Origin of the sequence: Bacillus sp. HMSC036E02, from assembly GCF_001836235.1 — a bacterium.
In the GTDB taxonomy this organism is placed as follows: Bacteria; Bacillota; Bacilli; order Bacillales; family Bacillaceae_G; genus Bacillus_A; species Bacillus_A cereus.
The window spans coordinates 30844-84959 of sequence record NZ_KV827829.1 but is presented as its reverse complement, the minus strand read 5'-3'; the positions used below and the strand labels follow the sequence as shown (position 1 = coordinate 84959).

Below are 54116 nucleotides of genomic sequence, written 5' to 3'. Positions count from 1 at the left end.
CCCTACATTTTCTTTTTTCACTTGCGGCGATATTATATTATTTTTTTTCGTTTGCGAAGAAATGATATTGTTAGGTTTCATTTTACTAATTTGAGGAGCAATTAACTCGCTTCCTTTTTTTATTACATCTGAAATTTTATATTCTTTTTTCGGTTTTATTGGTGGTTGTGGCGGCTGCGGTAATACATTTACCGAAAACTTCGTGTTTTCTTTTTCCGCCGGTTTTTGTTTTTCTATCACAGGTGGTTTTTGAATAACAGACGGTTTTTCTTTTTGAATTGGCTGTTCTTTTTGCACCTCTTTTTGCGGTTTCACCTGTACTTCTTTTTGCGGCTTTACCTGCATCTCCTTCTGTGGTTTCACCTGTACTTCTTTTTGTGGCTTTACTTGCATCTCTTTCTGCGGTTTTACTTGCACTTCTTTTTGTGTTTGTTGCATAGCTGGCTGCTGTGTAATTGGTGCTGATTGATACGTAACTTCTTCTTCATCTTCTATTCCAAGCGGAGTTGGTGTTGCTGCAAATTCTTTTTGCTGCACTTCTTTTACGTATTGCTTTGGAGGTGCTGAACCTGCTCCAGCCTGTTGTTTCATATGAACACTCTTTGATGGCACTTTAATTTTCATACCTGGCATAATTAAATCTGGATTACTAAGTTGTGTATTTGTTTTTTTCAACGTATCAAAATCCACTCCGTACTTTTTCGCAATTTTCCAAAGGGTATCCCCTTTTTGCACGATATGAATTTTCAAATTTTCCCCCTCCTGTATAACTTATCTATAAGTAACAAATCTCATGAAGTAACTCTTTCTAAATAACATTAACTTCTTTTCACTTTTATCACTTCTTCGATTTTCAATATCATTCGAAGTGGAATAAGCATAAAGAACCACAATGATTTCTTCAAAACAATGTATGCCCATTTCGTTCTCGTTATGATTATATGTATGAAAAAAAGCAACGGGAATACCGTTGCTTTACACACGCTCTAACATACGATTTAATGCAAGAACTGCTTCTGCCGTTACTTGTTTGTCTACGCTAATAACGTTAATTTCTTCTCCTCTTTCTATCGTTTCAAGTGTCCATAATAAGTGAGGCAGATCAATTCGATTCATCGTTAAGCACGGACACATAAATGGATTAAGCGAAACAATTTCTTTATCTGGATGTTGCTGAATAATTCGATTCACTAAATTCATTTCTGTACCAATCGCCCATTGGCTACCAGATGGCGCTGATTCAATCATATCAATAATATATTTCGTTGAGCCTGCATAATCTGAAGCAGCTACAACTTCATAGCAACATTCTGGATGTACAATAATATTCATATCCGGATGATTTTTTCGTACACTCTCAATATTCTTCATTGTAAAATTTTGATGAACAGAACAATGTCCTTTCCATAAAATCACTTGAATTTCTTCTATATCCCCATCGTACTCTAATAAATCTGTGTGTGGGTCCCATACTGCCATTTTATCTAACGGGATACCTAGATCGTACGCTGTATTTCTCCCTAAATGTTGGTCTGGTAAAAAGACGAGACGTTCTTTTTGAGTAAACGCCCAAGATACCATTTGCTTTGCATTAGAAGAAGTTACTGTTGCTCCTCCGTTACGACCACAAAACGCTTTAATTGCAGCTGTAGAGTTCACATATGTTAACGGAATCATCGTATCTCCAAATAATTTAGTGAGCTCTGTCCATGCTCTTTCTGTTTGTTCAATATCTGCCATATCCGCCATCGAACAACCTGCACGCATATCTGGTAAGATGACAACTTGATCATCTGTCGTCAACATATCTGCTGTTTCCGCCATAAAGTGTACCCCGCAAAACACAATGTATTTTGCGTCTTTATTGCTCGCTGCAACTTGCGCAAGTTGAAGTGAATCCCCTGCTGCATCTGAAAATTGTACCACTTCATCTTTTTGATAATGATGCCCTGGAATGAATAACATTTTCCCCATTTTCTCTTTAATTTCACGAACACGCTTTTCCATATCTTCCGTTGACATTGTGTAATAACGCTCTGGTAACATCGTTTCAATCGGCTGTACTTTTTCTAAAATACTCATATACGTTTCTCCCCCTCTAAGCCACTTTCCTTACTCTTCAATATTGAAACTAATATCAAGTGCTTTCACTGAATGTGTTAACGCTCCAAGTGAAATATAATCTACCCCTGTTTTTCCGTATTTCGATAAATCTTCAATTGTGATGCCCCCTGAAGCTTCCGTAACGATGGCACTTGGTACAATCTTTGAAAACTCCCGGATTTCATCTGGCGTACGATTATCGAACATAATAATATCCGCACCAGCAGCGACAGCCTCTCTCACCTGTTCCTCAGTTTCTGTTTCCACTTCTACCTTCACCATATGTCCTAACTTTTCTTTTACTGATGTAACAGCTTTTGTAATAGAACCAGCAAAAGCAATATGATTGTCTTTAATCATGACACCATCATATAAACCGAAGCGATGATTAAATCCACCGCCGCACACGACTGCATACTTATCAAACATACGTAGTCCTGGCATCGTTTTTCGCGTATCACAAATGCGAGTATGACTACTATCTAAAGCAAGAACCGCTTTACGCGTCATCGTCGCTATTCCACTCATACGCTGAATAACGTTTAATATAACGCGCTCTGCTGTTAATAACGATGCGATTGGACCTTGCACTGTTGCAATAATTTCTCCTTTTTCTACAAGATCCCCATCTTTTTTATGAAGCTCTATTTCAATTCTCTCATCAATTAATTTAAATCCTGATTCAATTACTAAACATCCTGCAAAGACCCCTGTATCCTTCGCAAGAAACGTTCCTTTCGAAAGCAAGTTATCTGGAAAAATAAGCTGAGATGTTACATCTCTTTCTCCTATATCTTCTAAAAAAAATCGGTTTAATGCTTCTTTAACTTTTATCGTGTTCATAAAGCCCCTCTTCCCCTCATCACACAAGTTGTAGTTTTCTCTTTACTCGAACAATCTCTTTCTTTCCTATATTTCTATCTGGATAATCACTCCGGTAATGCCCGCCAATACTTTCTTCTCTTTGCAAGGCTGACACAACTATAAGCTCACAAACCGTTAACATATTAATAAGCGTTATCTCTTCATTCGTAAGAACATCATGTTGTAATATCATATTTCGAACACCATACTTACTAAACCATCTCTTCGCATAAGATAAACTTTGCTCTGTTCGCACAATCCCAACATATTTCATCATGCATTTTTGTATTTCTTCTTTCGTCGGTAAATGATTCAGAACGATAAACTTTTCTTCCTTTTCAGCTAGCATGTTCACCTTTTCTTTTGTCTCTCTAGATAAAATGTGTCGTCCGATTCTTTTTCCAAACACAAGACCTTCTAATAATGAATTACTCGCTAATCTATTTGCACCATGAACTCCGTTACAAGCTACTTCACCGACTGCGTATAAGTTCGGAATAGACGTCTCTCCATCACAGTTCGTTTTCACGCCGCCCATGTGAAAATGAGTACCAGGCACGACTGGAATAAGTTTTTTATTTATATCGACTCCATTTGTTTTACATATCGATGACACGGTCGGAAAGCGTTGTTCAAAGTTTTGAATCATTTCGATGTTTAAGTACACTTTTTCACCCGCAAGTAGCTGTTCATGAATAGCCCGTGCGACTACATCACGAGGTGCTAGATCCTGTTCGGAATGTATATCCATCATAAAACGCTGCCCTTTTCCATTTATAAGGACAGCTCCTTCTCCGCGAACAGCTTCGGACACGAGGCCGGAACAACGCCCACCCGCGTATAACATCGTCGGATGAAATTGTATAAACTCTAAATCTACAAGCTCTCCGCCTGCACGGTACACCATTGCAAGTCCATCGCCTGTAATCGTCTCATCATTAGAAGTAAAGGCGTATAAACCGCCAATACCGCCTGAAGCTAACACCGTACAATCTGCATTGTAACGTTTCAATTCTCCTTTATTGTTGCGAGTTAAAGCCCCAACACATTTATCTTTTTCTATAATAAAATCGAGCACCATTTCCTGTTCCACTACCGTAACGTATGGAGCTACTTCTTGAATAAGATGCTCTAATAAATTCTTTCCTGTTGCATCGCCACCTGCATGTAAAATACGACGTTTTCGATGCGCTCCTTCTTTTCCAAGATGAGGACCTGTTTCATCTCCATCAAATTTCATTCCTCTTTCAATAAGGTTATTAATTTCTTTCGGTCCCTCCTCGACTAAATAACGGACCACTTCTTCATTGTTATAATGACACCCTGCTACTAATGTATCTTCAAAATGATCATTAGGATTGTCATATGTAGCTACCGCTGCGGCAATTCCACCTTGAGCTAAATGTGTATTATTATTACGTTTCGTCTCCTTTGTGATAATAATCACATTCTTTTCGTGACAAATCTCTTTTGCAACACGAAGTGCCGCAACACCACTTCCAATAATTAAGACATCTGCACTTGGCATAATTGTTGCCTCCTACTTTACACTTTTCAACTGTCTTGACACCTATATTTACATAGTTTTAAAATAATGACAAGAGTTTTTTTATAATTCTTATTTTCACTACCATTTAAAAAGTAAAAGAACTGTAACTCTTACTAGAGAGAGGAACTTACATGATGATATATCTTGACTATGCAGCTACTACACCTATGAGCGAGGAAGCGTTACAAACATATATGAAAGCAGCGTCGCAATACTTCGGAAATGAACAAAGTTTACATGATATTGGAGGAACAGCTGCTTCTTTATTACAAGTTTGCCGAAAAACATTTGCGGAAATGATTGGAGGAAAAGAACAAGGAGTATTTTTCACAAGTGGCGGATCGGAATCAAACTATCTTGCGATTCAATCACTTCTAAATGCCCGAACTAAGAAGCATATTATTACGACACCTATGGAACATGCATCCATTCGAAGTTATTTTCAATCTCTAAAATCAAAAGGCTATACGATCACTGAAATTCCTGTTGATAAAAGCGGACTCCTTTGTTTAGTAGATTTAGAGGCAGCTATTACAGAAGATACTGTGCTAGCAAGTATACAGCATGGAAACTCTGAAATCGGAACCGTTCAAAACATTACAGAAATCGGGGCACTTTTAAAAAAATATAATGTTTTATTTCATACAGATTGTGTGCAAACGTTTGGTAAACTGCCTATCCATGTTTTTGAGATGGGCATTGATAGTCTTTCTGTTTCAGCACATAAAATATACGGACCAAAAGGTGTCGGCGCTTGCTACATAAATCCGCAATCTCGCTGGGAGCAAGTATTTCCGGGAACTTCTCACGAAAAAGGATTTCGCCCAGGTACAGTGAACGTTCCCGGCATCGCATCTTTTTTAACAGCTGCTGAAAATATATTAAAAACTCAATGGGAAGAAAGTTTACGTTTTAAAGAGTTACGCTCCTACTTTTTAGGGCAAATACAAACACTTCCGCTAGAAATTGAAGTAGAAGGTCATTCTACTTCTTGTTTACCACATATTGTTGGGGTTACAATAAAAGGAATAGAAGGTCAATATACTATGCTAGAATGTAATCGCCATGGTATCGCTATTTCCACCGGAAGTGCTTGCCAAGTCGGTAAACAAGAACCTTCGAAAACTATGCTTGCAATTGGAAAAACGTATGAAGAGGCCAAACAATATGTCCGCTTCTCTTTCGGACAACAAACAACGAAAGATCAAATTGATACTACTATTCATGCACTACACACAATTGGAAATCAATTTTATAGAGGTGTTAGATCATAATGAAACAAAATGACCAAAAAAAGATTTTAGGCGAAGAAAGACGACAGCTTATCCTTCAGTGGCTTCTCGCTGCAAATGAGCCGTTATCTGGGAATGAACTATCGAAGAAGACAAACGTAAGTAGACAAGTTATCGTGCAAGATATTTCCTTGCTTAAAGCACGAAACGAACCAATTATTGCGACTGCCCAAGGCTATTTATATTTAAAACCACAAGAGAAACAACAAGCTTTTGAACGCGTAATCGTATGCCAGCACAAACCAGCAGAAGTACGTCAAGAACTTACAATGCTTGTTGACCATGGCGTTACGATTAAAGATGTAAAAGTTGAGCATCCTGTATACGGTGACTTAACAGCATCCATCATGGTAAGCAATCGCTTTGATGTAGAGCAATATTTACAAAAAATCGAAAACACAAATGCTTCCTATCTTTCACAACTAACAGATGGTATTCACTTACATACAATTGAGGCAGATTCTAAAGAAAAGTTAGATGCTGCTTGTGAGGCGTTAGATAAAGCAGGATTTCTCGTTTATTAATGTAAGGCACAGAGTTTTTATCATTCTCTGTGCTTTTTTAATGCTATAATATTGTAATCAATCGTAAAGGAGATCAAATATGGGAATTGAACTCGTTCACTTTAGCATTGGCAAACCGAAACAAATGAAATATGGCGAAGATAAAGAAATGATAACAGGTATATGTAAAGACCCTACAGAAGAGGCCTTTCTCTCAAAAGACGGATTTCGTGGTGATGACGTAGCGGATTTAAAACATCACGGCGGTCCTGATCGTGCTGTTTGTGTGTACCCACACGAGCATTACGCACTATGGGAAGAGGAATTTCAAACTACGCTTCCAGCTTCCACATTTGGCGAAAACATTACCGTAACAAATATGTTAGAGCGTGATGTTTGCATCGGAGATACATATCAACTAGGTGAAACAATCATTCAAGTGACACAAGCAAGAGTACCTTGTAGCACAATTTCAAAACGTCTTGGCATCCCTGGCATACTGCCACGCATTGTAGCAACTGGATTTACAGGCTACCTATGCCGCGTTCTTCAAGAAGGTACTGTACGTAAAGATTCTAAAATTACATTACTAGAACGTCAACCGAGCAATGTTTCTGTCTTGTTCTCTAACGAAATTTATTTTCATAATAGAAAAGATAAAGATGGTATTGAAAAAATTCTTGCCGTTCCAGAACTAGCTGATATTTGGCGTGGTCAGTTAGAAGATCGTCTTGCGAAGTTAAAATAAAGAATCACACCAGGTAAAACAGTATTGAGTCCATCATACCAGATGGACTCTTTTTATTTTCTCTTCCTTCACGTCCAAACATATAAAAATATATTTCATATTATATATGGACAACCTTTAATTCTTATATGTGAAGGGAGTGATTAATTATGGCGGATTACTTCTTAAAAAATGGAAAAAAATATTATAAGAAAAATGATCGTCCATGTAATTCTTCAAATTCAGATTCAAATAACTGTTTTATACAGAACTATACTATTTTCGGTACGGGAAATACCCCTCAAGATCTTGATATAACAACTGGAATTCCTCGAACTGTATTTGAAAACTTCACTAAAAATCATAATAAGACACTTATTAAATTTAGTTTCAGTCCTGCATTTGCAACAACGATTAGATTAACAATCGCAAGATTAAACCATCGCTCTCCACTTACATTTACCTTAACACCAGGAGATATTAAAACATTTTTAGTAGAAGATGTTGAGAGTATTACTTTCTCAGATACTGTAGCTCCATCTACACTCAATCTATTAATACAACAAACGAATTGTATTTGCTGCAGTAATTCGAACAATGATGAATCCTATTATTATAATAGTTGTAATGATGCGTACTAAAAACCCGACAAAAGAGTTATCTATTCCTAACAGAAGCCGTCCTAAATATCTTTTAGGACGGCTTCTTTATTTTGCTAGCTTAATTAATCACTTACTTCAATAGAATCGATAGCTTACTCTACCTCAAACCGAGAAACAGCTTTTCATTTCAAACAACTTTAACAACAGCTCCCCTCTACAACCAATAAGAAGAATAACTCCCCAGCACAGTAACAGAAAAACCGAGTGCTTCAAGTTCCATCGTTACGCCTGGCAATAATACGTCATCGTATGCTTTATCAACATCGATTAAGAAAAAGTAATTTCCAAGACCTGTTTTCATCGGACGCGATTCGATTTTTGATAAGTTTAATTTTCTCCATGCGAAAGCTGATAACACTTGATATAGGGCACCTGCATAATCTGCAGGTAACGTTATCATAAGCGTCGTTTTCTCTCCGCGATTCTCTCCGTTATTCGGGAGTACTGCTTTCTTTTTCTTATGGAGTACCAAGAAACGTGTGTGATTATTTTTATGCGTATGAATACTACGTCTCACAATTGTTAATCCGTATTTTTCTGCAGCCGCTTCATTTGCAATAGCGGCAATTTTCTCTTCAGGATGTTCTTTCACATATTGCGCAGCAGCACTTGTAGATGTCATATCTCGAACAGTTACTCCTTTTAATTCTTCATTTAAAAATTTATGGCACTGTGCAATGGCATGCGGATGAGAATGCACTGCATATACTTCATCCCACACTTCTGCATACTCCGGATGTACAAGTAAATGCTGCTGAATTGGTACTGTAATTTCTCCTACAATGGAAAGCGGCTGCTCATGTACAAGGTAATCAACCGTTATATTCACTGAACCTTCTATTGCATTTTCTAACGGTACAACTGCGAAGTCTACATTTTCATTTGCAGCTGCATCTATACAATCTGGAATCGTTCGATACGGTACATGCTCTGCTTCCGGAAAAAAACGACTCACCGCCATATTTGTAAATGTTGCTTCTGGTCCTAAATATCCTACTCGAATCATCGTCTTTTCCCCTCTTTTTCATTTTCTTACTGTTATACCATACTTTTTTATATTCTTCTATGTAAATTTAGAATATTTAAAAAAGACTAGCATTCGCTAGTCTAAATGTTTCTTATATTCTCTTTGAGCGAAGAAGAAATAAATGATACATGCTGCGATATAAAACAGAATGAACAAACCTACTTTTCTTAATGATCCATCCATAAAAAGCGTATTATGAAACGTATATAACGCAACTGCACTATGCATACTCCCTACTATAATTGGCGCAAAAAATAGCATACATAATTGCCAACGAGAAATTTTCCATACTTCTTCCTTCGTCATTCCAAGTTTAGAGAGTGCACCATACTGCTTTCGGTCCGATGCAATATTATGGAACCATTTAAAATACACGATACTACATGAAGTAAGAAAGAATAATATACTAATAAATGAGCCTACAAATAGAGTAATATCACCGCCTTCTTTCATATTTACATACAACTCCATATTGCTTCGAAATGCATTATTATTATCTTGTTTCATGTGTTTCCGTAAATCTTCATTTAATTTCTTCGTCTTTTCGATATTTGGTAATGTGTAGCCTCTATATATCATTGTTTCAGAATCAGGAACCTGATTTGCTATACTATCAAAATCTTCATCATTCATAACAAAGAACAGACCATTAATGTACGAAGGGTGATGGTTAAATTGAACCCCTTCTTTCTGACCGTTAAATACGAATTGATATGGTTGATTCATTACTTGCAATTGAATCTCTTTTTGATTATATACATTCGAATTATTGTATTTATTATAATAAACGAGTGTCACTGTACCTTTTTTAGGACGATACGTTTTCTGTTTTTGTTTCCTTGCTTCTTGGTTATATTCACTTTCTTTTATAAGCGGTACTATTGTTGTTTCTCCTTTACTAGACTGAAAGGATGCATACACTCCAACAAAACTCATATATTGAAAATCGTCATACCCATATTGATGCAGTAATTTTTCAACCGCACCTTCCTCAAAGACTTCATGAGTAGAAATACCTTTTTCTATGTACGAAAACGAGTGTACCCCTCCAGTTCGCCACATATCTTGCATGCTAGAAAAATATAAGAACACCGTACCTGTTGCTGTAACTACAAACGTCGTTGCCATAGACATCAGAAAGAAAAAGCGACCATTTTCCTTCATTCGATGTGACAATTGATTCACTATAAATAAATACGGATATGTATACATAATCTTTTTATTTCGCTTTATTATTTCTAACATTTGGGTAGCTCCATGTGTAAAAGAAAAGTACGTTCCAAAAAAGACAAGTATAGACACAGGGAAAAAGTATATCGCTATCGTAGCCATCGTCACTTGTAGCGCCAATGCATACCCGCCCACTAAACAAGCAAAACCGAATAAACAGAGCCACTTTGATGTTTTCTTCTCTTTTTTATCTGTTCGAAATTCTTTCAATAACCGAATGATTTTTATATTCCATATACGTAAAGCACTTATAAAAGATAACAAAATAAAAACGACCATATATGTAATAAATGTTACACCAATCGCCCTTACGTCAAATATGACAGGGAGTTCTTTCGGAAGCCCCAGTAACATACTAAATACCATAAAAAAGAGTTTTAAAAATATCATACCAAGCCCAATACCGAAAATATTCGCGAAGACCCCGATTAAAATTTGCTCGGTCATAATCACTCCTATTACGTTAGACTTCGTTGCTCCCATTAACATATATAACCCTAATTCTTTCTTACGTGCTTCTATGAAAATAGAAGTAGAGTACAAAATAAATATGACGAAAAAAGAAATGATTATAACATTACATATAATAAGTCCCCAGCGTACGTTTTGATACCACATCGTCTCTTGCATATATGGATGCACAATGACAGACATATATGCGTAAGAAGCAAATATTGCAAAACAACTACTTAAGAAAAACACTTTATAATTACGCCAATTTCCTTTTATATTTTGCAGCGCTAGTTGCCGAATGTTCATCTATCGTCCTCCTGTAACTTACTACATAGGCAAAAAGCTAGAGGTTCCCCTAGCTTTTTACGTGTTTTAAATATCCTCTTTGCGCGATCATAAAGTAAATGGCAGAAGCTAAAATGTATGCTCCAATTACAAGCGCACCTGATTTCCATAAATTAATATAAAGCATTTTCCCTAACGTATGAAGAGCAAATCCACTATGAATGGAACCGATTAAAATTGGGATAAAGAAGATAACTCCCATTTGTCGAATCGCAATTTTGCGAATTTCTTTATCTGTCATACCAATTCTCTTTAACGATTTAAATTGAATACGATCTTGTTCTTTATCGTTAAACCATTTAAAGTATGTCATACTACAAGCGAAGAAGAAGAACAGTACCGCTACGAAGAAACCGATGAACATTGTAATTGCTCCACCTTCTCTTATATCCTTATACGCAAACACTGAATTTCTCAATTCCCCTTGCTTTTCTGGTGCAATTTCATTTTTCAAATCTAATACAAGATCTTCTGTACTTTTCCAATCCTCAATATAATAACCATAATATTTTGTCTTTTCTTCATCTGGTACGAGTGTTGCATATTTCTCAAAATCTTGATCATTTACAATGAGATATTCACTATCATTAAAAACAGAATACTGCGTTGGGGCATTTAATTGAACAGACTGCTTTTGTCCGTCAATTATAAATTCATACGGTTTCGTACGATCTATCTTCATCAGTTCATTTGACATATCAACCATAACCATCGTTGCACTACCTGGTGCATTATGAACTTCTGTAGGTTGCTCTCTCTTTTGTTTGCGCACTTCTGCATTATATTCTTTTTCTGAAATAATCGTCATCGGTACTTCATGTTCACTATTAAACAACGTTATTTTCTGTGTTGCCGGTAGTTTAACGTATGTTACTTTTCGCGCATCTTCAAACCCGTGTCTCTTCACAAGCTCCTGTACCTTTTCTTCATTAATAAGGTTATGCGTATTTAACCCCTTTTCCTCATATGAAATAGCATGTGGTGTAAGTTCTACCGTTTTCGCACTCATATTTTCAAAATATACGTACAGTGTACCCACCGCTGAAGATACTACCGCCGTAATGATAGAAATTACAAATAGAAAACGAGCATTATCTTTCATTTTATAAATAAGGTTGCTAAGGACGAACATATTTGGGTACGTATAAAAAGATTGCTTTCTTTTTTGTAATGCTTTTAATACAACTGTACTACCTTGTGTAAATAGTAAATACGTTCCGCCAATTGTCAGTCCTACCACCGGTAAAAAGAGGATGAGGAAATTCAGAAACGTTACTTGGAAGCTAAGTACATATGCAACAATAATACATCCTATACCAACTACACATAACCATGTAAATGCAAACGGCTCTACTTTTTGCTTTCTTGCCTCTCTTAATAAATCAATAATTTGCAAGCGTCCTACTGTCCAAACACTAAACAATGATAGGATTAAAAATAGAATAAAGTATACACCAGCTGTAATAAGAACTGCTTTACTATTCCAAACAAGTGGAAGTGTCTTATCTATTTTTAATAATACGCTTAACGCTTGGAAAAATAATTTTGAACAAAGCATCCCAACCCCAATACCAACTACAATTGCAATACTACCTAACATCAGTTGCTCTAATATAATCATTCGGCCGAGCTGCGATTTCGTTCCGCCTATTAATGTTAGTAGACCAAACTCTTTTTTTCTTGCTCGTAAAAACGTTGAATTTGCATATAAAATAAAGAGTGCCGAAAAGATGACCACAATATAATTCATCGATTCTAATCCTTTTGTGATCATCTTTCTCATACTAATATTACCGCTTACGACATCTGGATGATAAATAAAAGAAGCATACATGAAAAATACGACAATTGATAAACAACTACTTATAAGAAACGCTTTATAGTTACGCCAATTTCCTTTTACGTTATTAAGCGCGAGCTGGCGAAAGTTCATGATATTCTCCTCCTAGCATCGCAAGTACGTCCAGAATTTCTTGGAAAAAGGCTTGTTTCGTTCTTCCTTTATGTATTTCCGAGAAAATTTCTCCATCGCGTATGAAAAGGATACGTTCACAATAACTAGCCGCTACTGGATCGTGCGTAACCATTGCAATCGTTACTTTCTTTTGCTCGTGTAAATCTTGCAGAGCGCCCATTAGCGATTTTGCTGACTTCGAGTCTAAGTTTCCAGTTGGCTCATCTGCTAAAATTAACGTCGGTTCATGAATGATTGCTCTCGCTGCTGCTGCACGTTGTTGTTGTCCCCCAGATACTTCGTATACTTTTTTATTTAAAATTTCTTCGATGTTTAAAAACTTCGCAATTTCCAGTACTTTCGCATCAATTTCATTTACAGATTTCTTCGCCATTACAAGTGGTAAAATAATGTTTTCTTTAATGGATAACGTATCAAGTAAATTAAAATCTTGGAAGATGAACCCTAAATGTGTACGGCGAAACTCCGCTAATTTTGCAGCACGCATTTGATTAATTTCTTCACCATTTACAAGCACATGACCTGAAGTTTGCTTATCAATTGTTGCTAATAAATTTAAAAGCGTCGTTTTCCCACTTCCTGAAGGACCCATAATCCCTACAAATTCGCCTTCTTCTATTTTAAAATTTATATCGTTTAAAGCAGTCGTCGCTATTGAACCTTTTGATTGGTACACCTTCGTTAATCCTTTTACTTCAAGAACACTCATTTCTAATCCCCCTACGTGTTTTCTTCTTACATTTACTATAAGAAAAATAAGAAAAAGAAACGAGTGATTTCCCTTACAAAACGTTTTGTTATCTTACAGTTTTGTCATTTTTCTCATCAATGTATGATATTCTTCATCTTTTGCAAATTGGAACGTGAATGTTGTCCCTTCTCCTTCAGCCGATTGGACATACATTCCATGATGTAAATTATCGCAAATTTCCTTCGTAATATATAAGCCCATCCCAGTCGCTTCTCTCGTTTTACGTCCATTTATTCCCGTAAAAAATGGATCAAATATGCGCTTTACGTCTTGCTCTGGAATACCAATTCCATTGTCCTTAATATGTAATAACACCTTTTGATTTTTCTCTTCAATTTGAAATTGAATTTCTTTTTTCTCTGCCGCTGAAATTTTTGTATACTTGATTGCGTTTACAACAATTTGACCTATAGCAATACTCAGCCATTTTCTATCAGATGCAACCATACAAGTATCTTCTTCAAACATCACTTTCGGAAATACAGACGATTGAATAAAGGATTTCCGATTTTCATTAATAATCCCTCGCACGACATCTATAACATTTACTACTTCTACCTTATAATCTTTCGCAAACTGCTCTAGTCTTGCCATATGTAACGCTAAATCTAAACCATTTAGTATACGGTTATTTTCTTCACGAATACTTTCAACTGTTGCCCTTGCCTCACGATGCTCTTTGCCAAACTTTTGCAGCAATAATTCAATAACAGATACTGGTGTTTTCATTTGGTGAATCCATTGGTTCATAAATATCATTTGCTGTTGCTCTTTCGCATGCTGTTTATGAACTTCATTCATATATTGCTGTCTTAATAACGTAAAAGATTCAACGACCATTTCTTGCTCTGATGTATAAGATTCATCAATAAGTAAAGAGTCATGTAATGTATTTCCACCAGTAACATACTTTTCGATCCTCTTTAAAAACACACTCCGTTTTCGGTAATCGTAAATGAGGTATACAGTAAACACAACTGTTCCTAATAAAAGTCCATATAACCACGTACTCCAATCAATGGATTTCTTTTCTAAAAGACTTTGCAGCTGTAAAACGAGCCCAAATAAACAAAGGCTAACAATATAAGAAAGAATTAAAGAAAAGCGGTCCATAAGGTAATTTTTAACCTTCATGCCCTTCGCCCCACTCCGTAAAAAGCGCATAACCATATCCACGTTTCGTTACAATTGCATTTTTAATGCCTAACTCCTCTAGTTTCTTCCTTACACGCTTTACATTTACGGTTAATGTATTATCATCCACAAATGCTACTTCATCCCATAGAGCTTCTAACAGTTCTTCACGCGTTACATATTGATTCACCTGTTTCATTAAACACTCTAATAAGTAAAACTCATTTTTTGTCAGTTCAGTTTGTTGTCCTTGCCACTCAACAATATGCTGAGACGGGAATAACAACAGTCCATTTACACCTAAACAATCACTCTCAGCGGCAGAAGCATACTCTCCGTAACCACGGCGAAGTGCACTCTTCACCTTTGCCATTACGATATCTAAATGGAATGGCTTCGTAATATAATCATCGCCGCCATTTTCAATCGCCATTACTTGATCCATTTCTCCTGTTCTTGCAGAAACAAAAATAATTGGTGCATTCGATACAGTACGAATTTGACGACACCAATAAAAACCGTCAAAGTACGGTAAATTAATATCAAGTAACACGAGATGAGGATTCACTTTTACAAACTCATCTTTTATTTGACGTAAATCACTTGCTCTAAATGATTGATAGCCATATCTTTCTAAATGCTCTTCTAATATTCCCGCGATTTTCTCATCATCTTCTACAATTAATATTTTATACATGTTCATTTTCTCCCCATAAAAAAATTCTTCTAAAACCACTCCCCTTTTTATTATAAATTGAAAATTTAATTAGTGGGGATTTTTTCCTATATAAATCCGATTTTTACGATATAAAAAAAGACTGCCGTATTTCGGCAGTCTTAATCGATAAATTCAAATTCATATTCAAGAATTTTTACAATATCTCCGTCTTTCGCACCACGTGCACGAAGCGCTTCATCAATACCCATTCCGCGCATTTGACGAGCGAAACGACGTATAGATTCATCACGTGAGAAGTCTGTCATTTTGAATGTCTTCTCAATATCGTAACCAGAGATAACAAACGTGCCATCACTTTCACGTGTAATTTCAAATTTAACACCTTCAGTATCAAATTTGTACATTACACTTGTATCAGACTCATCCGCAACTTCATGTATTGGGAATTCTGGTGTTGTTTCTATTAAGTTCGCTACTTCAAACAGTAAGTCACGAACACCTTGTCTTGTTACAGCTGAGATTGGGAAGATTTTTACTTCGTCTCCCACTTTCTCTTTAAATGCTTGTAAGTTTTCTTCTGCATCTGGCATATCCATTTTGTTTGCAACAACAACTTGTGGACGCTCAGTTAAGCGAAGATTGTATTCTTTTAATTCATTATTAATCGTTACGTAATCTTCATATGGATCACGGCCTTCTAAACCAGACATATCAATAACATGCACGATTACACGTGTACGCTCAATATGACGTAAGAATTGGTGTCCAAGTCCGACGCCAGCATGTGCGCCTTCAATTAGTCCTGGAAGGTCAGCCATAACGAAGCTGCGGTTATCACCAGTTTCAACAACACCAAGATTTGGAACGATTGTTGTGAAGTGATACTCTGCAATTTTCGGACGCGCTGATGATACAACAGATAATAATGTAGATTTACCTACACTTGGGAATCCAACAAGTCCAACGTCTGCTAGTACTTTAAGTTCTAGAATAACATCACGCTCTTGACCTGGTTCCCCGTTCTCAGCGATTTCTGGCGCTGGGTTCGTAGCTGTTGCAAAACGTGAGTTACCACGGCCACCGCGGCCACCTTTTGCAATTACAGCAGTTTGTCCATGTGTTACTAAATCGGCAAGAATTTGACCAGTTTTTTCATCTTTTACTACTGTTCCTGGTGGAACCTTTACAAGTAAATCTTCAGATTTACGTCCGTGCTGACCTTTACTCATTCCGTGCTGACCGCGATCAGCTTTGAAATGACGTTGGTAGCGGAAGTCCATTAATGTACGTAAGCCTTCCTCAACTACGAAAACAACATCTGCACCTTTACCGCCGTCGCCACCTGCTGGGCCACCTTTTGGTACATACTTCTCACGACGATACGCAACCATACCGTTACCACCGTCGCCGCCTTTTACATATATCTTGACCTGATCTACAAACATTATTTCACCACACTTTTTTCAATTGGTTGTAATATAACTGAGACTTCTTCGTCTCGCACTGTATAAGAAATGGAATACCATTTATTGTTTTGGGTCGCAAGCCAATTCTGTAGTTCTTCTACACTCGTTAGCTTACCACGAAAATCAAAAAAGAAACGAGCATTATCCGCGTCACATTCAATTGTGATACAAACATAATTTTCAACATATACGTCTAAACTATGCTGAAGCATCGAGAAAAATTGATTCGTCCATGTACATACAGTCTCATCTAAGTGAGATAAGTTATGTAATTTCCCTAATACTTCGTACTCCAATAAGCACGGCTGCTGTTTCCAATTATATGTTAAAATCCACTCTGAAAATAAAGGCATTGATAGCCCCATCAGATTGGATTCTTGTCTCGCTTCTTGGACAAAACGATCGATGAGACTATGAATTTCTTCCACTTTTCCAAGGGAAAGGTTTCCTTTCACCATCTGCATACGATTGAGCCAATCATGTCTTGAGTGGCGCAATGCATCTATAATTGTCCATTTTTCATTCATTTAGATACCCCTTAATATAGAAAAACTCTAACCTGCACTCAGGTTAGAGTTTTCCGTGAGTTCTTATGCTTCTTGAGCAACAGGATATACGCTCACTTGTTTGCGGTCACGACCAAGACGCTCAAAGCGTACTACGCCGTCAACTTTCGCGTATAAAGTGTCATCGCCACCACGACCAACGTTAACACCTGGATAAATTTTTGTACCGCGTTGACGGTAAAGAATTGAACCACCTGTAACCGTTTGACCATCTGCGCGTTTAGCACCAAGACGTTTTGACTGAGAGTCACGACCGTTCTTTGTACTACCTACACCTTTCTTAGATGCGAAAAACTGAAGATCTAATCTTAACATACGTTACACCTCCTGCACTTTTTCTATTAAACGGATATACTTTCCGTAATCAAGTTCGATCGTCTTAAGCGAAACAACTAATCCTTCTAAAAGTGTTTGTGCTTTTTCTGCTGTATGAACGTCTAAATCATTAGGCAATTCATACGTTAAGAATCCGCCATCACTTCCGAGTTCAATAGTTGCTTGCACATTACAAAGTTCTTCCACTGCATTTATAGAACCAAACACAACCGCTGTAGTTCCAGCACAGACAAGGTCTTGTCCATGTGGCGCATAATCGGCATGTCCAGTCATTTTAAATGATTGGATACTTCCTAATTTCGTGCGACTTATCGTAATTTTAATCATGTTAACCAGAATTAAGCGTTGATAGCTTCAACAACTAGCTTAGTGTAAGGTTGACGATGACCTTGTTTCTTACGATTGTTCTTTTTCGCTTTGTATTTGAAAACGATAATTTTCTTAGCGCGACCTTGTTTTTCAACTTTCGCAGTAACTGTTGCACCTTCTACAACTGGGCTACCAACTTTAACGTTTTCGCCACCAACGAAAAGAACTTTGTCAAAAGTAACAGTTTCACCAGCTTCAACATCTAATTTTTCAATGTAGATTGCTTGACCAGCTTCAACTTTAATTTGTTTTCCACCTGTTTCGATAATTGCGTACATACTTGCACCTCCTCTTAATTACTAAGACTCGCCAAAAACGAGGTAGACATAAATGCCTTTAGGGAACCTGTCTTGTGCGGTTGTAGCATATAGCCGTTTAGGTGCTATAAACTATAACATAAAGATGTTATCATGAATCATAGACGGTTGTCAATAAATGTTCTGCTAACTATTTTTTCCGCTCTACAATTTCTTTTTTACTTCCAAAACGAACGATAGCATACTTTTCGATATTATCATCTTTGAAATAAATTTCAAATGGAATATTTTTTTGTAATTCTTTTTGCAAAAACTGTTTTTGCAGTTCTTTAGGCGCAGCGATTAATACCGCTTCATCTTCTATATTGCCATATGTGATTAGTTCTCTCTCTAACTCATACGCAATTGTTTCATGCGACATCACATAACCCGTCGCTTTGCAAGGTACACACTCTTTTAATAATACGTCCCGTAAAGAATGCTTTTTACGTTTACGTGTCATTTCCAAAATCCCTAGCTCCGTAAAGCCGAGCACCCTTGTATATGTGCGGTCATCTTGCATAGCAGCTATAAGACATTCTCTTACCTTTTCTTTATCTTCTCTTTTTTTCATATTAATAAAATCAATTAATATCATACCACCAATATCACGAAGTCTTAATTGGCGTGCAATTTCTTCAGCTGCCATCTCATTTGTGCGAAGTACTGTATCTTGTAAATTTTGTTTTCCCGTAAACTTGCCCGTATTCACATCAATTACAGTCATCGTCTCCATTTGTTCTACAATTAAATAAGCACCATTTGGAAGCCACACAATTTTTTGAAGTGCTTTCTCAATTTCACGCTCTATTCCAAAATGGTTAAACATCGAAGACTTTTCATTATAAAAAGATACTTTTTCTTTTCCAACTTTGTCTTCTAATTCTTTTACTATACTTCTTGTATCTACAACTACTTTTTCAATGGTTTCAATTGGATTCTCTTGAAATACACGATCTAAAAAGGTCGCCGGTCGATGAAGTAATAACGGCGCCTTTCCTTGGCCCTCTTTTCTTTTTAACTCTTCATACAACTGTTGTAACTCTTGCATTTCAGCTTGTATTTCTTCAATTGCTCCTTTTTCAGAAGCAGAACGGAAAATGTATCCCCCCGTTCCCTCTATTTCAATTTGGAGTAATTGTTGTCTTCTTTTATTATTTTTTATTTTTCGAGAAACAGCGCGCATCTCATCAAACGGCATATAAACGACATATTTCCCGGTAAATTCTATATTCGCTGTCAATTTAGGCCCTTTCGTATCAATTGCCTCTTTTACAACTTGTACGAGTATCGCTTGCCCTTCATGTATACGATAAGAAGATGGTACATCATCGTATGAAAGGTAAGCATGTTTTTCTAAACCGATGTTTACAAAAGCTGCATTCATTCCAGCAATTGTTCTTACGACACGTCCAACATAAATATGCCCAACAATCTCTTGCTCTTCATTACGTTTCCATAAAAACTCAACAATTTTTTTCTTCTCTTCAATTGCAACCCGCTTTTCCGAACCAGCGTAATTCACATATAACGTTTTCAAAATTATTTCCTCACTTTATAATCTTCTTTGCTTTTACAATAATAAAAGGTTAGTGCTATCGTCAACACTAACCGATTAATTCTTCAACTGATGAAGTTGTTCGTTTTTCAGTAAAATATGCATAGAGCAATTCATTTTCATCCAATGTGTAATGCTCTTTATATTTTCCACGGACGATAATAGAATGCTTATATCCTCTACGAAATTTTGTGAAGATCGTATATAAACGATCTTCCGTTTGCACTTCAATAGGTGCAATCTTTTCGATTCCTCTTTTGTTTCCATAATAACGTTCTAATAAAAAACGCATAAATGCATACCGTCTTTGTTTCCACTCTTGATATAATGACACTGCTAAAAATATGAGTAGTACCCACATCATAATATTGTTACTATTCCAGAGTAACTGCCATCCTAATATTACACCAAAAAAAACACATGACAATTGCATCATCTTTTCATGTGCTTGTAAATAAGGGAAACGATATGATAATACATTAAACAATACTTTCCCGCCATCTAACGGCCAAATAGGGAGTAAATTAAATGCTAAAATAATTATATTATTCCACATAAAGAAATAATATAAATCTGTATTCAGCCAACCGGCTTCGAACAACATGTAACCTACCAGCATCATCCAAACATGTTGAATCGGTCCTGCAATTACGACAACAAGTTCCTCTTTCAATGACTTATTACCATGTTCCTCAAGCTCGGCAACGCCACCAAACGGCAAAAGCTGAATTCTTTTTATACGCCAATTATAGTGTGCTGCTGCAAAAGCATGCCCAAGTTCATGAATAAGAACAATACAAAATAACAGTAGTAACTCTTTAAAACGCGCAGTAAAAATACCAATGACAATAATAACCCAAAATAATGGATGCACGGAAATTTTCGTTAAAACGTCCCTATATTTAATCAAATGATATCACCTGGATCGGATCAATAAATTTTTCATTCTTTTTTATCGCGAAATAAAACTTTCCATTTTTATCATTTGTATCATTACTCACCGTTCCAATTTTTTGTTTCTTTGAAACGTAATCATATAATTTCACTGACATATCGTTTAAGTTTGCATACCATGACTCCGTACCATCTGCATGTTGAATTTGAACTGTATTTCCAAGTTCCTCTTTCTTGCCTGCAAAAACAACTAACCCTTCATTTACTGACTCCACTTTTGCATTTGTAGCTGTTTGGACAAATACACCTTGGCCATTTTTTTGAAACCCTTGCATTACCTTTCCAGAAGCAGGAATTGCATAATCTTTTTGCTGAATACTTCCTTCTTTTTTCTCGTTCGGCGAATAGAATACGAGCGGTTTTCCAAATTGCTTTTCGTACCATTTCGCTACAGTAGCAAACTGAAATTCCTCTTTCATCACTTTTTCTGTAACAGCTTTAGCTCCATTGAATGAAGAAGGAGCATTCTTATATAAAATAGCAACCGAAAGAACTAATATTGCTGATAATAAAACTTTGAAGAAAAAGACTTCCTTTCGAAATAAAGGATGCATTTCCTTTTCTCCATCTTCAATAAATACCGCTTCACTATCAAAATTCCCTCCGTTAAAATACTGCTCTTCCTCCATCCTTTCTTGCTCGGCCTTCCTTTTTGCAATCCGCTTTTTAATTTCTTCTACGCGTCTATTCTTCATACTGTCTCCTTTCTTTCGTTAAGCTAATTTCATTAGAAACAGTTGTATACAGTTTGTACATATGTATGAGCTAAGAAAGAAAGATATTCGTGTGAAGAAAAAAGAAAGCACCTCGCATATGTGCGAAGTGCTCTTAACGGATTCCAAAGAAGTTTTTCACCTTTGCAAATACCGATACCTTTTCTTGTTCAAATGCTTGTAATGGTACATTCTCACCTAACAAGCGTCTTGCAATATTACGATAAGCCAACGCTGCTTTTCCGCTTGGTTGCAACGCCACAGGTTCACCTGTATTTGTAGCTCGAATAACTTCATCGTCATCTTCGACAACACCAAGAAGCTCGATTGACAATGTACGTACAATTTCATCAACATCTAACATATCCTGTTCATGAAGCATATGACTACGTACACGGTTAATAACAAGTTTCGGTGGTTCAATATCCTCTTTTTCTAAAAGCCCAATAATACGATCCGCATCGCGCATTGAGGATACTTCTGGAGTCGTAACAACGATTGCTTTATCCGCACCAGCTACCGCATTTTTAAATCCCTGCTCAATCCCCGCAGGACAATCGATTAATATGTAATCATAATCTTGACGTAATACTTGTATTAATTCATCCATTTGTTCAGGTGTTACCGCTGATTTATCACTCGTTTGTGCTGCAGGTAATAAATAAAGATCATCAAAACGTTTGTCTTTAATAAGAGCCTGAGGTAAACGGCAACGCCCTTCAACGACATCAACAAGATCAAATACAATACGATTTTCCAGCCCCATTACTACGTCTAAATTTCGAAGACCGATATCTGTGTCAATTAAGCACACTTTCTTTCCAGATAACGCTAGGGCCGTACCAATGTTCGCAGATGTAGTAGTTTTACCTACTCCGCCTTTTCCAGATGTAATTACTATTGCCTCTCCCACAGCTATACAATTCCCCTTTCTAACTTTGTTAAATTAGGTCTAAGATGAGTGAGAAGTTGCAGGCGATCGACAACAATGTGATTGTTCTCATTAATATACGCACATTCTGCCGCCTCCGCTCCGTCTTCTTTCTCTTCCGGAGCCCGCATTGCCACATCACTAATTCGAAGTTGCATCGGGTTCATAACAGATGCAGCGATTACAGCATCCGAATCCCCATAATACCCAGCATGTGCAATTCCTCTTAATGATCCTACGACAAAAATATTCCCCCCAGCGATAACCGTTCCGCCTGGATTAACATCTCCAATTAACAACAAATTTCCTTTTACATGTAAAACTTGTCCAGAGCGAACAATTTTGGAAATAGGGACAATTTCTGTTTCTTCTTTCCAAGCTATTGCTTCTGCTTTAGTGATAACATCACTTTCAATTGAATCCACAACAAGATTCTTTTTATTACGAATTAACGTACGAATCTCTTCTTGTTGGACTTCTGTTAAATAACGATTTCCTACTTTCACATGCACTTCAATTAGAGAGCGTCCATCACCATCGTAGTAATGTGTAGAAAGTTTTTCGTCTAATTCCACCAATAATTCTGAGAATGAACAACAATCATCTAAATGAAGCGTTATCCCATCTTTTGTCCCTTTTATCGTTACATTTTGTTGCTTTTTTTCTTCCACTAAAGTTCACCCCACCGATTCAATTCGACATAAAATTAGAAAATCCTTTTTTCTTTTTCTTCCATCGCTTTTGAAAGACGCACTATATATCGTCTCAGTGGGAAACAAACTATCAATAAGAAAATAGCATTTAACAATAAAGTAGAAAGGAGACGATCTGTGAAAAAGACATACGCTGGCATATGAGTACGTCCTAATAAAGTTAAGAATCCATACACATAATACTCTAGTGCTACAACACTAGCTAATATGATAGAAACAACAATAAATAAATTCAATTGTAGTACTTTCATCACACTATATACTAAATAAGCTAAAATCGGATAAGCAAAAATATATATCCCGACAAGTTCTGTGTATACGGTATCAAATAAGAAGCCAAATAATAGTCCGTAATAAATCCCTTGGACCGGACTATAATACACTGTAATAAAACATAATACGATTATAAAGAAATGCGGTGCTGCTATGCTGTCTTTCCAAAACACATCCGTTGGAACAACAGTAGCAAACATATTTTCAAATAGAAACACAAAAAGGAGCAAAAGAGGAAGAGCTGCTCTTTTTAATATCTTCATCATCTCTTCTTCTCCTCCTATTCTAATGGCGCTGAAGGTGTTGCACGTTTAGCAACCGTAATATGCTCTACGTCATTTAAATCAGCGGCAGGTTTTACATAAGCTGTTTTTGTTAAGCCATATGCATCCGGCTGAACTTCAACGATTTTTCCAATTACAAGACCTTTCGGGAAAATATCACCCAGTCCAGATGTTACAACTAGTTGATCTTTCTCTACCGGTGCATCAGAGCCAATCTTTGTGAAAAGAAGTAATTGCTTTTCTTTGTCATAACCTTCAATCAATCCAAAGATTTTCTCTTGCCCTTGTACAATGGCAGAAACGCGATTTGTTCGGCTCATAGAACTTAGTAATTCTACTGATGATGTAAACTGAGATACACTTTTCACTCTTCCAACTAACCCTTGTGAAGTTACTACAGCCATATCTTTTTTAATTCCTTGCTGTGCCCCTTTATCAATTCCAATTAAATCGTACCATTTATCTGGATTACGAGAAACAACAGTAGCTGGAATTTCAGTATACCCGCTATTTAACTCTTTTTTACCAGTTAGCTCTTGTAGCTTCTTGTTATCATCTTCTAATTGTTTTACTTTCCCTGATAGACCTGCATAATTATCTAATTTTGCTTTTAATTCTTTATTCTCTTCATACGTGCGCTTTACATCCTCTACATTTTCGAAGAATCCAGCTACGTATTTCGCTGGCTTTTGGAATACACGTTCTACAACACCGACAGTATCTTTAACAAACTGCTCTGGCCATGTTAAACTGTTCCGTTCTTTCAATGAGATTCCAATCAATGCCACGAGAAGAATAATACTAACCAACAAAACAATTAATCTTTTGTTTAAGAAAAACTGTGGCACGTTCACACCCTCTTAATTTCACTGATTTTTATTTTGCAATATTATCGAGCAGCAGTTTTGAAAAGATCGATATTGTCTAATGCTTTACCTGTTCCAATTGCTACGCAATCTAATGGATCTTCTGCAACAAGAACTGGCATTTTCGTTTCTTCACTAATTACTTTATCTAAATTACGTAGTAATGCCCCGCCACCTGTTAATACGATACCGCGGTCCATAATATCAGCCGCTAATTCAGGTGGAGTTTTTTCTAACGTATTTTTAACTGATTCTACAATCGCATCTACTGTATCTTTTAATGCATCTGCAATTTCTTCTGGCTGAATTAGTACTGTTTTTGGTAAACCACTTACTAAATCACGACCGCGAATTTCCATAGGCTCGATACCTTCGGGCTCGCCTGCAGAACCAATTTCTAATTTTAATGCTTCAGCTGTTCTTTCACCGATCATTAAGTTATAGCTTTTCTTAATGTACTGAATGATTGAATCGTCCATATCATCACCAGCAACACGGACTGACTGGCTTGTTACAATACCACCTAGAGAAATAATTGCAACTTCTGTTGTACCACCACCGATATCAACAACCATACTACCAGTTGGTTCCCAAACAGGTAAGTTTGCACCAATTGCTGCTGCAAATGGCTCTTCGATAGGATAAGCATCACGAGCACCCGCTTGACGAGTCGCATCGATTACTGCACGTCTTTCTACAGCTGTAATACCAGATGGTACACATACCATTACATACGGCTTACGTGAGAAGAAACCGTTTGATTTTTGAGCTTGTTGAATGTAATATTTCATCATTGTTGCGGTTGTTTCGTAATCAGCAATTACACCGTCTTTCATCGGGCGAAGTGCCACAACGTTCCCTGGTGTACGACCAATCATTTGTTTTGCGTCGCTACCTACAGCAACGATTTGTTTCGTATCAGTTTGTAACGCCACTACTGAAGGTTCACGTAAAACTACACCTTTTCCTTTTACATATACAAGCGTGTTCGCAGTTCCTAAGTCTATTCCAAGATCGCGAGTAAATCCACCAAATCCAAACATATTATTTATCTTCCTTTCTTGTTTTCACGGACTCATTTTTTCTTAATTTATATTATAAAAACAGTACGTTTTTTATATCTTTATCCTTTTTGTAGATAAATTTCTACAAAAAACTCATAAATCACATTATAAAACAAAATAAGTAAAAAGCATAGTCTTAAATATGACCTTTTTCCTTTAAACTCACGAATTTATGGTCACCTATTATAATATGATCAAGCACTTCAATTCCGATAATCTGGCCGCATTCTACTAAGCGTTTTGTTACTTCAATATCTTCACGGCTCGGCGTGGGATCTCCTGAGGGATGGTTATGAAGACATATGATAGAGGCTGCTGCACGACGGAAGGCTTCTTTAAAAACTTCCCTCGGGTGTACAATTGACGTGTTTAAACTTCCAATAAAGATCGTTTGCCTATGTATAACTTGATTTTTTGTATTTAAATATAAACAAACAAAATGCTCTTGTTGTAAAAAACGCATTTCTTCCATCATGTATTTCGCACAATCTTCTGGACTTCGAATACTATATCTATTTTGATATTCTAAACGTACCATTCTTCTGCCTAGTTCAAAGGCTGCCATAAGTTGCGATGCCTTTGAAATCCCAATACCATGTATACTAATTAGCTCTTCTAATGTTGCATCTTTCAACATACGTAAGCCATCAAATTGGTGTAAAATTTTATCTGACAACTTTAAAACTGTTTCTTCTTTAGAACCTGTTCTGAGTAACACTGCGAGAAGCTCTCGATTGGATAAACTTCCAGCACCTTCTAACAATAAACGCTCCCGTGGCTGTTCTTCTCTTACAACATCACGAATACCGTTCATCTCTCCACCCCTTTATTTGTTCTCTCAAAGAAAACCCCATGCAATTTTACGCATGGGTTACATCAATATCAAATTGTTTTAATTCCCGAACGAGGCGTGCGATCGGTAAGCCAACTACACTATAGTAGTCCCCTTGAATATTTTGAACGAAAATAGATCCTTTACCTTGAATCCCATAACTACCGGCTTTATCAAGAGGTTCTTTCGACGCGACGTATGTATCAATTTCCTCTTCTGTTAACTCCCAAAATGTAACTTCTGTACGCTCATAAAAAGTAACCGTTTTTTCTTTTGCTATAATCGCAACACCTGTATACACTTCATGTGTTTTCCCTGATAGTAATTGTAACATCTCTTTCGCCTCATCCTCATTAGAAGGCTTACCAAGAATACGCGACTCATATGTAACAATTGTATCTGCACCTAACACAATGTGATCACTATTATTTTCTGCCACCGCTGATGCTTTTTGCAAGGCAAGCGACATTACAATATCAGAAGGCGATGAATATGCACCAATTGTTTCCTCTACTTCACTTACAACGATTTCAAATGGCACACTAGCTAACTCAAGTAATTCCTTCCTCCGAGGTGATCCTGAAGCTAAAATTATTTTTCTCATATTTTCTCCTTCCTTTCTCACATGAAGCAGAACAATTTATATTAATCGTATCAAAGGAATAGTTTGCCCACAAATGAAAGAAATATTAATTTCTCTAACTAAAATAAAACTTCTTTATTGCATACGATTATATTCCCGTCATAGAGAAAGCACTTTGCTCTAAATTCAAAAGAAAAGAAAGAAGTACATGTACTTCTTTCTTACTCATTTTATTATCCTATCATTTCACTTTCTACGAAACAATTTTTTCATACGAGAGTAAACCATCAATAATAACTTGATTTAATTTCGCCAAAGATTCCTTATCCACCTTCCCATCTTTTACTGTTTGTACAGCTACCGACGTATACATATACAGTTTCTTTGCTTCTTCTCGTTTCATACTTTCCCCTTCTTTTTCAACCTTTTTCCATTCTTTTTCAATTGCTTCTATATCTTTTTGGCTGCTTTTTCCACCAACTTGTACGCTAGAAGCATATTTTGCTAAATGAGTGTATAATGGCTGCACTTTTGTTAAAAATGTCCCTACTTCTTTATCATCTTTCAGCAATGCTTTATCTGTTATATCCCAGCTCTTTTTTAAAACGGAGACACCATCATTTTTATACTTAGTCATTAATTGATTTATAGACTGTTCATCGCTAGCAATACCAACAACTATTGCATACTTATCACCGCTCGGTCTCAAAGCACCAATGCCCCCATTGCCTTTCCATTCTTCAAGAGCTGCCTGTCCCTTTTCTTCAGAAGAATAAAGCCCCCCTTGAACAAAAAATAATTTCATCGGATCCAATGACGTTCCTGCCTGTGCTTTTTGTTTTTCTTCTTTCGGTGCTGGTGTTTGTTCTGCCGTTCCACCCACCTTTGATTCTCCATTTCCAGTCGGCCTTGAAGCTGTCACTTCACTTCCTCCTGTCGTTCCTTGTCCAGTAAGTAAATGAAGCATCCCCATTCCAAAAGCTGTACCGATAATGATTGCAGTTGCAACGATTACAATTAATGTATTACTCCACTTCTTTCGGTATTTTTCCACAGACATTGATTTCGCTTTTTGAAACGGAACAACATTTTTCGGTCGTTCACTTTCTACTACCATCCATTCAAATTCATCTTTCTTTTTTTCCTCATACTTCGCTTCTGTTCCATTCACTTTCACTGAGATCGTTCGTGATTGCTTGTCCATACACTCACACCTCACCTCTTATCGTTGTCCGCATCATATCATATTCATTTCATAAAAAAACGAGATATTTGTCAGAGGAATTCGCCAAATAACCCTATATATTTATCTTATATGTATGCATTTGACTTCATTTGTAGAACAAAAAAACTAGATAGCAAAGACTATCTAGTTTTTCTCGCGAATATATTTTCGTACTTCAGAAATGAAATAAAGAGAACCTGTTATGATAAAAACATCATTTTCTGCTATCATTTCAACTTTTGTATCAATTGCCTCTTTCCAATTTTCAAAAACTAATTTTGATTCTTTCTGTGAATATGATGCAAGCTTATCAGCAGAAATAGCACGATCAAAGGCGAATGTTGTAAAAATAATTTCATCTGCAATGGTTTCTAATTGGCCTACCATGTTATGTAATTGTTTATCACCAAGGGCAGTAAATAACACTATTACATTTTTATCTTTGTAATGCGCTTCTACTGTTTTCACAAGGCTTTCGATACCTTCTGGATTATGAGCACCATCTATAATAATATCCGGGTTACTTTGCAACTTTTCAAAGCGCCCAATCCAATATGCTTCCAGTAATCCCGTTCTTATTTCCTCTTCTTCAATTAAAAATGATAAATATGTTTTTACATACATTACTGCCATAAGTGCTAACGCTGCATTTCCTACTTGATGAATCCCTTTCATTGAGATTTGCAAATCTTCAAATGCGGAAAAAGGACAAGTAAAATCAAACTGTTCCCCATCTTCATTAGACTGTTTATGTAACGCTGTAAAATGCTTGCTAAGTTCGTATAAGTTTGCATGGTTTTCCTTTGCAACATTTTGAATGACTTGCAAAGCTTCTTCATCTTGTACACCAGTAATTACCGGCACGCCAGACTTAATAATCCCCGCCTTTTCATATGCAATTTCCCCTAGTGTATTTCCTAAAATATGCATATGATCGTGACCGATATTCGTAATAATCGTGAGGACAGGGTGTATAACATTGGTAGAGTCAAAACGTCCACCAAGCCCTGTTTCAAATAAAACAACATCACAGAAATTGACTTTACCGAAATAGCAAATCGCCATAACAGTAATAATTTCAAACTCTGTAGCTTCCCCTAAATCCGTTTCATCTAGTTTTTCCACGACTGGTTTTACCATCTTTACAAGTTCAGTAATCTCTTCGTCTGCAATTGGTGTTCCATTCACACTAATGCGTTCATTAAATGATTCGATGTAAGGAGAGGTAAACGTTCCTACCTTATATTTCGCGCCTTCTAACATGTAACGCATATATGTTAACGTTGAACCTTTTCCATTTGTACCAGCAAGATGAACACATTTTATATGACGCTCTGGATTTCCAAGTTCTTCTAACATCCATCTCATTCTTTCTAATCCTGGCTTAATTCCAAATTTCAATCGGCTATGGATCCACCCTATCGCTTCTTCGTATGTATGTATCACGTATGTTTTTCCCCTTTCAAAAGACAACTTTCATAGTTCTATTATACGCAAAGAAAAGAGACTCACCAATATAGTGAGTCTCTAAAAACATTTTTACTTTTCAAGATCTGCTAGACGTTGACGAACTGCTTCGCGTTTTTCTAGGTAATCTTGCTCTTTCGCACGCTCTCCTTCAATAACCGCTGCAGGAGCTTTCGCTACGAAACCTTGGTTAGAAAGTTTCTTCTGTACACGTTCTACTTCTTTATCGAACTTCTCAAGTTCTTTCTCAAGACGAGCTCTCTCTTCATCAAGATTGATAAGATCAGCTAACGGTAAGAATAACTCTGCACCTGATACGATTGCAGTCATTGCTTTTTCTGGCGCTTGTAAGTCCGTTTGAATTGTTAATTCGCTTGGGTTACAGAAACGCTCAATGTAAGAGCTGTTTTTCGTAAGTTGAGCAAGTACAGCCTCATCTTTTGCTTTAATTTGCATTTGAACTTTTTTGCTCATTGGCGTATTTACTTCTGCACGGATGTTACGAACAGAGCGAATGATATCAACTAGAAGGTGCATTTCTGCCGCAGCTTCCGTATCTTGTAAATCTTCGCGAACTGTTGGCCACGCAGCTACTGTAATAGACTCGCCTTCATGCGGTAAATGTTGCCAAATTTTCTCTGTTACGAATGGCATGAATGGGTGTAATAGACGCATTGTTTGATCTAATACGTAAGCTAAAATAGAACGAGTTGTTTTCTTAGCTGCTTCATCTTCACCGTATAGTGGAAGTTTCGCCATTTCAATATACCAATCACAGAAATCGTCCCAAATGAAGTTGTATAATGAACGACCAGCTTCACCGAACTCATATTTATCCATGTTACGTGTTACGCTTTCGATTGTTTCGTTTAAGCGAGTTAAGATCCACTTATCTGCTACTGATTTTTCACCAGTTAAATCGATTTCTTCATACTTCATATCATCCATGTTCATTAATACGAAACGTGATGCGTTCCAAATTTTATTAATGAAGTTCCAAGTAGATTCTACTTTTTCCATGCTGAAACGTAAATCTTGACCTGGTGCACTTCCTGTTGATAAGAAGAAACGCATTGCATCTGCACCGTACTTCTCGATAACATCCATTGGATCAATACCGTTACCAAGAGATTTACTCATTTTACGACCTTGCTCATCACGAACTAAACCGTGAATTAATACATCTTTAAATGGACGCTCTCCTGTAAACTCTAAACCTTGGAAAATCATACGAGATACCCAGAAGAAGATGATATCATAACCCGTTACTAGTGCATCTGTTGAATAGTAACGTTTGAAGTCTGCTGAATCTTCATTTGGCCAACCAAGTGTTGAAAATGGCCATAACGCTGAACTGAACCATGTATCAAGTACGTCATTATCTTGATTCCAGTTTTCAATATCTGCTGGTGCTTCTGTACCTACGTATACTTCACCAGTTTCTTTATGGTACCAAGCTGGAATACGGTGTCCCCACCATAATTGACGAGAAATACACCAATCATGAATATTTTCCATCCAGCGTAAATATGTGTTTTCAAAACGCTCTGGTACGAACGTTACTTTTTCTTCTTCTTTTTGTTGAAGCGCTACTGCTTTTTCAGCAAGTGGAGCCATTTTTACGAACCATTGTGTTGATAAATAAGGCTCAACAACTGCACCGCTACGCTCACTATGACCTACTGAATGCATATGTGGCTCGATTTCTACTAATACGCCAGCTTCTTGTAAGTCTTTCACTAATTCTTTACGGCATTCGAAACGATCCATACCGTTATACTTACCAGCTTTTTCGTTCATTGTTCCATCTTCGTTCATTACTAAAATGCGTGGTAAGTCATGACGGTTACCTACTTCAAAGTCATTCGGGTCATGAGCTGGTGTAATTTTTACAACGCCCGTTCCGAAATCTTTTTCTACGTACTCATCAGCAATAATCGGAATCTCACGGCCTACGATTGGAAGTGTAACTGTTTTTCCGATTAAATGTTTGTAACGATCGTCTTCGGGATGAACTGCTACTGCTGTATCACCAAGCATCGTTTCTGGACGAGTTGTCGCAAGACGAATGTGACCAGAACCATCTGTTAACGGATAGTTCATATGGTAGAATGCACCTTGAACTTCTTTATGAATTACTTCAATATCAGAAAGAGCTGTGCGTGTTGCTGGATCCCAGTTGATGATATATTCACCACGGTAAATTAAGCCTTTTTCGTATAATTGAACGAATACTTTATTAACCGCATCTGATAAACCTTTGTCTAATGTGAAGCGTTCACGAGAATAGTCTAGTCCTAAACCAACTTTTCCCCATTGTTGACGAATGTGAGAAGCGTATTCTTCTTTCCACTCCCAAGCTTTTTCAAGGAATTTTTCACGGCCAAGATCGTAACGTGAAATACCTTCTTCACGAAGTTTTCCTTCTACTTTCGCTTGTGTTGCGATACCAGCATGGTCCATTCCTGGAAGCCATAGCACATCGTATCCTTGCATACGCTTCGTACGAGTTAAAATATCTTGAAGAGTTGTATCCCAAGCATGACCTAGGTGTAACTTACCAGTTACGTTCGGAGGTGGAATTACAATTGTATATGGCTGTTTCTTCTCGTCTCCTGTTGCTTCAAAATATTTGCCTTCAAGCCACCATTGATAAAGGCCTTCTTCAACGGACATATGATCATATTTAGTTGGTAAATTCTTTTCCGTGTTTGACATTATTTTCCCTCCTTAAAATAAAAAATGTCCCTCATCCAAAAAGGACGAGGGACATCGCGGTACCACCTTTATTTACAAACAAATTCATAATTTGCTTATACTCTTAATTTGATAACGGACAAATCCGTCTTTTCCTAATAAGAACTATTCCGTTCAGAAAAGATGCTCCAGGGCTACCTTCTAACATAACTATCTAGAGAATCTCCCAGCTAATGATTCTCCTCTCTGAAGACGTTTCATGTTATACTCTTCCCCTTCAAGGCATTTATATGATTGTTAATTATTATATACAATAGTGTAAAAAACGAAACCTTATTCGTCAAGATAAATTTAAAACTACAGCTTTTCGTGCAAAAAAAAGAAGATAAGTAGAATCCTCTACTTATCTTCTTTCCCCCGCTATTTGCGGGCAGTAAGACCTCCACCTCAAAACTCAGCTGAATCAAAGAAGTTAGATGGGAGCCCTGGTGCCCGTAAACGCCCAATTGGTGAAGGCTAATCATCAGCGGGGAATGCCTTTACTTTATCCGTTCCCTTGCTGGGCAGCTTGTAATTGTGACAGGAAATATTCTATATTGCTAACGAGCCAATGCGATTGTTGCAAACTCTTTACTCCGCGCAGTTCATTTTCCTCGTTGCGATTATCTCTTCTTTTCTTATAGGACTGGATTTGCCGAATAAATTGCGATGGATACGTCATATACGCAAACATAAGTAGTTGCTCTTCTTTCGTAAAAGGGAAATTTTTTTGATACATTTGAAACCATTCAAACCGATCACTTCTTGCGATTGGATATGTGTTTAAAGACCGTGAATAAAAACCTACTATATCTTGCACAGGCGTTGCAAACTTCGATTTTTCTAAACTAATAAAATAGCCATTCCGCTCATAGTCAAATAAAAAATGATTAAGTGACACATTACCATGCACAAAAGTAATACGCGTTTTCTCTTTTTCTTTCATCGCATCGTTCCACTCATTTAATTGCTTCGTTGCAAATTCACGCGCTCTCATTACATGATGATAGTACGTACAATATTGCAATTCAAACGGGGACATATACCATTTTGATTCAGATTCTACGAGAAACTCTTCTAACATCTCACCATCATTTTCCCAACGATCGGATATACTTGTATAATGTTTTTCTAAATCTTCTTCCGTATACGTTTCTTCCTTCACAGTTTTTTGATGCAACGTTCCAAGTGTCTGAAACATTTTATGGTATTGATCATTGTCCTCACCGTTTCCTTCTGCACGTTCTAACCAAGGCATTAAATAATAATTATACGTCCCGTCACTTAAAATATAACTTCCATCCGTCGCATGATATATAGGTACATAATTTGAAAAACCTTTCTCCTTCAAATATTGAATATGATGCAGAAAGTTATTCCGCTCTAACTTTCTGCCTTCTATTTTCTTGAGTGCATATGGACCTTGATTCGTATAAATTTTCATTACATTTCCGTGCTCTTCCATATGCTGCGTATCCAATCTATATTGCCTCACGATAGGTTCATAGTGATTTCGCAACTCAATATCCATACGAATAACCCTTTCTATTCAAAACATAGCCTCTAAGAAAGGAAGTGAGTGAAAACACTCACTTCCTTATTTCGTCTTTACCCTTGAAACGGGAATATAAATAATTTGCCCCGTATTTAAAAATATATCTTCTGTTTGATTAACACGGTATAAATTTTGTACAGACGTTTCATAACGGTCTGCAATAGATTCAATTGTATCTCCTTCTTGCACGAAATACATTCTTAACTTTGTAAATTCTTCTTCCGGTTCTTTCGTAAATAGTTTTGTTAAATAAAGCGCATTTTCATCTCGCTGTGAGTACTCTTCTTCTTGTTCTTCCTGCTTTTTCGCTTTTTCTTTCTTGAAATCTTTTCGTCCGAACAGTTCAAATTGCGGCGTTGTTTCTTGCCCCTCTTCACGTTCCACAAATTCATGTTCTTCTATTTTCTCTTCTTCTAATTCCTGCTCTTTTCTTTCCTCTAATTGGAACGGTTCAAATGCGTAATCTTCCCACTCATCTGACTCCTTATATGCCGGTTCTTCTACATGCGGCACCGGTCTATTTTCATCCTCTTGCGCTGAATCTTCTTCTAACTCAGCATACACCGTTTCTTCCTCTTCAACTTCATCCTCGCTTCTCTCTTCATCACACAAACCGGTAATAGATATATCCGCTAATAATTGTAAGCAACCATTTTCCTTTAATTCATAATCAAATTCCTCGATTGATACATATAGCTCTTCAATTACTTTCACTCGATTTCTCGGAATTGATATTTCAAGTGGAAAGGAATGTACAAGTTCATTAACCCCATCTTCTCTTGTTTCTACATAATCAATTGACTTTGCTGGCGATAGTTCTCTTAATGAATACGCCGAATCATCTTTTCGTGCAACATACTCTCCCGTTAAATCTAATTGTCCTCTCACGATTACTTCATGATCAAGCTCTTCTATCTCAACGTCTGGATCTAACGAAATTGACAAAAGTTCTTCGACTTCCTGTCCTTTTTGGAACCACACAGATTCTTTTAATGAAAATCGTAATGAATGATCTGCAGCCACTTCTTTTCCCCCTCCCAAACTATATGTCATTACAGATTTATGTGCAGAAAGCTTACTTTATGAATAAAAAAAATCGCTCCCCTTATGGAGAGCGATTTTCTCTAATACATTACGCTTTTAATTTTGACATTGCAATTTCAGCTGCTGCAATCGTCGCTTCAATATCTGCATCACTATGTGCTGTCGATAAGAATAAACCTTCGAATTGAGATGGCGGTAAGAATACACCTTGTTCTACCATTTCACGATAGTAAGCCGCAAAGAATTCTAAGTTTGAAGATTTTGCTGCATCGTAATTAATAACGGGTTCATCTGTAAAGAAAATACCAATCATAGAGCCTGCACGGTTAATATGGTGCGGAATGCCATGTTTTTCAGCTGCTTTACGTAATCCAGCTTCTAACATTTCAGCTTTACGCTCAAATTCTACATATGATTCTGGCGTTAACTGTACTAACGTTTCATAACCTGCCGCCATTGCAAGTGGGTTACCTGATAAAGTACCAGCTTGGTAAATCGGTCCGCTTGGCGCAACTTGGCGCATAATTTCCGCTTTACCACCGTATGCTCCTACCGGTAAACCACCACCGATTACTTTACCTAAGCATGTTAAATCAGGCGTTACGCCATAATAACCTTGGCCACAATTATAAGCTACTCGGAACCCTGTCATTACTTCATCAAAAATAAGCAATGCACCGTTTTGTTCTGTTACTTCACGAAGACCTTCTAAAAATCCAGGCTGCGGAGGAACAACCCCCATATTTCCTGCTACTGGTTCTACAATTACACAAGCAATATCATCACCGAATTGTTCAAACGCGTATTTTACGCTTTCTAAATCGTTATAAGCTACTGTAATCGTATTTTTCGCTACACCTTCTGGTACACCAGGACTATCTGGTAAACCTAAAGTCGCCACACCAGAACCAGCTTTAATTAATAACGAATCACCATGACCGTGGTAACAACCGATAAATTTCAAGATTTTATTACGACCTGTATAACCACGAGCTAAACGTAGTGCACTCATTGTCGCTTCCGTTCCAGAGTTAACCATACGCACAATCTCAATTGATGGCACGCGCTCAATAACAAGTTTTGCTAATTTATTTTCAATTTCTGTTGGTGCACCGAAGCTTGTACCTCTTTCAGCAACAGATTTTAACGCTTCTACAACACGATCATTTGCATGACCATGAATTAAAGGACCCCATGATAATACGTAGTCGATGTATTCATTCCCATCGATATCATATACTTTAGAGCCTTTTCCACGCTCCATAAACAACGGATTCATCCCAACAGACTTAAAGGCACGAACCGGGCTATTTACGCCACCAGGCATTAAGTCTTGCGCCTCTTCAAACGCTGCAATTGACTTATCAAACTTTTTCATTATTTAGCGCCTCCTTCTTGTAACCATCTTGCTGCATCTTTTGCATGATACGTAATAATTAAATCTGCTCCTGCACGTTTCATACTAATTAATTTTTCAAGAACAACTTCTTTTTCATTAATCCAACCATTTTGCGCTGCCGCTTTAATCATCGAATATTCACCACTTACATTATAAGCGACAACTGGTAAATTAAAGTTATTTTTCACATCACGAACGATATCTAAGTAAGAAAGAGCTGGTTTTACGATTAAGAAATCTGCACCTTCCATTACATCTGATTCTGCTTCACGGAATGCTTCCATACGGTTTGCCGGATCCATTTGATATGTTTTACGGTCACCAAATTGCGGTGCACCGTGCGCAGCATCACGGAATGGTCCATAAAATGCTGATGAATATTTCACAGCGTACGACATAACTGGCACGTGTCCAAAACCATTTTCGTCTAATGCATGGCGAATTGCTGTTACAAAGCCGTCCATCATGTTTGATGGCGCAATAATGTCCGCTCCTGCTTTCGCTTGACTTACAGCTGTTTTCGCAAGAACTGCAAGAGACTCGTCATTTAAAATAATACCATCTTCAATTACACCGCAATGACCATGGCTTGTAAATTGACATAAACATGTGTCTGCAACTACTACTAGCTCAGGGAAATCACCTTTAATTTGCTGAATAGCACGTTGTACAATTCCATGATCACAATATGCTGATGATCCAACTTCATCCTTTTCAGCAGGTAAACCAAATACAATAACAGAACGAATACCTAAATCAACAACTTCTTGCATTTCAGCTTGCAATAAATCTAAAGACATTTGATATACGCCTGGCATAGAAGGAACTTCATTACGAACATTTTCACCTTCTAATACAAAAATAGGGTAAATAAAATCTTCCGTATGTAAAAACGTTTCACGCACAAGCGCACGCATGCCCCCGCTTTGTCTTAAACGACGATGACGATTAAATTGTAAAGAGTTCATAGATTTCTATCCCCATTCTTTCATTTTATAGATTCACAAACACATTGTAGTAATGCTTCTACAGTGTACTCTTTCGGCACAATAACAGACGGAAAATAAAGACTTGCCTCTTTTTCCGTAATAGGTCCTATACAAGCAATTGTACATTTTTTTGTCCATTCTCTCCAGTTTGTACCCTCAAGTAAACGAACAAAACTAGTAACAGTTGAAGGGCTCGTAAATGTAATAATGTCTACTTTCCCTAACTTCAATGCCGCTATAAGCTCTTGCTTTTTTTCTATATTCACTTTCGTACCGTATACGGTTAGCTCATCTAGAGAAACACCAATTTCCCGAAGTGCAACCGGAATTACCTCTCTTGCTAAATTCCCTTTCGGAAATAAAATACGTTCATTTCCACTTAATTCTTTTAGAAACTCTTCTGCAAATGCTTCTGCAACAAATGAAGTCGGAACAAAATGAACTTGATAGCCCCTTTTTTCTAACTCTAATTTTGTTTTCACACCTACCGCAGCGATTTTAATGGTTAGTGGTAGTTTCTTTTTTAAACTATCTAGAAAAAAAGCTACACCATTTCTGCTCGTAAAAATAACCCAGTCGTATGAATGTAGCTGCTCTTCAATATGTTGAATTTGCCTATGAGACATACCTTCCATACGCAAAAGCGGAATTTCCAATGGAATTCCGCTCTTTTCTTTCACTGCTACACTCATTTGTTTCGCTTGATGCTGGGCACGTGTAATCAATACCGTTTTTCCAGCGAGAGCGTTCATATTTATTGTTGCTCCTTATTTGCAGCAAGAATGAGTTCTTGGGCGCCTTGCTTAATTAAACGGTCCGCGGCCTCTAATCCTACTTCCTCAGGATTAGTACCCACTACTGTCTCTTTTAATAAAACAGAGCCATCCATAGAGCCGACAAGAGCTGTTAATTCGATTGCATCGTTCTCTGTAAGGGTTGCATATCCAGCAATTGGAACTTGGCATCCACCTTCAAGTTTATGAAGAAATACTCGCTCCGCTGCCACTGTTCTTTCTGTTATCGTATCATTAATATGCGCTAACAATTGCAATAAATCCTTATCATCCTCACGACACTCAATCGCTAATGCACCTTGTCCTACAGCAGGTACACATAACGTTTCATCTAAATGTTCTGTAATAACTTCATCATCCCAGCCCATTCTTTGTAATCCAGCTGTCGCTAAAATAATCGCATCGTAATCTTCTTCTTTTAATTTACGTAAACGTGTATCGATATTCCCGCGAATCCACTTAACTTGTAAATCTGGTCTCGCAGCGAGTAGCTGTGCACTACGTCTTAAACTACTCGTACCTAAAATAGCACCTTCCGCTAACTCTTTAAACGATGCTCCATTTTTTGAGATAAAAGCATCACGAGGGTCAACACGCTTTGGTGTACAACCAATCATTAAACCTTCTGGAAGTACGGCTGGCATATCTTTCATACTATGTACAGCCATATCGATTTCTTTCGTAAGTAGCGCGTGTTCAATCTCTTTTACAAACAAGCCTTTGCCGCCTACTTTTGAAAGAGTAACATCTAAAATAACATCACCTTTTGTGACAATTTCTTTCACTTCAAATTCATATGGTAGACCTAGGGCTTTTAACTGATCAATAAACCAGTTTGTTTGCGTTAATGCTAGTTTACTCTTTCGTGATCCTACAATAATTTTGCGCATAATTCTCTCTCCTCATTATAAATACCAAAAGTGGAAATTGGATAAACTGCTTAATAGAAAAATGTTTACTAGCATTACGAGAAACGATCCGATATTCCACTGTACAATTTTCTTACCTTGCAACACATCTGCCGCTCGTAAATATAAACCTGTGCAATACACAAATAGAACGACAAAAGATCCGATTACTTTCGTATCATACCAATGGAAATTATCCAATTTTGTATATCCCCATATACATCCTAATAAAATTGCTAGTAAGAAAAATGGAACAGAAAATAAATTTAATCCGTAAGACATAGATTCTAGCTTCGGTAAATTCCCTAACCTTCTTAATCTCGCATTCCATTTTTTCTTTTTTAATAGGCGATATTGTAATAAGTACATAATAGAAAAAATAAACGATACAGTAAACGTTGCGTAAGAAATAATTGCCATACCGACATGCACGTATACAAGTTCTGAAACTAATTGTTCCGCAAGTACTGGCGACATCTTTCCGAGCGGTGTAAAAATAGAAAAAGCGCTTACGCCAAATGCAACAACATTTGTAAAAAAGACTAAAAAGTCGATTCTCATAAATCGATTAATGACTAACGACATCGTAATCAATAACCAAACATAAAAATAAATCCCTGATAATAAAGTTAAAATTGGATTCGTTTCTGAATCTGTAGCCCTAAGCAACATAAAAATAGACTGCAGGACCCATACAATCGCAAGTAACCAAAAAGCAAATCGGTTCGCCTTTCGGTTACTTTGGAAATAATCTATAAAATATAAACTAATGCTACAAGCATATAAAATAATTGCAATATGATAAATAATACTGTTATTTAAAAAACTCATCCGATCATCCTTCCAAATTATAAAGATGGAACGGATGGTGTCCACACTTTTTTATGTTCTACTTCTTCCGCACAACTCTCTACGTCTTCCGTTTCTAAATCGAAAATCTTCGCAAATAACGCTAATTTTTCGCTCGCTCCCTCTTCAGCAGCTATTTCTTTCGCTACTAAAATTGGGTCTTTTAATAATTGATTAATAATACTTTTCGTATGCTTACTAATGACTTTTTTCTCACGATCACTAAGGTTTGGTATTTTTCGCTCTAGGCTTACCATCGTTTCACTTTGAATTGCAAGTGCCTTATCACGAAGAGCTGATATTAATGGAACAACACCAAGTGTACTTAACCACGTTTTAAATAGAACAATTTCCTCTTCAATCATAAATTGAATTTTCTCTGCTTCTTTCAAACGCTCAGCACGGTTTGCCTCCACTACTCCTTGTAAATCATCAATATCATACAAGAAAGAACCTTCTAGCTCATCAATCGCTGGATCAATATCACGTGGCACTGCAATGTCAACCATAAACAAAGGGCGACCAGAGCGCATTTTCTCTACCTTTGTCATCATCTCTTTCGTAATGACATACTCCGATGCACCAGTTGAACTAATTAAAATATCTGCTTCTAATAATGCACATTGTAATTCGCTTAATGATTTTGCATGTCCCATATATTTCTCAGCCATTACTTCTGCTTTCGAAAGCGTCCTATTCATAACTGTTACTTTACGAGCACCACTTCCATATAAGTTTTGCAGTGCAAGTTCGCCCATTTTACCAGCACCAAGAATAAGCACATGACAATCTGTTAACTCGCCAAATATTTTCTTTCCAAGCTCAACAGCAGCATAACTAACAGACATCGCACTTTCCCCGATTGTTGTTTCTGAGTGGGCACGTTTTGCTAATGTAATGACTTGCTTAAACAATTCATTAAAAATTGTGCCTGTTGCTTTAACTTGTTGCGCTTCTAAAAAGCTATCTTTTATTTGACCTAAAATCTGCGTTTCTCCGACTACCATAGAATCTAAACCGCACGTTACGCGGAATAAATGATCTATTGCACCATCTTGTTCAAAAATAGTTAAATATGGCGCGACTTCTTCTATTTCAAGCTGAAACCAATCAGCTAAAAACTTCTTAATATAATACCGTCCCGTGTGTAATTGATCGACAACAGCATAAATCTCAGTGCGATTACAAGTTGATACAATGACATTCTCTAACACGCTCTTTTGATTTTGTAATGTAGTCATCGCTCGCTCTAGTTCTGCTGCCTGAAATGTGAGTTTCTCACGAAATTCTACAGGGGCTGTTCGATAATTTACACTAACAACAAGAATATGCACGCAGCATGTCCCCCTTCACCCGTTTTATCACTTTATCTACTATCATAATACAACTTTCCTCTTATGAATCTGACAATCGTGTGAACAACTGATTATTTTTTAATTATTCTCCGTATGTAATAAAGGAGATTCAGTAACACTAATAAAAAAACTTCTACTTTATAATGATTATAAATTAATAACTCTATTTGTACGTTACCAAAAAAAGCCCTCATAATCAAGTGATGGAAACTATTCCATATAAATTATAACATCATCTTCCCTATCTTCTTTCATCATGAAGGAAAATATGTATGATTGTTCCAAAATGTAACAAAGACTTTCTCAATACAATGTATTTGACATTGTATTTCTTTTTCGTTATATTGGTTTTATAAAATTAAATTGTGCACAACTTAATTAGAAGGGAGTTATTTATGACAGAAGACTCTTTGCATCTAGATAACCAACTTTGTTTTTCTATTTACGCCTGCTCTAGAGAGATTACTCGTTTTTATCGACCTTATTTAGAAGAAATGGGTATTACGTATCCCCAGTACATTACTTTACTCGTACTATGGGAGCAAGATGGACTAACAGTAAAAGAAATTGGAGAACGTCTATTTTTAGATTCTGGTACGTTAACACCTATGTTAAAACGCATGGAATCATTAAAACTTGTAAAACGTGTTCGTTCCAAAGAAGACGAGCGAAAAGTTTGTATTGAATTAACAGAACAAGGCAAAGATTTAAAGGAAAAGGCTTGTTCATTACCGACAACGATGGCTACAAACTTAGGAATTACAGAGCAAGAATATCGCTCTTTATTAATTCAACTAAATAAACTAATTGACACAATGAAAACAATTAATGATGGAAAAGGGGAATAAATATGGATAAATTATATACTGCTTCAGTAACAGCAACAGGTGGAAGAAATGGGAAAGTAGTTTCAGATGATGGCATATTAAATCTTGATGTAAAAATGCCGAAAGCACTAGGTGGTGCAGGCGGAGAAGCAACAAATCCAGAACAACTATTTGCAGCTGGTTATGCAGCTTGTTTCGATAGTGCATTACAACTTGTCATTCGTACAAAACGTGTGAAAGTAGAAAGTACAGAAGTAACTGCTCACGTTTCTATCGGAAAAGATACAGATGGTGGTTTCGGTCTATCTGCTGTACTTGATGTACATGTGGCTGGCGTTTCACATAGCGAAGCACAAGAACTTGTAGAAGCGGCTCACGGTGTATGTCCTTATTCGAAAGCAACACGAGGAAATATTGAAGTTACATTAAACGTACGCTAAAAAATTTAGCAAAACAAAAACGCGCGACATTCGTCACGCGTTTTTTGTTTTTGTAAATTTATGAATTGCTTTCCACGCTTCTTCTTTTCCAAGTCCTGTTTCAGAAGAGAATAGAACAATTTCATCGCCAATTTCAACAGCAAGCGTTTCTTTTACAACTTTTAAATGCTTTTGCCATTTCCCTTTCGGAATTTTATCGGCTTTCGTCGCAATAATAATTGTTGGGATTTCATAATGCTTTAAGAAATCATACATCATCACGTCATCACTTGTTGGTTGGTGACGTAAATCAACTACTAATACAGCTGCGTCTAATTGCTCACGAGTTGTAAAGTACGTTTCAATCATTTTCCCCCATGCAGCGCGCTCCGATTTAGATACTTTTGCATATCCATAACCTGGAACGTCAACAAAGTGCATCATCTCATTGATTAAGAAAAAGTTCAGCGTTTGCGTTTTTCCTGGTTTAGAAGAAATACGCACTAACTTTTTACGATTTAAAATTTTATTAATAAAGGAAGACTTCCCCACATTTGAACGACCTGCTAATGCAATTTCTGGTAAATCACTGTCTGGATATTGTTCTGGTTTAACAGCACTAATTACAATATCTGCTTTTGTTACTTTCATTGTTTCACTCCTACTAATGCGTGCTCCAATACTTCATCTAAATGAGATGCAAGCACAAACGTAAGGTTTTCTTTTACGCTCTCTGGAATATCATCTAAATCTTTCTCGTTTTCTGCTGGCAAAATAATTTTTGTTAAGCCTGCGCGGTGAGCACTTAATGTTTTTTCTTTTAAACCACCAATTGGTAATACACGACCACGAAGTGTAATTTCACCTGTCATACCCACTTCTTTACTTACAGGAATACCTGTTAGCGCAGAAATAAGTGCCGTTGCCATCGTAATACCTGCTGACGGTCCGTCTTTTGGAACTGCTCCTTCTGGAACGTGAATATGAATATCATTTTTCTCATGGAAATTCGGATCGATCTGAAGCTCTTCTGCACGAGAACGTATATAACTAAACGCAGCTTGTGCTGATTCTTTCATAACATCCCCAAGTTTCCCTGTTAAAATTAGTTTCCCTTTTCCTGGCGCTACAGAAACTTCAATGGCAAGTGTATCGCCGCCTGCTGCTGTGTAAGCTAGACCTGTTGCCATACCAACTTGGTCTGTTTTTTCAGCTTGCCCATAACGGAATATGTGTTTACCAAGTAAATCAACAATCTTTTTCTCTGTCACAACGATACGTTTACGTTCTGCTGTAACGATAATCTTCGCTACTTTACGGCAAACTTTTGCAATTTGGCGCTCTAGCGTACGAACACCAGCCTCACGTGTATAATAACGAATAATCTCAAGAAGCGCTTCATCACGCACTTGTAAATTACCTTTTCGTAAGCCATGTTCTTTTAATTGTTTCGGCAACAAATGCTCACGAGCAATGTGTACTTTTTCAAGTTCTGTATAGCCAGCAATCGAAATGATTTCCATACGGTCAAGTAATGGACCCGGAATACTTGAAAGTGTATTAGCAGTTGCTACAAACATAACTTTTGATAGATCATATGGTTCTTCAATGTAATGATCACTGAAGTTATGGTTTTGTTCTGGATCTAATACTTCAAGTAATGCCGCTGATGGATCTCCACGGAAATCGTTAGACATTTTATCAATCTCATCTAATAAGAAGACTGGATTAACTGTTTTCGCCTTTTTCATACCTTGAACAATGCGTCCTGGCATTGCTCCAACATATGTACGACGGTGACCACGAATTTCAGATTCATCACGCACACCACCAAGAGATACACGGACGAAGTTACGATTTAATGATGTTGCAATTGAACGCGCTAACGAAGTTTTGCCGACCCCAGGAGGGCCTACTAAACAAAGGATAGGTCCTTTTAATGAATTCGTTAACTTCTGTACAGCTAAATATTCAAGTACACGCTCTTTCACTTTTTCAAGACCGTAATGATCGTTATTTAAAATCTCTTCCGAATGAGCAAGGTCAATTATATCTTCTGTTGCCTCTGTCCACGGAAGCGCTAATAACCAATCAATATAATTGCGAATAACACCACTCTCCGCAGAACTTGCTGGTAACTTTTCATAACGATCTAATTCTTTCAGGGCCGCCTTCATTGTTTCTTCCGGCATTCCTGACTGTTCAATTTTCTCACGAAGTTCTTCTACTTCTCCGCCCTTGCCTTCTTTGTCGCCAAGTTCAGTTTGAATCGCCTTCATTTGCTCACGTAAGAAATATTCTTTTTGCGTGCGCTCCATGGAACGTTTCACTTTTTGCCCAATTTTCTTTTCTAGGCTAAGTAACTCTTGTTCATCTTGAATAATTGAAATAAGTGTTTGTAATCGTTCTTTTACAGATACAATCTCTAAAATCTCTTGTTTCTGCTTCGTTTTAATCGGCAAGTGAGAAGCAATTAAATCAGCTAATCTCCCTGGTTCTTCCACATCAGCTACCGTTGCAAAAGTTTCATTTGAAACTTTTTTCGAAACTTTAATATATTGTTCGAAATGCTCCAGTAACGTACGCATAAAAGCTTTCTCTTCTAAATCATCTTCTACTTCTTCAGTTACCGTTTTAATAGAAACTTGTACTACATTTTCTTCTTCGATAAACTCTATTACTTCTGCTCTATGTAAACCTTCCACAAGGACACGAAGCGTACCGTTCGGCAATTTTAACATTTGCTTCACTTTCGCCACTGTACCTACACTATATATGTCATCTTCTTTCGGATCATCGATATTCATTTCTTTTTGCATTGCTAAAAAGATGATATTTTCATCCATTGCCGCCTGCTCTAGTGCTTGTATCGATTTATCACGTCCTACATCAAGATGCAAAACCATCGTTGGATATACGAGAACGCCTCTTAATGGTAGGAGGGGCACGATTCTTTCGTTCGTATTCATACTAGACATAGCACCTCCATAATAAATTAAACTCCTGTTCAACTATTTTATATTACAATACACCTAGATGCAATTGCTGAGATTCCGCGCAATTGTAAATAGCTTGTTTTTCTACCTCACGAAAAGAAAAAGACTCCGATTAAGCATACAAACTTAAACGAAGTCTGGCAAATTTTATTATTGTTTATTTTTACATAGATTGTGCATCTGTTTCGTCTACGTGAGTATGTACATCTAGCTCTCTATGCATATTTTCTTGCATAAACGTTAACTCAAATACTTCTTTTAACTTACGAACAGGAATAATTTCAATTCCCTTGATCGTATACAAAAATGGTTGCATATTTTCAGCAGGAATAATGACTTTCTTAGCTCCCGCTTTTTTCGCAGCTTTTATTTTTGCGTATACGCCACCAATAGGCTTTACTTCTCCGTGTATACTTATTTCACCTGTCATCGCTACTTCATTATTTACATACGTGCGATGCACCGCAGAATATACACCTGTTGCCATAGCGATTCCTGCAGAAGGGCCATCAATTGGGATACCACCTGGAAAATTAATATGTATATCGTATCCTTCTGGCAACACATCTAAAGAACGAAGTACTGTTAATACATTATCAACAGAGCCTTTCGCCATACTTTTACGACGAATCGATTTCGTTTGACTACCAATACTTTCTTCTTCCACAATTCCGGTAACATTTACCGATCCTTTATCTTTCGCCGAAATTGCTGTTACTTCAATTTCTAATAACGCACCTGTATTTGGTCCGTATACAGCAAGACCATTTACAAGACCAATCCTTGGAATTGGATAAATGCGCTTTTCATATTTCGGTGTAAGCTGACTTGAGTGAACAACCCACTCTATATCTTCATCCTTAATGAAAGAACGTTCTTCATTTATCGCCATACCCGCAGAGATTTGCACGAGATTAATCGCTTCTCGTCCATTCCTTGCATACATCCCAATCATCTCAATACCATTTTCACCTATTTGCATTTCCACTTTTTCCGCGGCATTTTTCGCTACTTTTTGAATTTCTTCCGTATCTAATTCACGGAAAAATACTTCTAAGCAACGTGACCGAATAGCAGGAGGAATTTCCTCTGGCGAACGTGTCGTTGCTCCAACTAAGCGAAAATCTGCCGGTAAGCCTTTTTGGAAAATATCATGTATATATGTTGGGATCATTGTATTTTCTTCACTATAGTACGCACTTTCTAAAAATACTTTTCGATCTTCTAACACCTTTAACATTTTGTTCATTTGAATCGGATGGAGCTCGCCAATCTCATCAATAAACAAAATACCACCATGTGCATCTGTTACAGCCCCTTTTTTCGGTTGCGGGATACCTGCTTGCCCCATCGCCCCAGCACCTTGATAAATCGGATCATGCACCGAACCAATTAAAGGGTCTGCGATACCACGTTCATCAAACCGAGCTGTTGTCGCATCAAGTTCAATAAATGTTGCATTCGTACGAAATGGAGATTTAGGATTTCGTTTCGCTTCTTCTAATACAAGACGTGCTGCCGCTGTTTTCCCAACACCTGGTGGGCCATATATGATTACATGTTGCGGATTCGGACCACAAAGAGCCGCTTTTAACGACTTAATCCCGTCCTCTTGCCCTACAATATCTAAAAAGGTTGTAGGACGCACCTTTTCTGCTAGCGGCTCTGTTAAAGAAATCTCACGCATTTTACGAAGTTGTTCTAATTCTTTTTTCGATTCTCGATCAATTGAAACTTTTTGTGTTCGTTGATTTCGAAGTAAATGCCAGAAATACAATCCGACAATTACACCAAAAACAAGTTGAACAACTAAAAATATATTTGTCCAGCTCATTATTTATTTCCTCCCGCAATATTTTATCTCTTAGTATTTCCGCGGAGGAACGTAGCTAAACATAAAGAAAAACAGCAATTATAAAAATTGCTGTTTCCCTTTCGCATTATGCAGATGTTTTTGTATCAAGTACAGTACCGTCTTGTAACACCAATTTTGGCGGCTCATTATCAGCTACTGTTTCTTTTGTAAGAATACACTTCTCGATATCTTTACGAGATGGAAGTTCGAACATTACATCAAGCATTAAGCCTTCAATAATAGAACGAAGTCCACGAGCACCCGTTTTACGTTCAATTGCTTTTTTCGCAATTTCGATTAGTGCACCTTCTTCAAACTCTAACTCAACATCGTCAAGCTCCAATAGTTTTTGGAATTGCTTAACAAGTGCATTTTTCGGTTTCGTTAAAATATCAACAAGAGCATCTTCATCAAGTGGCTCTAGGTTCGCAATAACTGGAAGACGACCGATAAACTCTGGAATTAAACCAAATCTTAAAAGATCCTCTGGTAATACGTGAGATAAAACATGCTTCTCATTTACATCAGCATTTTTCTTCTCAGAACCAAATCCAATTACTTTTTCACCAAGGCGACGTTTAATAATCGGCTCAATGCCATCAAACGCTCCACCACAAATGAATAAGATGTTAGTTGTATCAATTTGAATAAACTCTTGGTGCGGATGCTTACGACCACCTTGAGGTGGAACGCTTGCTACAGTACCTTCTAAAATTTTCAGAAGTGCCTGTTGCACACCTTCACCAGATACATCACGTGTAATTGATGGATTTTCGGACTTACGTGCCACTTTATCAATCTCATCAATATAAATGATTCCTTTTTCCGCTTTCTCTACATCATAATCAGCTGCTTGAATTAATTTTAGTAAGATATTTTCTACATCTTCACCAACATATCCAGCTTCTGTTAAAGATGTTGCGTCCGCGATTGCAAATGGAACATTTAGAATACGCGCTAACGTTTGTGCAAGTAATGTTTTACCACTACCTGTTGGCCCGATAAGTGCGATATTACTCTTCGCTAATTCTACATCATCAATTTTGCTGTTAGAATTAATGCGTTTGTAATGGTTATATACCGCTACCGCTAGTGCTTTTTTCGCGCTATCTTGCCCGATGACATACTCATCTAAGATTTCACGAATTTCTACCGGTTTCGGTACATCTTTGAATTCTACTTCTTCGTCCTTCGCAAGCTCCTCTTGTACAATTTCAGTACAAAGTTCGATACACTCGTCACAAATGTAAACACCTGGACCTGCCACTAACTTTCGAACTTGCGTTTGTGTTTTACCACAGAAAGAACATTTTAATTGCCCTTTTTCATCATTAAATTTAAACATATTTTCACACCCCTTACAAAGTGCTAACCTCTTGCCTTCGTATGTACACGATAAATGTATCGTATGTAAATACATATTATGTCACTACGTGGCGAGAAATACAAATAATATGACTAGTTATGTACAAATAAAAAATTTTTAAAACTTTTGAAATATGTATATTCGACTTGTAAAGGAACTTTTCCTTCTCCATCGAAAAGTTTTATAAATATATTTCTATATTTATAAAACAAGGCACGATTTTAATCGTGCCTTGTTATTTTATTATGCAGCGTTTTCTACTAAGAAATCTACAGCTTTACGCACTTTAAGATCTTCAGCTAAAGCGTCTACGCTTCCAAGAGCTTGCTTGATAGCGTCTACTGGCATACCGTACATTTCAGCCATTTTTTCAACTTCTGCAGTTACTTCTTCTTCAGTAACTTCGATGTTTTCAGCTTCAATGATAGCTTCAAGAACAAGATTGATTCTTACACGTTTTTGTGCATCTTCTTTCATTTGCTCTTTTAATTTGTCAGCGTCAGTACCTGTGAATTGGTAGTAAAGCTCAAGGTTCATACCTTGTTGGCTTAAACGTTGCTCGAATTCACGAACCATACGATCTAACTCAGTGTTGATCATAGCTTCTGGAATTTCGATTTCAGCGTTAGCAGCAGCTAATTCTACTACTTCGTCACGTACTTTGTGCTCAGCTTCGTGCTTTTTGCCTTCTTCTAAGTTTGTGCGAAGTTTTGCTTTTAATTCATCAAGAGTTGCAACCGCTTCGTCTGCTTCTTTAGCGAACTCGTCGTTTAACTCAGGAAGTTCTTTTGTTTTGATTTCATGAATTGTTACTTTGAATGTTGCTGGTTTGCCAGCTAATTCAGCAGCATGGTACTCTTCTGGGAATGATACTTCAACGTCTTTAGACTCACCAGATTTAAGACCGATTACTTGCTCTTCGAAACCTGGGATGAATGTACCAGAACCGATTGCTAGAGAGTAGTTTTCGCCTTTTCCGCCTTCAAATGCTTCGCCATCAACGAAACCTTCGAAGTCGATTACAGCTGTATCACCGTTTTCAACAGTTCCTTCTTCTTTAACAACTAGTTCAGCTTGACGCTCTTGTAAAGATTTTAATTCGTTCTCTACATCTTCATCAGTTACAGTTGTTTCAACTTTTTCTACTGCTAAACCTTTGTACTCACCTAATTTAACTTCAGGTTTCACTGTAACTTTTGCAGTGAAGATAAGGTTAGCATTTTTTTCGAACTTCTCGATGTCGATTTCAGGATGATCAACTGGGAAGATACCAGCTTCTTCAATCGCTTCACCGTATGCTTTTGGTAAAATGATATCTAAAGCATCTTGGTATAAAGATTCAATACCAAAGCGTTGTTCGAATAATGGACGAGGCATTTTTCCTTTACGGAAACCTGGTACGTTAATTGTTTTTACTACTTTTTTGAACGCAGCGTCGATAGAGTTGTTTACTTCTTTAGCATCAACTTCGATTGTTAAAACGCCAACGTTACCTTCTAATTTTTCCCATTTTGTAGACATTTATTCTTTCCCTCCAACTATAATAATGTATGCACATACCTCTATAGATTAAGATCTTCATTATCTCTTTTTTGAAATAACAAATACACAAATAATCCTCTAGCAAAAGCTTTCAGATATAATGTTCCAATCTACTAATTGCCCAGAAGACAACTACGGTATATTTTGTTCGAGAATAATATGAAACATATTAAGTAAGAGAATTACACTTCTCTTCTCTTACAAACAGGCAGTTTTCTGCCTTTTGCAACCCTTACATTATAACATAGAATATGCTCGTTTCAAGAACTGAACGATTCTTTTTCATAATTATACGGGCAAATATCCTTCTCTTTCAACACGTAATAACCATTGATAGGCAATATGAAACTCTTCCAATTCGATATTGTATGCTGCCATAAGCTCTTCTTCATCAATAGCCAATCCGAAACGCTTTCTTCCAATTCTCTCTAAAACAGCTGACCAAATCTCTTCTTTATCCATTAATAGAGCGAATGGGAAAATGCTAATTTGCAATTCTTTCCAATATGTAACCATCACTTCAAATATATCGGGATAATTTTGCTCTAATCGACTTGATAATTTATGTATAATGTTATTGGATTGCTCCTCATTATGACCTGTAAATGCTGGAATTACCTTAATCGTATTCCCAAACTTTTCTACCTCTATTTCCTCTTCTACCTGACTTTCTATCATTTTATACAAAATAGAAGTTTTCAAATAGGGGTGTTGCTCTTCGTCTATTAAAAATTTCTTTAAAACAGGTAATGCAAGATCTAAGTCTTTTAACGAAAGTCGCTGAATCGCTCTTAGCTTCTGTCCAAAGTTTTCTCCAAAAATTTCATTAGTAAACTCATCCAACTCAAAATTTGAATCCACTAGCGATGCGTCTCCCTCATTTAGCATACCTTCTGCAAATAAAGCAAGCTGCGCTAATTTTTCCTTTTGATCAGGCATTATATCTTTCGTTTGTAAAACCTTTTCAACAGTTTCAATAACACCTTCATAATCATTTGTTTGAACTAAAATAGTCACGTACGTTTCAAGAATATCACCAAATAAGACAACTCCTGTTTTAAGCAACTGTTCACATTTGTCTTTCGCTTCTTCCATACGTTTTAATTCGAGTAAACAAATAACTGAAGCTAATTCCGTTTGTTCCGTTTCCGCATTATACTGACGTAATATTTCAAAGCAGCGCAATGCATCTTCGAACTTCCGCTCTTTCAGCGCTAAAAAACCTTCATCAATATAGCGCTCTGATAGCTGCGGAAACAATACGACCGTATTTTCTTTTTTATCCATACGTCCGCCTCTTTTTCTTGATTTTAATTATGTTCAAAGTAAATATATCAAATGCGTAATGAGAACACAACATCCCAAAACTATTTGTTTGAAATATGAAAATATTTAATTTTTACATTCCAATACAAATAAATCTCTACTAAAAATTAAAATTGTACAAGTAAAAATCCCCAGCAACAAACGCAGAGGATTCATCATTAATGGAAAGCTTTTATAATTGTGGGGTATATTACAAGGGTAATAATTTGGAGAACAATAATTGCCATAACAATCATGCTAAAATAGAAGATTGGTTTACTTCGCTTCATTAAAAACATAATAATAAGCATCGTACAAGCAAACAAACTTAAGAAGAACAAACTTGTTGTCGAACTAAGTATACCACTTGGGACAAAGAACAATAACACTACACTACAAGTACCTATAATTCCAAATAACCATTCCATCCATTCACTCATTCCCTTTCCCTCTCATGGCTGTTTTCTCTAAGCAATCAAATGTTTCACAACATCAACTACATACGTTAATTTCTCATACGCTACAAATCCAAAAGCAACCGTCAAGCCCGTTACAACTAATCCTTTCATCATTTCTGCCTCCTCGTTTTATCGTTGTTATCTTCATTATAAAAGATTAGCAATTTCTTACCATCGAACTACCTTACAGTTACCTTACAGAATTGTAAGATTTCAAAAAGAGATTGAAAAACACCTCATATCGCTTGAGGTGCTTTCACGGAATTTATTTATAATCACTTGCAAAATTAACTTTTTCTCTTTGTTATTTTTCGGAGAATCCACTCTTAAACTAATAGATTTACTAAATAATTTAGGATCAAAATAATTATTCATTACTTTTCTTAACTTACCTTCAGATATTTTCGTATTACAAGAAAACAAAGGATGAAAATCATGTTAATATATTTTTGTACAATTAAGAATTTAATTTACAAGGGGGATTATATATGTTTAAAAAAATGGCCGCAGATGTATTAGGACTAAGCGATGTAGGTTCTGTTATTACACCTAAAGACTATGATAAGGTCGATGCCGATGATTATGTAATGCATGAAGATGGGGAGAAAATTTACTTTCTAATTAAATCGAAATCAGATGAATATTGCTTCACAAACAAAGGGTTAATTCACTTAGACGGTACAAGCGCAACAAGTAAAAAACGTACACTACGCCGCTTTAGCTATAGTAAATATCAAATTAAAAACGTAGCGCTTGAAACTGCGGGAACGATTGATTTAGATGTAGAAATTAAGTTCCAAATGGGCGATGAACACTATTCAATTGATGTCCATAAAAAACATATTGAAGAATTAAAAGATTTATATAAGGCTTTACTTAAAATCGAAGAAATTTCATACGACAACGATATTACATTACAATATGCACACAAAAGTTTAGATATGGCATCTAACGCTTTCAGCCGTATTTCAAACGCACAAGTAAACTTAGCAGAGCAATTTAAAGAGATGAACGAGATCGCCTTTAACTGGCTCGTTGATACGAAGAAACAATATAATGTGAAAGATTATGGTTTTGTCTTTGACAAGTTTATTAACAACTAATTTAAAACAAACAAAAAACCTTGTTATCAAAAGATAACAAGGTTTTCTTAGCGCCCCAGGAGAGATTCGAACTCCCGCTCCGCCCATTTCCGTACTATTTTATATATTTTGATCGCAGTCTTAATATATCTTCTCCTTCGCGAATGCCTGCCGATCCCTTTCTCACATTTTTTACGACAGTCCAATTCGGGTTAGTTTCATCACCGATGTTCTGTACTGTAAAATTGCCATCACCATATTTTCGGTGACCTTCTGCCAATTTCTCCGTTAAATCATTCTCATTTGATCTCGCCATCTTTGCGCCATCTCCCTTTTTTATACGACCTTCTTAAACTATCTAACCAATCACAGGTCCAGTCAATTGGAGATTCTCGTTTTCCGCTTCTATTAATTGTAACACACTACCGAGAATAAGTTCCGATAACTGCTGCTCAATCGTACTAGAATGGTAAAGAGTTTTATAATATTGTAAGTAAACAATTAAGAGAATCTGAATTTGGATTTGAGTTCCATCATAAACCTATTGATTCTTTAAATTAAATAAGAGGAATAGGGCGCATAAATGGCGCTCTTTTTATTTAAGAAAAAGAAGTACATATGCAACTGCTTAATATCAAAGGAAAGGTCGCAAATATTAAGAATGAACTACACCTATAACCCAAACATCAAATTTTAGACAAACAAAAAACCTTGTTATCAAAAGATAACAAGGTTTTTTTAGCGTCCCAGGAGAGATTCGAACTCCCGACCGTACGCTTAGAAGGCGTATGCTCTATCCGGCTGAGCTACTGGGACATGGAGCGGGTGAAGAGAATCGAACTCTCGA

At 36.8% G+C, this 54116-nt stretch carries 50 protein-coding genes, 1 tRNA gene, 1 pseudogene and 2 other annotated features; of the genes and pseudogenes, 7 read left to right on the top strand and 45 right to left on the bottom strand.

The window, feature by feature from the left end:
- The 4 genes and pseudogenes from exsA to nadB form a co-directional block, all read right to left on the bottom strand.
- Window positions 1-750 (bottom strand): annotated as a pseudogene (exsA, locus tag HMPREF2590_RS09360) (spore coat assembly protein ExsA); the annotation flags it as partial.
- A 225-nt stretch (window positions 751-975) separates the two neighbouring features.
- Entirely contained in the window at window positions 976-2082 is a 1107-nt protein-coding gene (nadA, locus tag HMPREF2590_RS09355) for a quinolinate synthase NadA (RefSeq protein ID WP_000025305.1), read from the bottom strand.
- 30 nt (window positions 2083-2112) lie between these two features.
- Entirely contained in the window at window positions 2113-2946 is an 834-nt protein-coding gene (gene nadC, locus HMPREF2590_RS09350; protein ID WP_001092207.1) for a carboxylating nicotinate-nucleotide diphosphorylase, read from the bottom strand.
- 19 nt (window positions 2947-2965) lie between these two features.
- A complete protein-coding gene (nadB, locus tag HMPREF2590_RS09345; RefSeq protein ID WP_001138536.1) occupies window positions 2966-4495 on the bottom strand; it encodes an L-aspartate oxidase in 1530 nt (509 codons plus the stop codon).
- Between the two features lie 152 nt (window positions 4496-4647).
- On the opposite strand from nadB, the gene HMPREF2590_RS09340 reads away from it, so the two are divergent.
- From HMPREF2590_RS09340 to HMPREF2590_RS09325, 4 genes are all read left to right on the top strand, one after another.
- Complete coding sequence (locus tag HMPREF2590_RS09340) at window positions 4648-5790, top strand: IscS subfamily cysteine desulfurase (RefSeq protein WP_000973760.1); 1143 nt, start codon at window positions 4648-4650, stop codon at window positions 5788-5790.
- Window positions 5790-6332, top strand: coding sequence for a transcription repressor NadR (locus HMPREF2590_RS09335; protein WP_000812240.1), 543 nt, complete (start codon window positions 5790-5792; stop codon window positions 6330-6332). The genes HMPREF2590_RS09340 and HMPREF2590_RS09335 overlap by 1 nt, the downstream gene beginning before the upstream one ends.
- Window positions 6333-6411: 79 nt before the next feature.
- A complete protein-coding gene (locus HMPREF2590_RS09330; protein WP_000510668.1) occupies window positions 6412-7059 on the top strand; it encodes an MOSC domain-containing protein in 648 nt (215 codons plus the stop codon).
- A 149-nt stretch (window positions 7060-7208) separates the two neighbouring features.
- Window positions 7209-7679, top strand: coding sequence for a hypothetical protein (locus HMPREF2590_RS09325; protein WP_000796370.1), 471 nt, complete (start codon window positions 7209-7211; stop codon window positions 7677-7679).
- 175 nt (window positions 7680-7854) lie between these two features.
- Here the strand turns inward: HMPREF2590_RS09325 and pheA are convergent, their stop codons facing one another.
- The 32 genes from pheA to hemA all read right to left on the bottom strand — a co-directional run bounded on the left by pheA (window position 7855) and on the right by hemA (window position 41398).
- Window positions 7855-8706 (bottom strand): prephenate dehydratase, encoded by an 852-nt coding sequence (pheA, locus tag HMPREF2590_RS09320; protein ID WP_000621698.1) that lies wholly within the window; start codon window positions 8704-8706, stop codon window positions 7855-7857.
- A gap of 96 nt (window positions 8707-8802) precedes the next feature.
- Complete coding sequence (locus HMPREF2590_RS09315) at window positions 8803-10716, bottom strand: ABC transporter permease (RefSeq protein ID WP_001026365.1); 1914 nt, start codon at window positions 10714-10716, stop codon at window positions 8803-8805.
- A gap of 49 nt (window positions 10717-10765) precedes the next feature.
- On the bottom strand, window positions 10766-12688 hold the full coding sequence (locus HMPREF2590_RS09310) for an ABC transporter permease (RefSeq protein WP_001011421.1): 1923 nt from the start codon (window positions 12686-12688) through the stop codon (window positions 10766-10768).
- A complete protein-coding gene (locus tag HMPREF2590_RS09305; protein ID WP_000114520.1) occupies window positions 12663-13439 on the bottom strand; it encodes an ABC transporter ATP-binding protein in 777 nt (258 codons plus the stop codon). Before HMPREF2590_RS09305 ends, HMPREF2590_RS09310 begins: the two co-directional genes overlap by 26 nt.
- A gap of 93 nt (window positions 13440-13532) precedes the next feature.
- A complete protein-coding gene (locus HMPREF2590_RS09300) occupies window positions 13533-14615 on the bottom strand; it encodes a HAMP domain-containing histidine kinase (protein ID WP_000865401.1) in 1083 nt (360 codons plus the stop codon).
- Window positions 14605-15312, bottom strand: a complete 708-nt coding sequence (locus HMPREF2590_RS09295; RefSeq protein WP_001986640.1) for a response regulator transcription factor — start codon at window positions 15310-15312, stop codon at window positions 14605-14607. Before HMPREF2590_RS09295 ends, HMPREF2590_RS09300 begins: the two co-directional genes overlap by 11 nt.
- Before the next feature lie 140 nt (window positions 15313-15452).
- Complete coding sequence (obgE, locus tag HMPREF2590_RS09290; protein ID WP_000497127.1) at window positions 15453-16739, bottom strand: GTPase ObgE; 1287 nt, start codon at window positions 16737-16739, stop codon at window positions 15453-15455.
- Window positions 16739-17287 (bottom strand): sporulation initiation phosphotransferase B, encoded by a 549-nt coding sequence (locus HMPREF2590_RS09285; protein ID WP_001003584.1) that lies wholly within the window; start codon window positions 17285-17287, stop codon window positions 16739-16741. Before HMPREF2590_RS09285 ends, obgE begins: the two co-directional genes overlap by 1 nt.
- Window positions 17288-17350: 63 nt before the next feature.
- A complete protein-coding gene (rpmA, locus tag HMPREF2590_RS09280; protein ID WP_000944958.1) occupies window positions 17351-17641 on the bottom strand; it encodes a 50S ribosomal protein L27 in 291 nt (96 codons plus the stop codon).
- 3 nt (window positions 17642-17644) lie between these two features.
- Window positions 17645-17989, bottom strand: a complete 345-nt coding sequence (locus HMPREF2590_RS09275) for a ribosomal-processing cysteine protease Prp (RefSeq protein WP_002001054.1) — start codon at window positions 17987-17989, stop codon at window positions 17645-17647.
- 11 nt (window positions 17990-18000) lie between these two features.
- Window positions 18001-18309 (bottom strand): 50S ribosomal protein L21, encoded by a 309-nt coding sequence (rplU, locus tag HMPREF2590_RS09270; RefSeq protein WP_000270907.1) that lies wholly within the window; start codon window positions 18307-18309, stop codon window positions 18001-18003.
- Between the two features lie 14 nt (window positions 18310-18323).
- Window positions 18324-18401, bottom strand: a sequence feature (ribosomal protein L21 leader region).
- Between the two features lie 77 nt (window positions 18402-18478).
- Window positions 18479-19867 carry an Rne/Rng family ribonuclease gene (locus HMPREF2590_RS09265; RefSeq protein ID WP_000855486.1) on the bottom strand — a complete coding sequence of 463 codons (1389 nt, stop codon included), beginning with the start codon at window positions 19865-19867 and terminating at the stop codon, window positions 18479-18481.
- A gap of 67 nt (window positions 19868-19934) precedes the next feature.
- The gene (gene spoIVFB / locus HMPREF2590_RS09260) at window positions 19935-20795 is read right to left on the bottom strand and encodes a stage IV sporulation intramembrane metalloprotease SpoIVFB (RefSeq protein WP_000599054.1); all 861 of its coding nucleotides are present in this window, start codon (window positions 20793-20795) and stop codon (window positions 19935-19937) included.
- Entirely contained in the window at window positions 20788-21534 is a 747-nt protein-coding gene (gene spoIVFA / locus HMPREF2590_RS09255) for a stage IV sporulation protein SpoIVFA (RefSeq protein WP_000797471.1), read from the bottom strand. The genes spoIVFB and spoIVFA overlap by 8 nt, the downstream gene beginning before the upstream one ends.
- A gap of 133 nt (window positions 21535-21667) precedes the next feature.
- On the bottom strand, window positions 21668-22465 hold the full coding sequence (gene minD / locus HMPREF2590_RS09250) for a septum site-determining protein MinD (RefSeq protein ID WP_000503309.1): 798 nt from the start codon (window positions 22463-22465) through the stop codon (window positions 21668-21670).
- Between the two features lie 2 nt (window positions 22466-22467).
- The gene (minC, locus tag HMPREF2590_RS09245; protein WP_000391525.1) at window positions 22468-23154 is read right to left on the bottom strand and encodes a septum site-determining protein MinC; all 687 of its coding nucleotides are present in this window, start codon (window positions 23152-23154) and stop codon (window positions 22468-22470) included.
- Between the two features lie 35 nt (window positions 23155-23189).
- Window positions 23190-23735 (bottom strand): rod shape-determining protein MreD, encoded by a 546-nt coding sequence (gene mreD / locus HMPREF2590_RS09240; RefSeq protein WP_000975766.1) that lies wholly within the window; start codon window positions 23733-23735, stop codon window positions 23190-23192.
- 14 nt (window positions 23736-23749) lie between these two features.
- Window positions 23750-24601: a rod shape-determining protein MreC gene (gene mreC / locus HMPREF2590_RS09235; protein ID WP_001135488.1), complete on the bottom strand. Its 852-nt coding sequence runs from the start codon at window positions 24599-24601 to the stop codon at window positions 23750-23752.
- A gap of 41 nt (window positions 24602-24642) precedes the next feature.
- Complete coding sequence (gene mreB, locus HMPREF2590_RS09230) at window positions 24643-25662, bottom strand: cell shape-determining protein MreB (protein WP_000466736.1); 1020 nt, start codon at window positions 25660-25662, stop codon at window positions 24643-24645.
- A gap of 157 nt (window positions 25663-25819) precedes the next feature.
- Window positions 25820-26497 carry a DNA repair protein RadC gene (radC, locus tag HMPREF2590_RS09225; protein ID WP_001013391.1) on the bottom strand — a complete coding sequence of 226 codons (678 nt, stop codon included), beginning with the start codon at window positions 26495-26497 and terminating at the stop codon, window positions 25820-25822.
- 46 nt (window positions 26498-26543) lie between these two features.
- Entirely contained in the window at window positions 26544-27119 is a 576-nt protein-coding gene (locus tag HMPREF2590_RS09220) for a Maf family protein (protein WP_001226291.1), read from the bottom strand.
- Between the two features lie 232 nt (window positions 27120-27351).
- Window positions 27352-28302, bottom strand: a complete 951-nt coding sequence (locus tag HMPREF2590_RS09215; protein ID WP_000361011.1) for a hypothetical protein — start codon at window positions 28300-28302, stop codon at window positions 27352-27354.
- 165 nt (window positions 28303-28467) lie between these two features.
- A complete protein-coding gene (locus HMPREF2590_RS09210; RefSeq protein WP_000582068.1) occupies window positions 28468-29769 on the bottom strand; it encodes a bifunctional folylpolyglutamate synthase/dihydrofolate synthase in 1302 nt (433 codons plus the stop codon).
- Window positions 29770-29862: 93 nt separating this feature from the next.
- Entirely contained in the window at window positions 29863-32508 is a 2646-nt protein-coding gene (locus HMPREF2590_RS09205) for a valine--tRNA ligase (protein WP_000072250.1), read from the bottom strand.
- 37 nt (window positions 32509-32545) lie between these two features.
- Window positions 32546-32777: a binding site (T-box leader), on the bottom strand.
- A 254-nt stretch (window positions 32778-33031) separates the two neighbouring features.
- The gene (ysxE, locus tag HMPREF2590_RS09200; protein WP_000350658.1) at window positions 33032-34057 is read right to left on the bottom strand and encodes a spore coat protein YsxE; all 1026 of its coding nucleotides are present in this window, start codon (window positions 34055-34057) and stop codon (window positions 33032-33034) included.
- Between the two features lie 66 nt (window positions 34058-34123).
- Window positions 34124-35134, bottom strand: coding sequence for a stage VI sporulation protein D (gene spoVID / locus HMPREF2590_RS09195; protein WP_114556467.1), 1011 nt, complete (start codon window positions 35132-35134; stop codon window positions 34124-34126).
- A 79-nt stretch (window positions 35135-35213) separates the two neighbouring features.
- On the bottom strand, window positions 35214-36503 hold the full coding sequence (hemL, locus tag HMPREF2590_RS09190) for a glutamate-1-semialdehyde 2,1-aminomutase (RefSeq protein ID WP_000712943.1): 1290 nt from the start codon (window positions 36501-36503) through the stop codon (window positions 35214-35216).
- Complete coding sequence (gene hemB / locus HMPREF2590_RS09185) at window positions 36503-37492, bottom strand: porphobilinogen synthase (RefSeq protein WP_001087065.1); 990 nt, start codon at window positions 37490-37492, stop codon at window positions 36503-36505. Before hemB ends, hemL begins: the two co-directional genes overlap by 1 nt.
- 20 nt (window positions 37493-37512) lie before the next feature.
- Window positions 37513-38265, bottom strand: coding sequence for a uroporphyrinogen-III synthase (gene hemD / locus HMPREF2590_RS09180; RefSeq protein ID WP_000992348.1), 753 nt, complete (start codon window positions 38263-38265; stop codon window positions 37513-37515).
- Window positions 38266-38267: 2 nt separating this feature from the next.
- The gene (gene hemC / locus HMPREF2590_RS09175; protein ID WP_001226402.1) at window positions 38268-39197 is read right to left on the bottom strand and encodes a hydroxymethylbilane synthase; all 930 of its coding nucleotides are present in this window, start codon (window positions 39195-39197) and stop codon (window positions 38268-38270) included.
- Between the two features lie 15 nt (window positions 39198-39212).
- On the bottom strand, window positions 39213-40046 hold the full coding sequence (locus tag HMPREF2590_RS09170) for a cytochrome c biogenesis protein (protein ID WP_000008991.1): 834 nt from the start codon (window positions 40044-40046) through the stop codon (window positions 39213-39215).
- A 17-nt stretch (window positions 40047-40063) separates the two neighbouring features.
- Window positions 40064-41398 carry a glutamyl-tRNA reductase gene (hemA, locus tag HMPREF2590_RS09165; RefSeq protein ID WP_000547867.1) on the bottom strand — a complete coding sequence of 445 codons (1335 nt, stop codon included), beginning with the start codon at window positions 41396-41398 and terminating at the stop codon, window positions 40064-40066.
- A 416-nt stretch (window positions 41399-41814) separates the two neighbouring features.
- On the opposite strand from hemA, the gene HMPREF2590_RS09160 reads away from it, so the two are divergent.
- Complete coding sequence (locus HMPREF2590_RS09160) at window positions 41815-42267, top strand: MarR family winged helix-turn-helix transcriptional regulator (protein WP_003310999.1); 453 nt, start codon at window positions 41815-41817, stop codon at window positions 42265-42267.
- Between the two features lie 2 nt (window positions 42268-42269).
- On the top strand, window positions 42270-42686 hold the full coding sequence (locus HMPREF2590_RS09155; RefSeq protein ID WP_000359781.1) for an organic hydroperoxide resistance protein: 417 nt from the start codon (window positions 42270-42272) through the stop codon (window positions 42684-42686).
- Window positions 42687-42719: 33 nt separating this feature from the next.
- Here the strand turns inward: HMPREF2590_RS09155 and ysxC are convergent, their stop codons facing one another.
- From ysxC to HMPREF2590_RS09120, 7 genes are all read right to left on the bottom strand, one after another.
- Window positions 42720-43316, bottom strand: a complete 597-nt coding sequence (gene ysxC / locus HMPREF2590_RS09150; RefSeq protein ID WP_000869116.1) for a ribosome biogenesis GTP-binding protein YsxC — start codon at window positions 43314-43316, stop codon at window positions 42720-42722.
- Window positions 43313-45643 (bottom strand): endopeptidase La, encoded by a 2331-nt coding sequence (gene lon, locus HMPREF2590_RS09145; RefSeq protein ID WP_000097286.1) that lies wholly within the window; start codon window positions 45641-45643, stop codon window positions 43313-43315. Before lon ends, ysxC begins: the two co-directional genes overlap by 4 nt.
- Before the next feature lie 181 nt (window positions 45644-45824).
- Window positions 45825-47495, bottom strand: coding sequence for an ATP-dependent protease LonB (lonB, locus tag HMPREF2590_RS09140; RefSeq protein ID WP_000119182.1), 1671 nt, complete (start codon window positions 47493-47495; stop codon window positions 45825-45827).
- A 106-nt stretch (window positions 47496-47601) separates the two neighbouring features.
- Window positions 47602-48861 (bottom strand): ATP-dependent protease ATP-binding subunit ClpX, encoded by a 1260-nt coding sequence (gene clpX / locus HMPREF2590_RS09135; protein WP_000472289.1) that lies wholly within the window; start codon window positions 48859-48861, stop codon window positions 47602-47604.
- Window positions 48862-49125: 264 nt separating this feature from the next.
- A complete protein-coding gene (gene tig / locus HMPREF2590_RS09130) occupies window positions 49126-50403 on the bottom strand; it encodes a trigger factor (RefSeq protein WP_000105215.1) in 1278 nt (425 codons plus the stop codon).
- 309 nt (window positions 50404-50712) lie between these two features.
- Window positions 50713-51711 carry a hypothetical protein gene (locus HMPREF2590_RS09125; RefSeq protein ID WP_003310994.1) on the bottom strand — a complete coding sequence of 333 codons (999 nt, stop codon included), beginning with the start codon at window positions 51709-51711 and terminating at the stop codon, window positions 50713-50715.
- Window positions 51712-51908: 197 nt separating this feature from the next.
- Window positions 51909-52157 carry a hypothetical protein gene (locus tag HMPREF2590_RS09120; RefSeq protein ID WP_001983650.1) on the bottom strand — a complete coding sequence of 83 codons (249 nt, stop codon included), beginning with the start codon at window positions 52155-52157 and terminating at the stop codon, window positions 51909-51911.
- 518 nt (window positions 52158-52675) lie between these two features.
- Here HMPREF2590_RS09120 and HMPREF2590_RS09115 point away from each other — a divergent pair.
- Entirely contained in the window at window positions 52676-53290 is a 615-nt protein-coding gene (locus HMPREF2590_RS09115) for a PH domain-containing protein (RefSeq protein WP_000473868.1), read from the top strand.
- Window positions 53291-53384: 94 nt separating this feature from the next.
- On the opposite strand, the gene HMPREF2590_RS09110 is transcribed toward HMPREF2590_RS09115, so the two are convergent.
- Together HMPREF2590_RS09110 and HMPREF2590_RS09105 are read right to left on the bottom strand one after the other, a co-directional pair.
- Window positions 53385-53585 carry a hypothetical protein gene (locus HMPREF2590_RS09110; protein WP_000124460.1) on the bottom strand — a complete coding sequence of 67 codons (201 nt, stop codon included), beginning with the start codon at window positions 53583-53585 and terminating at the stop codon, window positions 53385-53387.
- 426 nt (window positions 53586-54011) lie between these two features.
- A tRNA-Arg gene (locus HMPREF2590_RS09105) sits at window positions 54012-54085 on the bottom strand.
- Window positions 54086-54116: the final 31 nt, after the last annotated feature.

Excerpts from the sequence above, each read along its gene's own strand:
- nadA (WP_000025305.1), bottom strand. The coding sequence starts at position 2,082 with ATGAGTATTTTAGAAAAAGTACAGCCGATTGAAACGATGTTACCAGAG.
- nadC (WP_001092207.1), bottom strand. The coding sequence starts at position 2,946 with ATGAACACGATAAAAGTTAAAGAAGCATTAAACCGATTTTTTTTAGAA.
- nadB (WP_001138536.1), bottom strand. The coding sequence starts at position 4,495 with ATGCCAAGTGCAGATGTCTTAATTATTGGAAGTGGTGTTGCGGCACTT.
- HMPREF2590_RS09340 (WP_000973760.1), top strand. The coding sequence starts at position 4,648 with ATGATGATATATCTTGACTATGCAGCTACTACACCTATGAGCGAGGAA.
- HMPREF2590_RS09335 (WP_000812240.1), top strand. The coding sequence starts at position 5,790 with ATGAAACAAAATGACCAAAAAAAGATTTTAGGCGAAGAAAGACGACAG.
- HMPREF2590_RS09330 (WP_000510668.1), top strand. The coding sequence starts at position 6,412 with ATGGGAATTGAACTCGTTCACTTTAGCATTGGCAAACCGAAACAAATG.
- HMPREF2590_RS09325 (WP_000796370.1), top strand. The coding sequence starts at position 7,209 with ATGGCGGATTACTTCTTAAAAAATGGAAAAAAATATTATAAGAAAAAT.
- pheA (WP_000621698.1), bottom strand. The coding sequence starts at position 8,706 with ATGATTCGAGTAGGATATTTAGGACCAGAAGCAACATTTACAAATATG.
- HMPREF2590_RS09315 (WP_001026365.1), bottom strand. The coding sequence starts at position 10,716 with ATGAACATTCGGCAACTAGCGCTGCAAAATATAAAAGGAAATTGGCGT.
- HMPREF2590_RS09310 (WP_001011421.1), bottom strand. The coding sequence starts at position 12,688 with ATGAACTTTCGCCAGCTCGCGCTTAATAACGTAAAAGGAAATTGGCGT.
- HMPREF2590_RS09305 (WP_000114520.1), bottom strand. The coding sequence starts at position 13,439 with ATGAGTGTTCTTGAAGTAAAAGGATTAACGAAGGTGTACCAATCAAAA.
- HMPREF2590_RS09300 (WP_000865401.1), bottom strand. The coding sequence starts at position 14,615 with ATGAAGGTTAAAAATTACCTTATGGACCGCTTTTCTTTAATTCTTTCT.
- HMPREF2590_RS09295 (WP_001986640.1), bottom strand. The coding sequence starts at position 15,312 with ATGTATAAAATATTAATTGTAGAAGATGATGAGAAAATCGCGGGAATA.
- obgE (WP_000497127.1), bottom strand. The coding sequence starts at position 16,739 with ATGTTTGTAGATCAGGTCAAGATATATGTAAAAGGCGGCGACGGTGGT.
- HMPREF2590_RS09285 (WP_001003584.1), bottom strand. The coding sequence starts at position 17,287 with ATGAATGAAAAATGGACAATTATAGATGCATTGCGCCACTCAAGACAT.
- rpmA (WP_000944958.1), bottom strand. The coding sequence starts at position 17,641 with ATGTTAAGATTAGATCTTCAGTTTTTCGCATCTAAGAAAGGTGTAGGT.
- HMPREF2590_RS09275 (WP_002001054.1), bottom strand. The coding sequence starts at position 17,989 with ATGATTAAAATTACGATAAGTCGCACGAAATTAGGAAGTATCCAATCA.
- rplU (WP_000270907.1), bottom strand. The coding sequence starts at position 18,309 with ATGTACGCAATTATCGAAACAGGTGGAAAACAAATTAAAGTTGAAGCT.
- spoIVFA (WP_000797471.1), bottom strand. The coding sequence starts at position 21,534 with ATGAAGAATAGACGCGTAGAAGAAATTAAAAAGCGGATTGCAAAAAGG.
- mreD (WP_000975766.1), bottom strand. The coding sequence starts at position 23,735 with ATGATGAAGATATTAAAAAGAGCAGCTCTTCCTCTTTTGCTCCTTTTT.
- mreB (WP_000466736.1), bottom strand. The coding sequence starts at position 25,662 with ATGTTTGGATTTGGTGGATTTACTCGCGATCTTGGAATAGACTTAGGA.
- radC (WP_001013391.1), bottom strand. The coding sequence starts at position 26,497 with ATGAACGGTATTCGTGATGTTGTAAGAGAAGAACAGCCACGGGAGCGT.
- HMPREF2590_RS09220 (WP_001226291.1), bottom strand. The coding sequence starts at position 27,119 with ATGAGAAAAATAATTTTAGCTTCAGGATCACCTCGGAGGAAGGAATTA.
- HMPREF2590_RS09215 (WP_000361011.1), bottom strand. The coding sequence starts at position 28,302 with ATGGACAAGCAATCACGAACGATCTCAGTGAAAGTGAATGGAACAGAA.
- HMPREF2590_RS09205 (WP_000072250.1), bottom strand. The coding sequence starts at position 32,508 with ATGTCAAACACGGAAAAGAATTTACCAACTAAATATGATCATATGTCC.
- ysxE (WP_000350658.1), bottom strand. The coding sequence starts at position 34,057 with ATGGATATTGAGTTGCGAAATCACTATGAACCTATCGTGAGGCAATAT.
- spoVID (WP_114556467.1), bottom strand. The coding sequence starts at position 35,134 with ATGACATATAGTTTGGGAGGGGGAAAAGAAGTGGCTGCAGATCATTCA.
- hemL (WP_000712943.1), bottom strand. The coding sequence starts at position 36,503 with ATGAAAAAGTTTGATAAGTCAATTGCAGCGTTTGAAGAGGCGCAAGAC.
- hemB (WP_001087065.1), bottom strand. The coding sequence starts at position 37,492 with ATGAACTCTTTACAATTTAATCGTCATCGTCGTTTAAGACAAAGCGGG.
- hemD (WP_000992348.1), bottom strand. The coding sequence starts at position 38,265 with ATGAACGCTCTCGCTGGAAAAACGGTATTGATTACACGTGCCCAGCAT.
- hemC (WP_001226402.1), bottom strand. The coding sequence starts at position 39,197 with ATGCGCAAAATTATTGTAGGATCACGAAAGAGTAAACTAGCATTAACG.
- HMPREF2590_RS09170 (WP_000008991.1), bottom strand. The coding sequence starts at position 40,046 with ATGAGTTTTTTAAATAACAGTATTATTTATCATATTGCAATTATTTTA.
- HMPREF2590_RS09160 (WP_003310999.1), top strand. The coding sequence starts at position 41,815 with ATGACAGAAGACTCTTTGCATCTAGATAACCAACTTTGTTTTTCTATT.
- HMPREF2590_RS09155 (WP_000359781.1), top strand. The coding sequence starts at position 42,270 with ATGGATAAATTATATACTGCTTCAGTAACAGCAACAGGTGGAAGAAAT.
- ysxC (WP_000869116.1), bottom strand. The coding sequence starts at position 43,316 with ATGAAAGTAACAAAAGCAGATATTGTAATTAGTGCTGTTAAACCAGAA.
- lon (WP_000097286.1), bottom strand. The coding sequence starts at position 45,643 with ATGTCTAGTATGAATACGAACGAAAGAATCGTGCCCCTCCTACCATTA.
- lonB (WP_000119182.1), bottom strand. The coding sequence starts at position 47,495 with ATGAGCTGGACAAATATATTTTTAGTTGTTCAACTTGTTTTTGGTGTA.
- clpX (WP_000472289.1), bottom strand. The coding sequence starts at position 48,861 with ATGTTTAAATTTAATGATGAAAAAGGGCAATTAAAATGTTCTTTCTGT.
- tig (WP_000105215.1), bottom strand. The coding sequence starts at position 50,403 with ATGTCTACAAAATGGGAAAAATTAGAAGGTAACGTTGGCGTTTTAACA.
- HMPREF2590_RS09125 (WP_003310994.1), bottom strand. The coding sequence starts at position 51,711 with ATGGATAAAAAAGAAAATACGGTCGTATTGTTTCCGCAGCTATCAGAG.
- HMPREF2590_RS09120 (WP_001983650.1), bottom strand. The coding sequence starts at position 52,157 with ATGGAATGGTTATTTGGAATTATAGGTACTTGTAGTGTAGTGTTATTG.
- HMPREF2590_RS09115 (WP_000473868.1), top strand. The coding sequence starts at position 52,676 with ATGTTTAAAAAAATGGCCGCAGATGTATTAGGACTAAGCGATGTAGGT.
- HMPREF2590_RS09110 (WP_000124460.1), bottom strand. The coding sequence starts at position 53,585 with ATGGCGAGATCAAATGAGAATGATTTAACGGAGAAATTGGCAGAAGGT.